Raw genomic sequence first — 56764 nt, 5'->3', positions numbered from 1 at the left:
CAATATCGACGTACCGCGCCATGCAAGCCCTGAACTGGATCTTGCTCTGGAAATGGCAGCGTCTGAATTCTCGCCAATTGCTCTGAAGTCGGTGCTTCGCGACAGATGTCCGCGTGCTGGCCCGGGGGGTAGGCACCGACAACAAGAAAGTCACTGCTGGATTCGACATTGCAGTGACCTGTGCCGGCAGGCAAGAGCAACACATCCCCACCGCTGACCTCCAATATTCGACCACCCGGCCCGCCGAGCATCAAACGAGCATAGCCAGCAGCGACGCCGAGCACTTCATGGCCTTCGGTGTGATAGTGGTGATAGTCATAGACGCCGTAGCGCCATTGCGGCGGCCAGCCATTGGCACTGAAGGTTTCCTCGAACAAGGCCGCCGGGTCGCTCCCTTGAATGGCAATCGCCTTGATGTAAATGAGCACAGGAAGGCGGGGGTTGTTAGGCACCCAATCGTTACGTTCCAGGAGCAGGATTTGCACGGGGGCATCCACAACCTGTGACCTGACCATAAGAAGTCCTCCGCTTTCGAATAAGAGTCTTGAAGACAACTGTTAAAGCATCATCCATTAAGGACATTTGATGCTCTTCAAATGTTCAAGAAATCCAGGCAGCAGCGTCTTTGGCGGTCGCAAACCATGACCAGTGATGTCGAGCGAGGTTTCAGCAAGTGCAACGTGGATACTGCCAAAATAGTGTGGAAAGGCGCCCAACCACGGCTGGGCGCCATTTGACTCAGCCAGTGTGATGACTCGCCGCAAGGCCATAGACGGATGTGTCGATGCCTTCGAAGCGCGCCTTTAATTGCAGCGCCAGATACAGCGAGTAATGTCGTGACTGATGCAGGTTGCCACCGTGGAACCAGAGGTTTTCCTGCTGTGTTGGCTTCCACATGTTGCGAAGTTCGCCCTCGTACGGGCCAGGATCATTCGTGGTTCCGGAACCCAAGCCCCAGCAGCGGCCGACCTTGTCAGCTACTTCCTGGGAAATCAGCTTCGCCGCCCAACCATTCATTGAACCATAGCCTGTGGCATAGACGATCAGATCTGCCGGTAGTCGGCTGCCATCGTTGAGTACGACGGCATCTGCTTCGATGCGTTCTACACCCAGGCCTGGCGCGCTCTTGAGCTTGATCGTGCCGTTAGCGATCAGTTCGGAGGCACCGACGTCGATGTAATAACCAGAACCACGGCGTACGTATTTCATGAAAAGGCCAGACTCGTCGTCACCGAAATCGAGCATGAAGCCGGCCTTGGACAAGCGCTCGTAGAAGTCCTTGTCACGCTCCTTGATCGCATCAAAGATCGGTCGATGAAAGCTTGGCATGACCTTGTAGGGAATCGAGGCGAACAGCATGTCGGCCTTGTCCGTGGTCAGACCCGACTCCAGGGCGTCTTCAGAGTAGAGTCCGCCAAAGACCAGATCCATCAAACTGTCGGAACGCACGATGTGGGTGCTGGAGCGTTGCACCATGGTCACCTCGGCACCGTTCTCCACCAGGTCGGCGCAGATATCGTGAGCCGAATTGTTCGCCCCGATGACCACCGCGCGCTTGCCGCTCCAGGCGTCTCCGCCGGGATGGCGGCTGGAGTGATGCTGCTGGCCATTGAAATCCTCGGCACCCGGATAACGAGGAACATTGGGTACGCCAGACATGCCGGTGGCAAGGATCAACTGGGCAGGCTGTAACGTCATACGCTCGCCATCGCGCTGCACTTCAACCTTCCAGGTGCCACTTTGCTCGTCAAAACTGGCGCTCACGCATTCTGTACGCGGCCAATAATTGAGCTCCATGACTTTGGTGTACATTTCCAGCCAGTCGCCAATCTGGTCTTTTGGAGTGAAGACCGGCCAGTGATCGGGGAAGGGCAGGTAAGGCATGTGGTCGTACCAGACAGGGTCGTGCAGGCACAGCGACTTGTAGCGACCGCGCCACTGATCACCAGGACGCTCGGCCTTGTCGACGATCAGCGTAGGCACGCCCATTCGCTTGAGCCGCGCAGCGAGCCCCAGCCCACCCTGACCGCCACCCACGATCAGGCAGTAAGGTTGTGTGGTGATGCCAAGCGAAGCTTCTTCATCGCGACGACGCTCCAGCCAGTTGCGTTTGTCGGCGTGGGCGTGACCATGACTGGCGCCCATTGGACGACGGCGGCCGCTGGGCTCTTCATAGCCTTTGAGCTCGCGCATGGCTGTCAACAGCGTCCAGCACAGACCGTCCTTTAGACGCACGTAGCCTTTACCTCGCGCCGCTTCGGTTTCCAGGCTGATCCAACCTTCGAGCACACCGTCATTCAGCGTCGCCTCACCTTCCAGTTTCCATCGCTCGGGACGAGTCTGGTCGAGGCGTGTTTCGAGCATGTCTCGGATGGCAGGCTTGTCTTCGAGGGTCACCAGGTTCCAGCTGAAAAGTAGCAGGTCACGCCAGTGACACTCGTCGGCAAACAGTTCCAGTACGCCGTCCACATCACGTTGGGCGAGGCGCTCGCCGAGGTTTTCGACCCAACCCGCGAGCTGAGCAGTTGGCGTTTGCAGAGGTGTTTCAACAGCGATGTTCATGGGGCATCTCCGATCTTGTTGTTTTTGTACCACTTGCCCCAGAGCAAGGCTCGGGCCACCTTCGCGAAAGCCCCGTTGCAGAGCGGCTGCCGGGGTGTTGCTCAGGCTTGGATTCGCAGATCTGTCACGTTTCTGGAAAGGGGGGGATGACAGAGTGTCACTCGGTGCAAAAAGCGCTGGTCGCGATCTTTTCATATAAGCTGCAAACAGACCCGTGTCCTGACCGTAACGGAGAACAAGAACAATGAAGCCGGCCTTGATCAACGCCCATGCACAGCAAGTGCTGCAAGCCGTGCAGGGCACTCACGCCACCCATGGCCCTATTGCTGACTTGGCCATCACACGATCCTGGCGCCGGTGCCTGGATCAGTATCAGCTCGATCCTGCCAGTCGCCGCGCACCTAACGTGGTTGAGCATCCACGCTTGCAGGATCACCGCGCGCCACTGGAGCACATCATCGCTGTGGCGCACTGGCAGATGAGCAACTTGCACCAACAGCTCGGACGTGATGGCCACGTGGTGCTACTCACCGATGCTCGCGGTGTGGCGATCGACAGTGTGTTTAACGAATCCGAACGAGCCGAAGTTCAGCGCTCCGGACTGTGGCTCGGCTCGGTATGGAGTGAGGATTGCGAAGGCACCAACGGTGTCGGCACCTGCCTGGTCGAGCGAAAGCACGTAACCATCCGTCGTGACGAGCATTTCCGTGGCAAGCACGTCGGTCTGACCTGTTCGGCCAGCCCGATATTCGATGCGAGTGGAGAGTTGCTGGCCGTGCTCAATCTCTCTTCCGTAAGGGATGACCACAGCCTTCAGCAACACTTCCAGGCCATGGCATTGACCAACCTGTCGGCCAAGTTAATAGAGAGCTGTTTTTTCCTGGGGCATGATCCTCAGCGATATTTGCTGCGCTTGCACCCTGAAGCAGGCTTCGTTGGGATGCTGGGTGAAGGTCTGCTCAGTTTTGACGAGAATGCCCGCATTTGTTCAGTCAACCATGCTGCGCTGGACCTGTTGGGCCTCAGCCGTGATCAAGTGATCGGCCAGTCTCTAACAAGGCTGCTGGAAACACCTATTGAGCAGCTGATGAGCCAGGCCAGCGCTCAGCCGAGTGTCTGTTGGCCGGTGCGGCTGCTGGACGGACGCCAGTTCTACGGGCAGTTGCGAGAACCCGTGCACCATGCGCCCTTGGTCATTCCCGCGACCGAAAAAATCAACGACGTGCACGTGTGCCTGGAAGACCCGCGCCTGCAACGCGGCTTTGCTCGCGCATTACGTGTTTTGGAGCGTGACGTCCCGGTGTTTTTGCAGGGCGAAACCGGTACCGGCAAAGAAGCTTTTGCTGCGGCGCTGCACCGTGCCAGCTCCCGAGCGAACCAGCCGTTTGTGGCGATCAATTGCGCCGCCATTCCAGAAACGCTGATCGAAAGCGAGCTGTTCGGCTATCGCGGCGGCAGCTTCACCGGTGCGCGTAAAGACGGGATGATCGGTAAGCTGGAACAGGCCCACGGCGGCATACTGTTTCTTGATGAGATCGCCGATATGCCACTGGCTCTACAGACTCGCCTGCTGCGCGTGTTGGAGGAGCGGCAGGTAGTGCCCTTAGGTGGCTCGACGGCACGTCCGCTCGATGTTCGTCTCATCAGTGCCAGCCACCAGGATCTGCACGCCTGCGTGGCCGAAGGGCGCTTGCGCGAGGATCTGTTCTACCGCGTAGCCGGGTTCGCCGTGCACCTTCCACCGCTGCGTGAACGTTCAGACAAGGGGCTTTTGCTCGACCTTTTGCTGCGCGAGGAGGGGGCAGGGGCCAAGGTTCGGCTGGATGCGGGTGTCAGAGAGCGCCTGCTGACGCAGCCTTGGCCAGGCAATGTCCGGCAGCTGCGGACGTGCCTGCGCACACTGGTAGCGTTGGCGTTTGAGGGGCGTGTCACCCTGGACGATTTGGCGGAGTTGCTGCCGGCAGCGCCAGCGACAGCTGCGCTCGCCGAAAATCCGCTGGGCGTATCCGAGCGGCAGACGCTGCTTACATTGATTGAGGCGGAACACTGGCATATCGCTCATGTTGCCGCTCGCCTGGGGATCAGCCGCAACACGCTTTATCGCAAACTGCGTCATCACGGTATTTCACGACCTGGTTGAATGCGCAATGGCATCGTCGCCACTGTCTGGATCGCGTTTATTTTTCACCCATTTGGGGCGCTCTGAGCCATTTCGTAGCACACGGCGAGTAACACGCTGATCAAAGACTCATTGGTTCCTGAGTCGAAACTCCCTTGCAATCAATATCTTGAAGCCGTACTGAGCAGAATGGCACGGCTTATGCTTTTTTGAATCCATGGATAATTGGATACAAAACTGCAAAAGGTGACTTTATGCAATTCGCTCCCACCTACGTTGAACGTCAGCCTCTGACCGCCGAGGAGGAGGCTTACAACTTTCTGCTGGAAGCGATCTGTGGTGGTCGTTACCGCAAGGGCGATCGGCTGATCGCGGAGGACATCGCCAGCGAAATCGGCATGAGCCGGATGCCGGTGCGTGAAGCCTTTCGCCGTCTCGATGCTCAAGGCCTGGTCACCCTGAGGCCCAACCGGGGCGCCATCGTCAGCGGCCTGAATTTCGACGAGTTGCACGAAGTATTCGAGATGCGCAGTGCCCTCGAAGGCCTGGCCATTCGCGTGGCCGTGACCAGGATCGGTGAGCGTCAGCTTGCAGCTCTGGAACGCATGCTGGACGAGATGGATGACTACCGCGACGAAAGTGCCGAATGGGTCAGACTTCATCGTGCCTTCCATGAACACCTGTGCAGCCTCAGCGGCCGTCCTCGGCTGATGAAGCAGATCTCGGCGCTGTATTCGCTGATCGAGGCGCCGATGCGCCTGTGGCTGCAACACAGCGAAAAACCCTTGAGCGCTCGCCAGGAGCACGCGGTGATCCTCGACGCCATCCGCTCCGGCGATGTCGAGCGTGCCGAGGCGGTGGTGCGTGAGCACATCGAGGGCACGGTGCCGGCGCTGATCCAGTTTCTGCAATCGGAAAAATAGAATCGGGCTTAAACCCGACAGTGTTTTGACTTTGAGTACTGCCCCGTTATCCAACAACCGGAGTATCTCGTCATGCATAAACGCCATATGTTACTCGCCGCTATCTCCCTCGGACTCTGTACACAGTGGGCGGTTGCTACGCCACAAGTGCCGGAGCGACTGCAAAAGGCTGACAAACTCACGTATTGCTCGGGCATGGATTCGCCGCCCCTGGTGTCTTTCGATGAGGCGCAAAAACCCAGGGGCCTGACAGTCGACCTGGGGCTGGAAATTGCCAAACGACTGGGAGACAAACCGGTGCAATGGCGGGTCATTCCGTTCTCCGGGTTGCTGCCAGCACTGCTTGCCCAACAGTGCGACATGATCGTGGATCAGCTGTTCGACAAACCCGAACGGCGGGAGGTGATCGACATCGTCAACTACATGTATTCCAGCCAGTCAGTGGTCGTTCCCAAAGGCAATCCCAAGGGCATCAAAACCCTGGATGGAATGTCCGGGCACAAGGTGGCAGTGCTCAATGGCTCGACGATCAAAACCTTGCTGGACGCCGAGAACGAGAAGCTGACCAAGGCTGGCAAGACCCCAATGAAGCTGGTGGTCTACAACACTGACACCGACGCCTTTCAAGCGCTGCGCATCAGTCAGGTAGATGCCTACGGCACCACCGTGGAAACCGCCGGTTACTACGCCGCCATGGCGCCCGATCTGTTCGAGGAAGGGGTGCCCGCCTTCAGCCGGATACTCACCGGTTTAGGCATTCGCAAGGATGATCCGCAGCTCACCGCAGCGGTACAACAGATCATCAGTGACATGCGCAGCGACGGCAGTTACGTGCAGTTGCTGAGCAAATGGCATGTTCCCAGCGACACACTCGACTGAGGCGAACACTCGATGAATTTCAATTGGGATGTGTTCTGGCAATACTTGTTGCAGCCCAGCGGGGTGTACCTCACCGGACTTTGGCTGACTTGCCTGATCAGTGTGCTGGCAATGGCGTTGGGCTGCGTGCTGGGTCTGGCAGCGGCGCTGCTGCGTCTGTCGCACAACCCGTTGCTCAACCTGCCAGTGCGGTTTTATGTATGGCTGATGCGCGGCACGCCGCTATTGGTGCAGATCGTTTTTCTCTATACCGCATTGGCGGCCGGCGGGATCTTCCGATTCGAGGACGTGACGCTGTTGGGTTTGGTGGTGCCGGGCAATATCCAGGCAGCGATCATCGCCTTGGGCCTGAACGAGGGCGCCTACATGGCCGAGATCATTCGTGCCGGGATCGGTGCCGTTGACAGGGGGCAGTACGAAGCGGGGCGTTCGCTGGGCATGACCTTCGCCAAACTGATGCGGCGTATCGTTCTGCCCCAGGCGTTCCGGGTCATCGTTCCGCCGTTGGGCAACGAATTCAACGTGATGCTCAAGAACACGACACTGGTCAGCGTGATTGGCGTGCAGGAGTTATTGCTCAGTACACAAATGGTCACGTCGGCGACATTCCGGGTATTCGAACTGTACCTGGTGGTGGCGATTTATTTCCTGCTGCTGACCACCCTCTGGGGCTTCTTCCAACGTTGGCTGGAAGCGCGTTTCGGACAGTCCGATCGACCCGCACCGCCAGCGGCTGGTAGTCGCATGTTCGGCCGCGGCACGCTGAAATTGCTGAGGGGGCGTTAAGCATGGCGCATAAAAGTGAAGAACTGATCATCGAGGCGCTGGACATTCATAAGTCCTTCGGCGACCTGGAGATTCTCAAGGGGATTTCCTTGCAGGTGCGGCGTGGTGAAGTCGTGGTGTTGATCGGTGCCTCGGGTTCGGGCAAGACCACCTTCATTCGCTGCATCAATCTGCTGGAGGACATTCAAGGCGGGCGCATTCGCGTCAACGGCCGAGCCATGGGTTATCGCGAGCGCGCCGACGGCAGCCTGGTGCGCGACTCCGAACGCAACATCGCTCGCCAGCGTCGGGACATTGGGATGGTCTTTCAACGTTTCAATCTGTTCCCTCACATGACCGCGCTGGAAAACATCATTGAGGCACCGATCCAGGTGCTCGGCGTGCCTCGCGCTGAAGCGTTGGAACAAGCGCGTGCCTTGCTCGCGCGGGTCGGTCTGGCGGACAAGGCCATGCATTACCCGTCGATGTTGTCCGGTGGGCAGCAGCAGCGCGTGGCAATCGCCCGGGCGCTGGCGATGAAACCTCAAGCCATGCTGTTCGACGAGCCCACGAGTGCCCTCGATCCGGAAACCGTCGGCGAGGTGCTGCAGGTGATGAAACAGTTGGCCGATGACGGCATGACGATGGTAGTGGTCACCCATGAAATGGGGTTTGCCCGAGAAGTCGCCGACCGCGTGGTGGTCCTCGATCAGGGCGAATTGATCGAGCAGGGGCCACCGGAGCAGATCTTCAGTCGACCGACACACCCACGAACCCAGGCCTTTCTCAGCCGCGTGCTGTGACCTTCTCAGTCGGGGCTTTTTTCACCCGGCATGGAACCGGACACCTGCTGCCAATGAATCCTTGTTTGGAAGAGCTTTTGCCATGTTGAAATTTTCCGCCCACGAATATCCCTATCCGTCGCAACGTCAGAGTGTGTTTGCCCGGCGTGGCATGGTCGCGGCCTCACAGCCTCTGGCCGCCGAAGCCGGTATCGAAATCATGCGCAATGGTGGCAATGCCATTGATGCCGCGATCGCCACGGCGGCAGCGCTGACGGTGGTTGAACCTACCGGCTGCGGCTTGGGCGGCGACGCCTTTGCTCTGGTCTGGAGCAAAGGCCAATTGCATGGGCTGAACGGCAATGGCCAGGCGCCGGCAGCGCTGACAATCGATGCGGTCAAGGCGGGCGGTCACGAGCAGATGCCGCTGTATGGCTGGACGCCGGTGACGGTGCCCGGTTGCCCGTCGGCCTGGGCGGAGCTCTCCAAACGGTTCGGCAAGCTGCCCTTTGCCGAGTTGCTGCAGCCCGCGATCAGTCTGGCCAGGGATGGCTTTCCACTGTCTCCGGTGGTCGCTCGACAATGGCAGACTGCTCTGGATGAATTCAGCCCCCATCGAGACCCAGTGCTCGACGCTTGGTTCGACACGTTCCTGATCGATGGCCGTGCACCCAAGGCCGGTGAAATATTCCGCAACCCGGCGCAAGCCCGAACGCTGCAAGAGCTGGCTGACACCGAGGGTGAAAGCTTCTATCGCGGCGCATTGGCTAAGCGGCTGGATGCCCATTCCCGCGCCACCGGCGGTTACCTGCGCGCCAGTGACCTGCAAGACTATCGCGCCCAATGGGTGGACCCGATCAGCATCAACTATCGTGGCTACGATGTGTGGGAAATCCCCCCAAGCGGGCAAGGATTAGTCGCCCTGATGACCCTGAAAATCCTTGAGGGCTTTGACTTCGATCACCGCGACAGCCAGCAGACCTGGCATCGTCAACTGGAAGCCATGAAGCTGGCTTACAGCGACGGCCTGCATTACATCACCGATCCACTGCACATGCGTGTGGCGGTGGCTGATCTTCTCAGCGATGCCTACAGCCGCCAACGTCGCGAACAGATCACTGATCAGGCGCGAGAACCTAATCCCGGTGATCCCCATGCCAGCGGCACGGTTTACCTGGCCACGGCGGATGAGGAGGGCAACATGGTGTCTTTCATCCAGAGCAACTACCACGGCTTCGGTTCCGGCGTGGTACTGCCAGACAGCGGCATCGCCTTGCAGAACCGCGGACAGGAGTTCAGTCTCGATCCTGACCACGCCAACTGCCTGGCACCGGGCAAAAAAACCTTTCACACCATCATTCCCGGTTTCATCAGTCAAGGCGACGCGCCGGTGGGACCGTTCGGCGTCATGGGCGGCTACATGCAGCCCCAAGGCCATGTGCAGATGGTCATGAACCTGGTGGATTTTGGTCTTAACCCACAAGCCGCGCTGGACGCCCCTCGGTGGCAATGGCTTGGAGAAATGAAGGTCGGCATTGAGCAGGGAGCGTCTCGGGATCTGGCGGCTTCGCTGGCGCGGCGCGGACACCGGATTCAGGTCGATTGCGACCTGATCAACTATGGGCGAGGGCAGATCATCATTCGGGACCCGGACACCGGTGTGCTGTGCGGTGGTACTGAGCCGCGAGCCGATTCCCATATTGCTGTGTGGTAACACATTTCTCGACTACTTCAGCGAGCGCAGCTTCGTCACGGTGCTCCACTGGCGAATGCAAGAGCTGCTGCGCGGCAGTTGCCGAGGATTCAAACCATAGAGAAACAGGGATCCGCTTCACTCTTGTTTACTGGTCTTTCAGGTTCTTCTTAAACCCGCGAAGGTTCATGAGGCACAGGCAAATCTGCAAGAGAATGAGCGCGTAGGCTTCAGCGTACGAACCCCAAATCACCCACAGCACATTGCTCAAAATGAAGCATACAAAGCCAGTCATTCGTCTCGACGGCTGTTGAGACCCGATCAACCATGCAGCAAGCACAGTGACAAGCATCGCCGGCCATTGAACCCAATCCAGATAAGTCAAAATCCCCTCCCATTAAGATGTGTTGTGACAACCACCGATATCAAAGACCAGCCTTCACAAAGTTTTAGATTGGCTTCGTTGGCCGACAACGCTTCCATGACTTGGGTTGTCTCGGTCATATGCATTTCCTGGCTCTCGAATCAAAGGGGGGCAACCGTTAGGCGCCGAGCAAGGATAGGGGGTAAGCGTCCGGCTAACACACCTTCCTGATCCCAGCGTTTAAGACTACGGGGTCTGTCTTTGCCGATGGCTACGCTGATTGAGCATCGGCTTTAGATAGATCTACGGAAGCTCTGATTGCATCAATTACGTCTTGAGTGAACGCCATAACTGTCGTTGTACTGACTTCAATCCGACTGATAATGTCTGCTCGCGGGCCCAGTTTCCAGGCAGCGCTTGCATAAAAAATATCTTGAGATGCTAGGCGATGGCTCTCGCTTTCATAAGAGCGAATCAGGTGATAGCTGTCACAATCATGTAATGAGCCGCCATAAGAAACGACATCTATGCCAGCTTCTATGTGAAGCGGAACACTTACATTCTGCATTATTCGATGAAAATCCAATCCCGATCCTGGCTTTAAGGTGTACATCAGGATTTCAATAATTCTAGTCATTCCAAGTCTTCCATGTGGAGTTTCAACGTGAGCATCCATATATCCCAGCTTACGTTATTTGGCGGGAGTCCAGTTATGCGGCAGCAGCTCGGTAATCTCACTCGCCCGCTGCGTCGGCAGGCGCGCTAGAACGTCCTTCAGGTAAGCATACGGATCATGCCCGTTGAGCCGTGCCGACTGGATCAAACTCATGATCGCAGCTGCGCGTTTACCACTGCGTAACGAACCTGCAAACAGCCAGTTTGAGCGCCCAAGTGCCCACGGTCGGATTTGGTTCTCGCACCAATTATTATCAATGGGCACAGCGCTGTCATCGAGATAGCGCGTCAGCGCTATCCAGCGTTTGAGGCTGTAATCCAAGGCCTTGGCGATGGCCGAGCCCTCGGGAACGAGCTGCCTTTGGGCCGTCATCCAGGTATGAAGTGCGTTGAGGATTGGCGCTGCTTTTTCTCGTCGTATTCGCTGCCGGTCACCTGGCTCCACTTCCCTAACTTCGCGTTCGACTTCGTACAACGCCGCGATGTAGTGCAGTGCTTTTTCGGCGATCAGGCTCTTGTTAGTCGCGTGCAAATCGAAGAACTTGCGGCGCGCATGAGCCATGCAGCCGATCTCCGTAACGCCCAGTTCGAAGCCTGCCTTGTAGCCAGCGAAGTCATCGCAGACCAGCTTGCCGTTCCATTTGCCGAGGAAGGCTCGGGCATGTTCGCCTGCGCGGCTCGGGCTGAAGTCGTAAACGACCGCCGCCAGGTCTGAGAACTGGCTGGTGGCATAGGCCCAGACATAGGCACGATGAGTTTTCTTCGCGCCAGGCGTCAGCATTTGCACCGGCGTTTCGTCAGCCTGAACGACGCCGTGCGTCAGCACGGCTTCGCGCAGCGCATCAACCAGCGGCTGTAATTGCACGCCGCAGTTGCCCACCCACTGCGCCAAGGTCGAACGGGCGATGGGCAGCCCAGCGCGGCCGAAGATTTTCTCTTGGCGATACAGCGGCAGATGGTCGGCGAACTTGGCCACCATGATGTGGGCCAGCAGGCCCGCTGTAGGGATGCCTTTGTCGATGACATGCGGCGGTACCGGCGCCTGTATCAGCGTTTCGCACTGTTCGCAGGCCCACTTTCCACGGATGTGGCGCTCGACGGTGAACACGCCGGGCGTGTAGTCGAGCTTTTCGCTGGCATCTTCGCCGATGCGCTTGAGGGCGCAGCCGCACTGGCAGTGGCTGTTGTCCGGTTCGTGATGGATCAGCGTGCGAGGAAACTGCGGTGGCAGCTGCGCGCGCTTGGGTTGCTGGCGCACTTTGGCTTCGACAGGTGCCGGTTGCAGCGCCTCAAGTTCGGCTTCGATAGCGGCGATATCCGTATCGATCAAGTCGTCGAGCAGGCTGGCTTGATCCGGGTTCAACTGCTCGCTGCGCTTGGCAAACTTGAAGCGTTTGAGCAGCGCGATCTCGTGGGCCAGTTTCTCGTTGACCGACTTGTGATGAGTGATTTGCTTGTCCATCGTCTCGACGCGCTGGATCAACTGCGCCGCCAAGGCACGCAGTTGTTCAGGGTTTAAATGATCGAGATTGGGATGCGAAGGCATGCCGCAGATTCTGCCAGAGAGGGCTGGTGGCGACGATAGACTGATGGGCCAATTGCACTGGCAAGCGCGCCATGGCAGACGAGTTAGAGCACCGTGATGGCTCCTCCGGAACCGACGCGTTGCCAAGGCAAACCGAGAACCAAAGCCTGAAGTTGCTCGGCATCCAACTCGACTTCAGAGCCGTGTCGCACGCCTGGCCAAATGAAGCGTCCTTGATTCAAGCGCCGGGCGGCAAGCCAAATCCCCACACCGTCATGCACCAACACTTTCATACGATTGGCGCGGCGGTTGGCGAACAGATATGCACAATGCGGCTTCGCCGCACCGAACACCGCGACAACTCGTGCGAGCGCGGTTTCAGTGCCGGCACGCATGTCCATGGGCTCGGTGGCGAGCCAGATGGTGTCGATGCGAATCATCGCAGCAGGTCTCGCAGGAAAGCGGAGCATGCCGCTGCATTTTCTGCCGGCCAACTCACCACGACTACGCCTTTTGAATGAGGCACTTCGATTCGAATCGTGGCCGGAAGAACTTGAGGTGCCGCTGTCGAAGGCAATGGCTTGACCGGAATAAAGGCAGTTTGCAGTGCCAGATTTTTCTGCGCATGCACCCGAATCCATTTATGGACGAGGTTGGCATTGAGATTGTGGGTCAAAGCGACATTGGCAATTGAGGTGTCAGGCTGGGCGCACTCGGCAATGACCTGAGCCTTGAAGGACTTGGAATAGGAACGGCGTTCTTGTGGCATGGGCGTCCGCTTAAAAAAGGCTAAAAATGGTGTCCACTTAAATTTAGGTGGACACCATCGCCTCAAGCGACGGTGTCAGGAAGGTGTGTTGCCCGGACGGTTACGATAGGGGTTCCTTTATTAGTGTCTTATCGACCGTTGCTATCTCAGCCACGTGCAGCAAGGGAAAACGATGACAACGCGCAAACTGACCATTAAAGACTTGCAGTTGAACGTTTCGATCAGTGGTCAAGGTTCGCCCCTGCTCCTGCTCAATGGCTTGGGTGGCTTGATCCGTACCTTCGATTCGCTGCGCGAAGAACTTGGGGACTTCATGACCATTACGTTGGACATGCCAGGAGTCGGCAAATCGCAAATGCCCCGCTGGCCGATGCGTCTGCCGCGCCATGCCGACTTGATCGCCGAGATGCTGAAGCAGTTGGGAGTCGACCAAGTCGATGTGTTCGGCGTGAGTTGGGGCGGTGCATTGGCGCAAGAATTTGCCCTGCGTCACCCGAGCATGGTGCGCCGGCTGATCCTCGCGGCGACCTCCGCCGGCCCGGTGGTGCTAGTGAAGCCCGCCGACATCTTGGAGTTTTTTGGTAGAAGCAAAAGTGCCAAGTCCCGCAAGCAGGAGGGATCCCGCAATTCAATCCAGGCGCTGCTGCGTTTTGGAGTAGTGAAAGGCATGCTCTCCGTTAATCCGCGAACCTACTACTATCAGCTCGCTGCCTTGGTCGGCTGGACAAGCCTGCTGCGGCTGTTCCGTCTGCGCCAACGCACGCTGATCCTCACTGGCGACCGCGACACCTTGGTACAGATGTACAACGCGCATATCCTGCGCCGCACCATCCGCCGTGCCGAAGTGCACGTCCTGGAGGGTGAGGGGCATTTTTTCGTAGTCACCAGTGCCCAGCGAACTGCCGAACTGATACGAGAATTCCTCTGCCAGCAGCACGATGATGAAGAACCGGCGCCGATGATTGCCAGCGGCAGGCCAAGGCCACGCCTGCTCTAATCCGGGAAGTTGGCCGCCAATATTGCTGCACCCTAGGGTCTCGATACTCCTGGTACATCCATATTTATCTTGCGCCAGAAAGCTTCAGAGAAACTGTAAGCCGAGAAGGCAATCAGCCCCAAGGCCATCACCATCAAAATCAGCCACCCAGCTGGTAGATTCTGACGTAGTGCCAGTCAGTACAACTGAACGGCATTACCTTCGGTGGAATTCGTGTTCTTAGTATCTTGAATATCCAGCCGTCGCTGCTATAGGATGAAATCAGGAGATGGCATTCCTCCTTTAACCGCCTTTGTGCTGATGATGCCTACGTGAACCCTGGACAGGGTGCGTAGGTGTGTCTCCCTGTCCTCCAATTTAGGACAGGATCGTGACCTCTATTCTCATATCAGCTCCCTCACTCCGCGTGCGGTTATCAGCACCTCCTCGGCACTACTTGCCCAGAGGAGACTTGCATCCATGCTGAAATCACTTCTAGTTATCGGCGTCGGCGCATCCCTCGGTGCTTGGTTGCGCTGGATCTTGGGCATGAAGCTCAACGCGCTGTTCCCTACGATTCCCCCAGGCACTGTGGTCGCCAATATGGTCGGGGGCTACATTATTGGCCTCGCCATAGCATTTTTGGCCGCATCTCCCTCGCTAAGCCCTGAGTGGCGTCTGCTAATCATCACGGGGTTCTGTGGGGGGCTGACCACCTTTTCCACTTTTTCAGCTGAAACAGTTGCCCTGATTCAGGAAGGCAGACTGCTGTGGGCGCTCGGCTCGGTTTCATTGCATGTCGTAGGTTCGTTGGCGATGACGGCTGCCGGGCTTCTGTCCTATCAAATGATTGGCACACGCTGAGGAGATGAACATGAAAGGTTATCTAGTAATTTTCTTTACCCAGCAGAACCGTCGTTATCAGGGAAAGATGTTGGGCGAATGGATCGTCGACGTGGCTAAAGAGATGGGGTTGCGCGGTGCGACCCTCTGCACAGGAATTGAAGGATTTGGGCACACAGGGAAATTGCACTCATCGCACTTTTTTGAGCTGGCGGATCAGCCGACGGAAATTCGAATGGCTATTACCGAGGACGAATCCGAGAGGTTATTCAAGCGATTGGAAGCTGAAGAAATCTCTGTGTTCTACATAAAAACTCCTGTCGAGATGGGCACCGTCGGCAAAAAGGCCAATCCCCCGAATCCTTCCTGACTCCTTGGAGATAAGACGGCCTATGGGATCAAGTTCATATCGCGCAGTTTATCGAACACATCGAAAAATGCTTGATCGCTCGCTTGGTAGGCGGTGTAACCCATAACCCGGCTCTTTGACATATCCGTGACAACTTCGATTGGTCGACCGAGGTCAGCGTCGGTGTGCCACGGGAGATCAGGCGCCCGATATCGGATTCTTTCAAGCCGTGTTCCGCTACGATTTGCGACCAGGCAACTTGATCGTCAGCCATTTGCTTTTCAAGTGGCGAGAGGGTGGCGGGGTAATCGGCCGGAGGCAAGCCGAAATATTCGGCGATTCTGCTCCACATCCATTTCCAACGGAATATATCGCCATTGGTGACATTGAATGCTTGATTGGCCGCAGCCGGTGTGGTGGCTGCCCACATTTGTTGTTTCGCCAGCTGACGCGCGTCGGTCATATCGGTGAGGCTGTCCCGCTGCATCCTTGATCAGGGAAACACAAAAGGGCGACCGGTTTGTTTGCAAACGGCATTCCTAGAATTTTTTTTGAGGTGACAGATTAGCCTTCAGAGATTCGCATTGCTAACCAAAGATAAATTGAAAAAGCTGAAGATTGAGTAGATTTAAGTGTTTTACATAAAAAACCATTAGATATCGGCTCGTTTAGCAAAAATGCAAGCTAATCAAGCCCTTGTTTAGCCCCGGCATCTTCGCGCGAAGGTCGATTCAGCTCAGTTTGGATACTAATCGATTGCCAGAAATCTTAGCTCACGAGCAGTGCGCCAACTTCTCGCGCCAGCCTGGGTGGAAAGCACAGCGCGATTAACCTGAACCTCAGCGTGTTAGCCTCTATTTTGCTGGCTTTAGTTGACCTCAATGCGTTTGTATTGACGTCCGTGACAAATTTTTTGGCCAAGCAGTTAAATGACCTGACTACCGAATTTGCACGAGAATGTCCGGGACAAATGTGAGACAAAATAAATCCATCGAATTAATTAGTATTTGTTTTCGAGAAAATAAAGTTAATTTCAATAACCTAATCAGCTATTTAGCGCAGTTTGAGCATAAATTAGTGAGCAGGCTGTGAGTGTTTGATCGGATCCAATGACTTATGCATGCTACGCTGCGTTTGTGCGTTGCTAAACTGAAATTTTCCGATGTACTGATTACCATTGAAACCAGGAGGTTAACAAATCATGGCGTCTTAGTATCAGAGACGCGTGTGTGTGGAGTTTAATTTTATGTTTTTTTAGATTTTTCAGCCTCTTGCGTGGCTACAACGCCATTACTCTCTCTGCTAGCAAAATAATTTAATTCTATAGGCTTTTTATGAAAACAAGAAATATTACCATTGCTACTAGGGCAACGTTAAGTTTTGGCATTATTTGTCTGCTTCTCATCATCTTGAGTATTACCGTTTCATATAAGCTAAATGATCTCCATACATCGGCTTCTGAACTTCAACACGATTGGCTGCCTAGTGTAAAACAGGCCGGCAAGATAGAAATTGCAGCGATGCGTTGCCGCCTGGATGCTAGGCGCTTCGTTATGGACAATGATAGGCAGAGTGAAGCTTCAATAAGTGAAATGAACGCGATGAGAAAAGACTTGGCCGAGGCTACTAAATCTTACGCGCCATATGTATCAAGTCCAAAAGAAAAAGAAATTTATGATCGAGTTGTAGCCAATGTTGCCGCGTTTCAAGCCAAAAATGATGAGCTTTTGCCTTTGAGCAAAACAAGCTCTGAAGAGGCGCTAGCATTGTTTATTAGAGATAATTCTAAGCCGCCAGCGGTGGTACTTCAGTCCTCTATAGAAGAGTTGATTGCTCTCAATGAGCTAGGTGCAGATCATTCAGGACTGGTCGCCGATGAAGGTTTCAAAAGTGGCATGACGATCACCATAGTGCTGAGTGTTATGGCTTTGTTTGTTACACTATTGGTGGCGTTAGTGTTTACCAGAAGTATCACTGTTCCCGTTCTATCTCTCTTGGGTGTGACGCGTAAAATTGCAGACGGGGACTTGCGCACTCAAGTGGTAGTTACTGGGGCGGACGAAATTACCGCTCTGCAACATGCAACATCAGCCATGCTGTCCAACCTAAAAAGCACAATTCAACATATATCTGACTCTTCTGGTCAGCTTGCTTCAGCTGCCGAAGAGATGAGTTCCATAACCAAAGAATCCAATGAAGGTATTCAGCGCCAGACCATGGAAACTGAGCAAGCCGCCACTGCAGTTAACGAGATGACAGCCGCTGTTGAGGAAGTCGCCCGTAATGCTGTCTCTGCCTCGCAATCCACTCAAGCATCTGAGTACTCTGCCCAGACAGGTAAAGAGCGAGTCGGGCAAGCCATAACATCGCTTGAAAAGCTTAGTTCTACTGTTGGACGAACTGGTGTGGAGGTCAAAGGCCTGGCTAATCAAGCACAAAATATTGCTAGTGTTCTCGATGTGATTCATTCAATCGCCGATCAAACCAATCTTTTGGCTCTAAACGCGGCAATTGAAGCGGCGCGCGCAGGAGAACAAGGTCGGGGGTTCGCAGTGGTAGCCGATGAAGTCAGAGCTTTGGCACATCGCACCCAGGCTTCTACTCATCAAATCGCGCAGATGATAGAAGATATACAAAAGGGATCATCGATGGCTGTGCAATCGATGAAGCAAAGTAGCGAGGAGGCTGAGTCCACACTGTTGATTGCTCATGAGGCAGGTATCGCTTTACAGCAAATTACAGTCGCAATTTCTGATATTAATGAACGTAACCTGATGATAGCCACTGCATCCGAAGAGCAGGCGCAAGTTGCCAGATCCGTAGATGAAAATCTTGTGAGTATTCGGGATTTATCTATACAAAGTTCAGCAGCTGCACATCAAACATCCGAAGCAAGCCACGAATTGTCGAAGCTTGCTATTGATTTAAATAAACTGGTTGCTCGGTTCTCGATTTAGAACGGATGAGCTAGAAGGCGTTAACTAACTTCTTATAGCGCAATAAGAAATGGAGGCTTTCTTGCTGAAATATATCGCGGTGTCTGAACTACGTTTAGGTATGTATATACACGAGTTTTGTGGCTCCGGTATAGAGCATCCTCTTTGGAAAAATGGATTCTTTCTACAGGATCTGCATGATCTGCAACGAATCTATGATTCGAAAGTTCTTGATCTCTGGATAAATATAAGCAGAGGTGTCGATATAGAATCTCGTTCGGTTGATGAGCCGCCTCCTTTTGCAGCTCCTCAGTCGGCTCTAGATCAAAAGGCAAAAGTTGTTACTTATTTTGATCAGGAGGTCTCTCTCGCGTTAAAGCTATGCGCTAGATCTAAGGCCGCTGTTGAAAAGATGTTCAATGATTTGCGTATGGGACGGGTTACTGAAAATCCCCAGGTCACTGAGTTGGTAGGCGAAATTTTCGATTCTGTTTCAAGGCATCCAGATGCCCTGATAAGTTTAGCTAGATTAAAGACTTCTGACGAGTACACCTACATGCACTCTGTTGCTGTATGTGCGCTGATGATTGCTCTAGCTCGTGAGATGAATTTATCTCCCGATTTGGTTCGTGAAGCAGGCCTTGCTGGACTTATGCACGATGTTGGTAAATCTATGATACCCATCGCGATCCTGAACAAACCCGGGAAGCTATTAGACGGAGAATTCGAGACTATGCGTAGGCACCCTGTGGCAGGCGCGCATATGTTGCAAGGAAACCCCCACTTCACCCCACAGGTGCTAGATGTTTGTCTTCACCATCACGAAAGATTCGATGGAAGTGGTTATCCGCATAAGCTGGTTGGATCGCAAATTAGCTTGCTTGCAAGAATGGGGGCTATCTGTGATGTCTACGACGCCGTGACTTCTGATAGACCCTATAAAAAAGCGTGGGGGCCCGCAGATTCGATCCACCGAATGGCAGAATGGCAAGGGCATTTCGATTCGAATATTTTTCATGCATTCGTCAGATGCGTTGGAATTTACCCGGTCGGATCACTTGTTCGTCTTGAAAGCGGAAGGATAGGCGTTGTATCGGAGCAAAACAAAAATGCCCTTTTGACGCCTAAGGTAATTGTTTTTTTCTCTACTCTGTCCAAGAAGTCCATTCCTCAGGCTATTGTTGATCTTGCAATATTGGTCGGGCAAGACCGTATTGTCCGCCGCGAAAGTCCTGAACGTTGGAAGTTTAAGGACATAGACCAACTATGGTCAGGCCTATCATCCGTTAAAAAATCTCACTTTGATTAAGTAGAGATTTTGTTGTTGAAGGGTAGGGTTTTCCTAATGTGTAGTGTTATTGATGCTATAAATGGGCTTGGTCGGATTGCAGAGTGATCGGCTATGTTTTTCTGATGTTGGTAGAAGGGCGGATCGCGTGTTCGTTCAGGAATTTGTTCATCCGATCCAACGACGAAGGGGCACGACTACGATGCCACGGATAGTTGTTTGGCGGAAAATCAACGGCATTAAGCTCACCATAGTGGTCTGACCAGTCAGAAACTCGATTTGCGCAATTTTTGTTGTGCCAGGATTGACTGGTTCAATACATCAGTAACTATATTTAATTGAGAAGCAAGCCTAATTGCTAGTTTTGTAGGCCGTTGGCTGAAGATTTGAAAAAACCGCCAGGTTGAAAAAGACGCAGTTGGATTGGCAATAAGTGTTAGTCGGCTGGCTTGTTCGATCAAATCATCGATAATTTAGTTAGCAAGCTTTGAAAGCATTTAAGACTATTGGATCCATGATTTTGAAAAAAATTATAATTGGTAATCGCTTTCTTAGACTAAAGTCTCATGCGTTGAATAAAACATAAAAATCATGGAGTTAGAGTTTTTTTTATTTTTATTTTTGATTTTCTGCGTAAATAAAAATGTCCCTATCATGTATTTCTTACATTTTCTTTGTGGTCGTGATATCAAAGTACCACTAGATGTTTCTGTCGAGATAAATCAGTCAAGACAGGAGGAGCGAGAATCATTGCTACAAGCAAAAGTCTAGTATTAGCATTTTCCTGCGTCTCGCTCCTTGAGTGCTATCGCTCGTGCACTCTTGCCTATTTGCGGACAGAGGCAACTGATCCTTAAGAGGGCTAGAATGGTCTAAATAACAGACGTTTTGTTATTGACTCAATAAGCGGGAAATTTAGGTGAAAGTTACGCTGACTGTACTCTTGCACCAATTTACTGTTGGAGGATTTTTTGACAATTAATATTTCTCGGTTGATGACTTTGTGTGCGGCAGGCTTGGTCGCGACAGCCGTTGCTTTTACCATATTCATGTATACCCAAATTAACATTCTTGATGCTATGGGACACAATAGCGAGCGGCTGGGAAACGCCCTAGAGTCAACCCAGAAATTGCGCTACGACAGTGCTCAAATTCAACAGTTTTATACCGATGCCAGCCTGACCCAAGACCATGAGCCAATTGAAGACGCGCAGCAACATTACGCGTCCTCTCTTCAACTGCTTGACGAAGTAATCTACTTGGTTCCGAGCCTCTCTGACCGTAGTCAGGCTTTGCGCATTCCACTTGAGCAGCTTAATAGCACCGGCAAGCTGATGGTGCAGGCCTATGCCCGTAATAAAACTGAGGGCGATAAAGTCATGGAGGACTTTGACCTACGTTCAGCGAAAGTTATTGCCGATTTTTCCGCTTTTAGTGAGCCATTGGACAAGCTGTATCGTCAGCAGATGAGCGACAGCCAAGCTGAGCGTAAAAGCATTCAGGTCACCAACCTCATAGCATGGGGCACGGTATTGATAATCATGCTCGGGGTGTTGTGGTTGATTGCCAGTAGGGTGTTACCTCCAATGCAGCACTTGAGGAATGCTCTGAGTGCGTTGAATGACGGGAGTGGCGACCTGAGCCACATTATCGAGTCAAATCGTAATGATGAGATTGGCCAGGTCGTTGGACTGTTCAATGCTTTCCTCGGAAGCCTACGCATCAAAATCACTACAGTTGCAGATGTTTCAAAGGGGTTGGAGCTATCTGCCGAACAATTGCTGAGTGACGCCGGGGCGTCTGAGAGGAGTGCTACGGATCTACAAATCGAAGTAGAGCAGGTAGCGGCGGCGGCCAATCAAATGGCTAATAACGTGCAAGGTGTTGCCACCAACGCTCAAGCTAGCGCGGCCCAAACTCAAGATGCTGATAGGCAGGCACAAGCGGCGATTTCTGTAGTCAATGAAACGATAGTTGATATTCGTACCCTGGCAGAGGAGGTAAGCCGTGCGGCGATTGTCATCGCCAATCTAGAAGGGCATGCACGCGAGATCGGTGGAGTGCTGGAAGTTATTCGTACTATTGCCGAGCAAACCAATTTGCTGGCTCTCAACGCAGCCATCGAAGCCGCTCGTGCCGGAGAGCAAGGTCGTGGTTTCGCCGTGGTAGCCGATGAAGTCCGTTTGTTGGCTAGTCGCACGCAAAAATCCACACAAGAGATCAACGGCATGATTGATCGTCTCCAAAGTGCTTCGAAGCAAGCGGTAGAAGTAATGGACGATAGTCGTGTATTTGCAGAGCGTGGGGTGCAGCAGGCGCTTAGCGCCGGTGAGGCGCTACAGCGAATAAGCGGATTGGTGTCTTCTGTGTCAGATATGAGCTTGCACATTGCTCAAGCTGCTAATGAGCAAGCTATGGTTACCGATGAAATTAATCGCCGTATTAGCAGTGTTTCGGTCGTTGCGAGCAACACTGTGGCACTAGCAATAAGCACCCTCAGCCGTGGCCGAGCGAGCGGTGGAGATGCCGATAGATTATTGAAGATTGTACATCAATTTAAAGTCTAAGCACTTTTAAGTAAATGTATAAAAAGCGTGAATTCAGTCGAGGGTCTGGCAATAAAGCACAAACATCGCTACTGTACAGAGTGTGAGCCAGGTATCGAATATTGAAAGTTAATCATAGATTTTTTAGTCCGGCTGTAGATTTGAAAGTGTTCGCTGCTTAAGCATAAATTCTTCATGGCAATAAATGTAGAGGCTAGCCCCTGGCGCCCATACCTGTAGCTATCCGTCTGATTATGTTGGTTTAGTTTTTCGCAGCGTTGCCTCGAAATTAACGATGGCAATTCTGTATATAAAGCAATGGCCAGCTGTGTGAAAAAAGGTTAAGTGTCTAAGTTATAACCGTTTTATGATCTGGTGGTGTTGTTTTTAGTTTGAAAAACGTGCATTTATCAGTCGGTGAAAGTAATTGAAGAATAAACTGCTATAGTGAAGGTTTCCGGTCGATGCATTATAAATGTCTCCACGATTTATTGTTGTTCCGATGCTTAGACCTTAATTAGGAAAGCTGCCATATAAATGGCAACTAATTTTTTCTGGAGCGCGACATGACCGTTTCCTCAAACGCATTGACTTCGTCAAATGGTTGTCAAGGTTGCAAAAGTAATGTTGATCTGGGTTTAGATTTTACTTTCGCCTTTCAGCCAATTGTGGACGTGCGCGATCAATCGGTATTTGCACATGAAGCGTTGGTAAGAGGTATTAATGGAGAGGGGGCTCTGTCGGTGCTGGAGAAAGTAAACGACAATAACCGTTATCGATTCGACCAGCTTTGCCGCATGCGGGCCATTTCGACTGCTGCGAACCTCGGAATGACTGAAAACCTTTCGATTAACTTTCTTCCTAACGCAGTTTATCGTCCAGAGCATTGCATTAGAAGTACGTTGGAAGCCGCACGAATTCATGATTTTCCGCTCGATCGACTGATTTTCGAAACCGTCGAAAGCGAATACATTGATAGCATTTCAAAGCGATTGAAAGAGCAGAGGTTGAACTCGAACGCTCGGCTTATCTCGCAACCCATGATGTTCTAACCCAATTGCCGAATCGCTACCTCCTCGCTGAGCGTTTTGATCAAGCCCTCTCGAATTGGACATCGAGCGGGACTGCATTTGCCGTTCTGTTGGTCGATCTGGATCATTTCAAGGAAATTAACGATAAGCATGGCCATGAGGTCGGTGATCAGGTTCTCAAAGCAGTCGCCAATCGCATGCTTCAGGTCACTCGTTCTTGTGACATCGTCGCGCGCTATGGGGGAGATGAATTCGTGATTCTGATCACGGAACTTATCAGCCCAGATAGTGCTGAGCAGTACGCCGAGAGGGTGCTGGAAGCCATTGTGCAGACAGTAGCGACAAGCGCAGGAGAGCTATCACTTTCGTGCAGTATCGGAGTCTCTCTGTGCCCCAATCATGGTCAAAGTCTGGGCTCCTTGCTGAAAGCGGCGGATCAGGCGATGTACGGTGTTAAACAACTCGGGCGCAAAGGAGTTGCTATGACTGAGTCCCAGTAGCTTGAGATTTACACATACTACATTGTTCCCTAGCACCGCTAGTCGCATAGTCAAGGCCTCATGAAACTAAGGAAACCAGCGCATGTGAATATCCTTGAGGGCGCCGTTGGCCTCGATGCGGCGATAGCCCTCGTCGTACATTTCCAACGCCCACAATCCGTCTGGATGCGCCAAGCTGAAGCCTATTGTTGAGTTTTCCACTCCGCAATTGAAGGCGAAGCGCACTGCATCGTCAGTGCCTGATTGTTTGGCCTTTTGATTCCTTGGCTCAAGGTCATTACTCATGACCAATACCGCCTGAAAACGCCGAGCCGCCAGCTTTTGCAGGCTGGTTAAGTCCGAGAGGGAGTTTTTAAAGACCACCCCTGAGGTCTGGAGCGCCGTCACCTGGGCTGAGTATTCATAATCTCTGGTTATGCCAACGACAGTGCCGGGGGGCAAATCACATTTAGCGTCTGAAGGCTTCGGCAAGGGAGCATTGATATGTTCGAAGATGTCGTTGTGTACTTTGAAAATCGGCTGTGCAGCCAGCTTGATCTTACCCTCGAATTCGGACTGCCAGCTCATGTTGAAGCAGGCGGCGACTTGGCCATTGAGCACCATGTACTTACAGCGTGAATACGGCACTACTCTTAGCCTCACCTCTACCCCCATCTCCTTGAAGGCGGCTACAACTACGTCATTGGCGTAACCCGTGCCATCGCTCTTTGACCAAGGTGCTGCGGCATCTTCCACCATAATTGTCAGTGTCTCATGCGCCTCTTGTGCGATGCAGGTGCTAGCTACCAACAATTGTAGTGTGCAAATCAGAAAGCTCGACGCAACATGTGGCCACATTCGGAAATGAGTCTTTTTTTTATGCATGGGAGGCTTTTTTGAATCGGTGAATTCACCGCAGGTGGATAGAGTTTTTGACTAAATTCTGAAACCCTAAGATCCGCGGTTGATTCGGCCACTTACAGCCAATATCAGAAGGGGTTTAGGGAGTCTAATGCTTGGTAGCCTTGCACTGGTGATTGAATTTCTAGCTCCAGTTTCCATCGAGGGCAATGCCTCCCTAGCGCCCCAGTTTACCCGATCACATAGTTAGAGGAAGAGTGGATGTGAAGATGATTTCGAGTTTTGTTGTTGTCCCTCGATCCCAACAGAAACGGGATCAAAGCGAAAAGGATCGCGCTTCTACTACAAGACAGCGCCAACAGGCTTCAACCTCTATGACAATCAGGAAAAGCTACGGCTTAAGATAACCTATCAGACCCGAGAGGAAGCTAAGAGTGAGTGCCAGCGGGTTAACATGGAGTGGTTGCAAGGCGTTCTGTCAGATAGGGAAACCATACCGACTCGTTAGCATTCACCGATGCCAAATGGTCGCCCGGCCCTTGGTTTTGGATAGCCCATAGGTTAGTGGTTACTAAGCGAAACGGTGCGACGCACTCGATATCTCTGGATGCTTCGCGTTTAATGCCAAGCAAATGCTCTGTGCTCGATTCCGCGCGTTATGTTGCGCCTGTTCTGGAAAATCAATGCTTGAAAGATCAAACTCACATGGGTATCAAATGTCAGGGCTGGTCTCGTCGTTGCACTGGCCCTCATCCCCGAAGCCAGCGCATTCTCCATTATTGCTGGTGTTGACCCTAAGGTTGGCCTCGATGCTTCCTTCTGTATCTTTAGGGTAATTGCCTTCTTAGGCGGCCGCCCCGCCATCATCTCAGCGGCCATCGCCCCCACTTGTGAATTCAGTCGCAGCCGTCACCTTTGTAGCGGCTCGTGCATGCTCGCCAATGCCAGGGCCAGGCGCTGACGTTGCTTGGTGAAACCAAGCGCGCACGGCTGGCTCAGGGGCACGGGATGGACGGGCTGTAGGTGCTGCGGGAGGGTAACCAGTTCAGAGAAATATGCATTGTCGGCGGCCAGATGCAGGTGCAGATTAAGACGCGGAATGCCATTGACGCTTTATTTCCTGCCACTGCTCGTCTGACAGCCACTTATCTGCCAACGGAAAGAAAATATTTTCCTCCGAGTCCATATGATCGAAATATTTTTTGATAAAGTCATCGATAGTGTCAGCAATTACTCTTGTTTCCTGAGTTGTGTCCTCCAACATCTTCAACTGTCCAGCAATGCGCCCAAATGCTTGATGGTCTCGCTCGATATCCTTGACCCGTTGGTGGATCGGTGCATCAGTCCCTAGCAAAGACAGCCGAATAAGTTCTTCATTTTCATGGTGGTATTGTTCTGCATCACCATGCATGGCTTCCAGCATCTTGAACAACAACTTGCAGTCATCAGCACCATCGGATTCATGCCTTATCTTCCTCAGCAACTCTTTGATCTGAGTGATTTTTATAGCTGCCTCATGATGATAGGCATGAAGTTCTTTCAACAAGACGTTCATATCAAAACCTCGTCACGACACCAAACCATCACACAAAAAAGTTCTTAACTAGCAATCTCCAAGGTAACCAGTTTTTTAAATCTCCATATATATCAATAGCTTGTTAATCGAGCTCGCCAACATGACTTGACATTTTTAGTATAGGCGAGCACAGAGCTCTCATCCCCGAAATTTGCCGCCCTTGAAAGAATTAAATATGGATAATCATATGCACCATTTAGATCTTCTGAATGTCGTCCCGCGAATACCGAGGGAGAGAGCAGTGCCGCCCAAAGGTAGATCCCGAGCGTTTTTTACGAAGCGTCCAATCAACTCATGTCTGCTCGTGCTCATCATCGGAAATTGACAACGGTCGCTGCGATGGTGGCTTATGGCCGCCAATAGCGAAGGGGGCTTGGATAGGGCGTGAAGATGATATCGAGAGCTGTTGTCCCTGCAATATGAACGGAAAGGGGATCCATGCGATACAAAACGGATTTCTACTGCGAGACCACGACCAGAGCTTCTAATCTCTATGACTAATGTGGAGAAGCTGCGACTGAAGACCACCTACCAGACTCAAGTTGAAGGCGTAGATCCTCGGGTGCTTTGAGTCCCTGCAGGAGACGTACGCTTATCTGTTTCACATTCTCAGCATTTAATGCTTCTGCGCCGTTGGCAACGCTCCGAGCAGTAGCGCACCTCAGCCCAGCAGCGCGCCCATTTCTTGCGCCAGGCGAAAGGCAATCCGCAGACTGCACACGCCTTCAGGGGCAGTTCACTCTTTTTCAAAACGACTCACCGGCATCGAGTTTGGCGAGCAGTTTCTGACCACGCTCCCAGAGCGCTTGCTGCTTGGGTTCAGTCATCCGATCGAGGTTTTTGTAGACCATGCCGATGCGCTGATTGCTGCGCAAAAGATCGCCGTGACGCATCAGAAAATGCCAGTAAAGCGAATTGAAAGGGCAGGCGTCGTCCGTCGTGCTTTCAGTGACTTTGTACGCGCAGTTACGGCAGTAGTCGGACATGCGCTTTATATATTGGCCACTGGCGCAGTAAGGCTTGGAGCCCAGGTAACCGCCATCGGCGTGCATCACCATGCCCAATGTATTGGGCAGTTCGACCCAGTCGAACGCGTCCATGTAGATCGCCAGGTACCAGTCGCAAATCTGGCTCGGTGCGATGCCTGCCAGCAGCGCAAAGTTGCCGGTCACCATCAACCGTTGGATATGGTGGGCATAGGCATGTTTCAAACTTTGGCCGATTGCCTGGCCCATGCAGTTCATCTTGGTATCGCCTGTCCAATAGAACGGTGGAAGCGGTCTGCTGTTGCCAAACAGATTGCCGCCGGCGTAGTCGGGCATTTTCAGCCAGTAGACGCCGCGTACGTATTCACGCCAGCCAATGAGTTGACGGATAAAGCCTTCGGCGGCATTTAATGGAATCCTGTGCGACCAATACGCATCCTCGACGTCGCTGCACAATTGACGCAGATCCAGCAAGCCGATATTCAGCGCGGCGCTGATCCGTGCATGGAACAGGAAAGGTTCATCACTGGCCATCGCATCCTGGTAGTCGCCGAAGGCTGCCAAACCCCAGTCGAGGAAGTAGTCCCACAGCGCTTGGGCATCGGCGTGAGTCACCGGGTAGTCAAAGGTGTCGAGGGCGCCATAGTGGCTGGAAAAGTTTTTTGCGACCAGCGCCAGCACGTCCAAGGTGATTGCATCGGCCGAAAAGCGGATGGGGGAGGGGGCTCTCACGCCTTTAGGCAGTGCCTTGCGATTTTCGGCATCAAAGTTCCAGGCGCCGCCGACCGGGCTGCCGTCGCCGTTGAGCAGCAAGCCACTCTTGCGTCGCATCTCACGGTAGAAGAACTCCATGCGCAGCTGCTTTTTGCCTTCGGCCCAGGATGCAAATTCGAGTCGGGTGCAGTAAAAACGGGTATCGGTATGCCATTGAATCGCCAAGCCGCAATCTTTGAGCGACTGCTCAAGGCGCCAGTCCCCGCACTCTGTCAGGTGCAACTCATCCGGTTGCAGCAGCGACTGCCAGCGGCGTAACTCGCCCGGCACCGATCCGCTATTTTGCGGGTCATCAAGCGTGACGTATTGCACGCGAATACCGCGCTGTTGCAACGCCTTGGCAAAATGGCGCATAGCACTGAAGATCAGCGTTATTTTTTGCGGGTGATGGGGCACGTGGCTGGCTTCCTCCATCACTTCGACCAGTAATACCGTATCGCGCTCGCTATCCAGCTGCTTCAATGAGGCCAGTTCAAAAGATAACTGGTCACCCAAGACCAGGCATAGTCGGTGAGTCTTGTTCATTCGACAGGATCCAACGGAATGAGGCTCACCAGGGCGCAGTCAGTGAGAAAGGAATGCTTAACGACCCAATTGGCCCTTCACGTGAACCGCACATCTCGTCATGGACGCAATGCTGCACGAGCGCGCAGGGAAATGGCGGGACAAGCTGCAACAACTCACGTAGGTGATTGATGGAACGAAGGTGCATAGGCTTCGCCGTTTCGTCCAGCAGCGTAAACTGGCCATGATCTGTCCTGACTCGCGCTAGATAAAAACCGCCCTCCAGCGATAGCAACTCCAACTCGCGTACTTCGCCATTCGCGGCCCGTTCGGTCAACGCTTGCAGATTCAAAATTCACTCCCTGCCTACCAAGGTAGGCGTTCTCCGGTATAAGCAAAGAAATTGCCGCTGTCGGCAGACGTCAAACGGTCAATCAGTGATAACAACTCATGGGCGGCAATGCTTGCCGGCCTGGCTGCAGAGGTGCCACGAAAGGGTTGAGACAGGCCCGAAATGACGGTGCCGGGATGAAGAGTAAATAAGCGGGTCTGAGGGCGTGTCCGCGCTAGTTCGGTCGCAGCCGTTTTAATCAACATGTTCAACGCTGCCTTGGAGGCGCGATAGGCATACCAGCCACCCAAACGGTTGTCGCCGATACTGCCCACTTTGGCGGAGAGCACCGCCATCGCGCCACGAGGTTCAAGCAAGGGTAGAAAGTGACGCAAAACCAGCGCAGGCCCGAGCGTGTTGACTTGGAATATCGCCTGGAGCGCGTCCGCTTCAATCGCGGAGTAGCTTTTTTCAGGTTTGATGTCGTCGCGATGGAGCAGCCCGGCAGCATGCAAAATCAACTGGTATGGGGCTTCTTCAGCTAATTCGGCAGCCGCCCAGGGGATACTGTCGGGCTTTTCCAGATCCAGTCCTGGAACACTGTTGCGCCCCAGCTCACGAACAGCCGAGCATCGTGGATCTTCATTGAGCAACTCACAAAATGCCGTGCCGAGCGCTCCACTGGCGCCTATCACCAAGGCACGGTAGCCATCGCCAAGGGAGTTCATCTTGAAAGTACTATTCATTTAGCCTCTCCCGCAGACAGTCGCGATTTTTGGCGCTAACCGAGTCGGCCTATCAATTGCAGGAACTCGTGACGCGTAGCGGACGAGTCGCGAAAGGCGCCTAGCATCACCGATGTGGTCATCACCGAGTTTTGCTTCTCCACGCCCCGCATCATCATGCACATGTGCTTTGCCTCAATAACCACGGCCACACCGGCGGCATCGGTCATGTGCTGAAGGGCGTCAGCAATTTGTTTGGTGAGGTTTTCCTGAATCTGTAAGCGACGGGCAAACATATCGACTATTCGTGCGACCTTCGACAGGCCTAATACCCTCCCTGTCGGGATGTACGCGACATGAGCTTTGCCGATGAAGGGCAGCATGTGGTGCTCGCACAATGAATACAGCTCGATGTCGCGTACGATGACCATTTCGTCGTTTAGCGATTCGAACAGTGCGCCGTTGATAACTTCCTCCAGATTCATCGTGTAGCCGTTGCATAGGTACTGCATTGCTTTGGCTGCGCGTTCGGGCGTGTCCAGCAGACCTTCACGCTCTGGGTTCTCGCCTACGGCGACGAGAACTTCCCGGTAATGCTCGGCTATTGATGGGTTCATTTAGACTCCTCGCAGCCATGCTGCGCTTAATGTGACGGCAATCCTTGGCAGTAGGGGAGTGCCTGCTGCTCACCAGAAAAAACGTTGTTCACCAGATCAGCTATGACCCAGCTTCTTCGTCCGGCCATGACAAAGCGAAGCTTCCTAGGTCTGCTTTGTTTTCAAAGTAGGCCGCTCGTCAGGTGCGGGTTTTGACTCCGGCACCCCGCAACGGTCGTCGACACAGCGACGGCGACCATCAGGGTGTGGAAGCCAAGCCAAATGGGGGCGTAAGCGGCAGAAGAGGCGATAACCTAAAGCAAGCAGCGGTCGGATGGCACGCCATGTCAGTGGAGCTGCCCAAAATCCCAAACCGGCGGCTCGCCAGCTCCATAAGGTGGCGTCCAGACCAGTTACCCAGCGGCCATCGGCGAAACGGGCGTGCAGCGTGGACTGCATTTGCTCGAACGTGAACCCCAGTGCCTTGGCGTCGAACTCACCGCTGCTGATGTCAATAAATAGCAGTCGACTCTCTGCGGCGTGTCGATTAAGGATCTTGATTTCGCGCGCACACAGCGGACATTGACCGTCAAAGTACAGCGTTAGTGGCCAATCCTTTTTATTGTACATTTCTAGCGGCCTTGTATAGGTTTTGTACAAAGTATGTTGAAAGAAAAGGGCTGACAATAGGCCAGCCCTAAGCCACGCTGAAAAATGCGACCTTATGGGTAAGACGATCAGCAAGCTGCGCTAACTCCTGGCTGGCCGTTGCAACTTCACGAGAGCCAGTTGCCGATTGCACCGTTGAGCTATGGATGCGCGTGATGTTTTGCGCAACGTCTTCGGCCACGGCGCTTTGCTGGATAGATGCGCTGGCGATTTGGGCATTCATGTGGTTTATGGCGCCGACTTGCTGGCTGATTTTAGCTAGCGCCGTCTGGGCGTTGCGGGTTTGCGCAACGGTGTGGCTGACCAGTTCGCAACTATTACGCATGGTTTGTGCAGCCGTTTCAGTACCGCTCTGCAGTGTGCCTATCATTTCTCGTATTTCCCGCGTCGACTCCTGGGTACGATTAGCTAGAGAGCGCACTTCATCGGCCACAACCGCAAACCCTCTGCCATGCTCACCTGCTCGGGCCGCTTCGATGGCTGCGTTTAGCGCCAACAGGTTAGTTTGCGTGGCAATTGAATTGATTACCTCGATCACTATTTCGATCTCTTCGCTACGCTTGGACACCTGCTCTACCGTATTGGTGGTTTCAACCAGTGTGTTCGCTAACTGTTCGATAGCGAGTGTGGTGTCCGCAACGACGCGATTACCGCTTACAACTTCAGCATCGGCTAGACGCGTTGCGTCCGCTGCTTGAGATGCATAGCCCGAAACTTCATTGACCGTTGCCGCCATTTGCGTAATGGCAGTTGCCACTTGCTCGGCTTCGCGGGTCTGCAGGCTGATTTGATTGTTATTGGTGGACGATGTGGTCAACAGCAGCCTAGATGAATTGTTGACCTCTTGGGCCGCAATGCGTACTTCGCTAATGGTATCAGCCAAACGGCTGAGGGCAGTTTTCAGGACGCCCATAACGCTGTTCGGATAATCGGTAACAATCATTTGTTGCAAGTCACCTGCCGCCAACCGTTGGATCGCCTGGGCAACCTGAGTCGGCTCAGCACCCAGTGTTGACTTGACGAAGCGAATGATAGAGACAGCCAGGATGATGCTTAGCAGCAGCGATATCCCGCTGGCCATGAGCATCAGTCCTCGAAACTCACTAGCGGTGGCTTGTACCGCACTGAGTTGGCTTTTGATCGAGGCTTCTTCGTAGTCAATCAGTGCATTCACGCGTTTCAACCACTCACTGTATTCACCGGAGGTTTGGCGCAGCAGCAAAGCCTGTGCACCTGAAATATCTCCGGCGCGACGCAAAGCAATTACCGACTTAGTGGAAACTAGAGTTTGCTTCTCAATGTCTTTAATCGCCAGTAACAGCTGTTGCTCCTGCGATGTTACCCCTGCAGTTGCGAATAGCTGATCCATTGGTATGGCTGAATCGGAGTAGGCCTGTTCTAGATTGATAACTTCATTGAGGTGGACGGTTAAGTCTTGATCACTATCCACCAACACTGCGTCCCGAATACTAATGGCTCGGTTGTGCACGCTTCCGCGAAAGTTAATAGCGTAGCGTTGAATTTTTGCCGCATTTTCGCTTACGTTTTCCAGGGTGGAGTCGATAAAACCCACACGTTGGATGCCCACGGCGGTGATTAGTATGAGCAACGACACAATTACGGCGAAGCCAAGGCCTATGCGCGAGGCTAGTGAGATTGAGTTTTTCATCGGCGGAGCTCTTAGATAGACCCTGTACGGGCAAAACTTGCTGGTTACTTTTTGCTATCCATGCCAAGGGCTACTTGTGTGCCTCTACCACCCATTTGGAAGTGAAAACAGACTGGCGAGGCACGAGCGCGAGCAGCTGGTGATAGCTGACTGATGGCAGAATGGCACACATTGCAGAAAACCTATACACGAATTTATTTTTGTATAGGTTTTATCGCTTTTCGCAAAGTCGAGCCACTGCTGGCAGTCGCAGTCTGGTTTCGGTGATGCACCAAGATGGCGAGCGAATCGGTTCGTAAAAGCTAGGTGGCCCGATGAGGGAACTGGGATTAGATAGAGAGAGCCCGGGCTCGTATGCTTAAAAGCGACGGTGAAACGACCAGACTGACCATGGGTCGACAGTCCGCATGAGAGGAGGGGGCCCAGGTACCGATTACCGCAGCACAGGCGCTAAACATCACCACTGATTTGATGCAGAGCCAGCCTCTTTCAAGCCCGGGTAATCATCGAGCGCAAGGCTAGACTCACCATCGTCCATGGGCTCGCGCACTGATTTATGTATCACTCCGGCTTCAACATCCGCACGCATCTGATCGAGCTCCCTGTGAAATGCCTTGTCCTGCACCGTGGGCTTACTGGTGTATGGCTTTCGTTCGGGTTCAGGCTGTGCTGCATAAGTCGTAACCGCGTCAGGGTCATGCTGTAGCTTTTCTTGAACTTGTGATTCCAGCATCGCACGTAGCGCATCTTTGTCGGGCCGAGTCAGCAATTTGTCATTCCTATTAAGAAACCAGGCACCCAGTAATCGACTGAGCAGGTGGCCGGTAGGGAAACATCCAATCGATCGTGTCGAAAATTTGGGCTGCAGTCGAAGAGAAGAGGCGAATCATCAAGTTCTTCCAACACGGCGGTCGTGTCAAATTGGGAGCATGCTTGGGATGATTTCGTAATCGACAGGAACGCTGGACGTTCTGCTCATGGACTTATGTATGGCTGCTTGCTGTACGTAAGGATATGCTGCCCCCCGACTTCATATATGCCAATAAAAAAACTAACCATAGTGACGTTATGAGCCAATCAGAAACACGTGCGACTGCCCTAACGCTGTATCCAGAGGACTCCCGCGAGGCGGCGGCTCTGCTGAAGCAGGCTGTACCACTGATGGTGCGTCACAACATTCCACCAAACCCCGTCCACTATGCTCTCTGGTACACCTACAGCAAAGGTCAGGAGCCAGAGCTTAATCGCCATCTGGACAGGGTGGTCAAAGACTTCGACTGTTTCCCTCCAGAATCCGCTACGAAGCTTTTTCGCGACTACATCATTCGTGACGAATTGGAGGAGGCGCGCGCGGGGCAACAACAAGCGATCAATCTGGTTGACGACATGGAACGTAATGTCTCGCGTAGCGTGAATGGCAGTGCCAACTTTCAAGCCAGTCTTGGCCATTGCATGGAAATGCTCGCGAAGCCGGTTGACCAGAGGCTGCCCGCCATTCTTAGTGAGCTGCAACAGAGCACTCAGGTCATGCAGGATCAGCAAGCGCTTTTCCTCTCCCAGTTGCACTCAGCGCAAAATGAAATTAAGAGTCTGAGAGACAAACTCGAACGAGCCCAACTGGCGGCCTCTTTGGATGGTCTGACTAAGGTGTTGAACCGAGCTACCTTCACTCGCTTGCTGGAGCATGCATTGATCAACGCTCCTCATGGGGTGGCATTGGTCATGTTGGATATCGATCATTTCAAGCAGTTCAATGACCGGTATGGCCATCCTTTGGGCGACCGCGTACTTGAGCATGTTGGTCAGGTGTTACGGAACTCAATCCCGCCTCAGGCCCTGGCGGCACGCTATGGTGGCGAAGAGTTCTGTGTAGTCCTGCAAGAGTGTTTTGATCTCACCAGTGCTCACACTTTTGCTGAGCAGCTGCGCCTGAAAATTCAGGCGCTGCGGATCAAGCTTCGTGGCACGGATGAGGTGCTAGACACTGTAACTGCGTCTTTGGGTGTTTCCCTCGCCAAAGCGGGTGACGATGTGGAAAGCCTTCTGACTCGTGCCGATGATGCGCTCTATCTAGCCAAGCGCAGCGGGCGCAACCGAGTGGCCTGAAACTGGCGTTCGCGCTCTAGCTGCAATCACATAGCCCCACAGGATAGGGTGATTCGATTCGCGCTCATTCCGCATAGCAGCCACTTCAGCGCCGATATTGAATCGCGGCGGCGAATTCCCTGGAGCGCTAAGCGATCACAGTTTATTGAAATTTAAGCTCAGATAGCTGATTAAGAAAGGTGTACCAACCGGGGGGGGGGTGTGAAATTTCGTTCGTAGGTTAGCGGAAATAGACATCACCCTAGAAAGGTCCCACCCAGACACATGATTTAACAAGTGGGCGATGTCAGATGTTCATAAGCAGCTCATGAGCCTGAGATTACTGGCTAACTGCTCTAAAAATTAACGCAACTGTCCATAGATTGATGTTCATAGATCTAGTTTCCCGCGGTCCTCAGTTGCCTAACCCCCCCCCCCCGACCTGTGACGGTCCCAGTCCAGAAGGTAATGAATACTGGTTTTCAGAAATCCATGCTCTGGGGTCTGGTTGGAAATCGGGAAGTCCCTGGCAGGCTCAGAATTGAGCAGTGTGGTTTGTCTGTGGACGCCGGCGCCGAATTGACCCACGAGCTGAAGCTAGACTGACCCACCTCTAAATCTGCACAAATCCCGCATAGGCAATGGTTCAAGAGGAGAAGACTGGGTCAGTGACATCTCGGCAACTGGGTAAATTCGGCATCGGTTCCAACAGCCTGGCCAACTTTCGACTACACCTATCTGATAGGCATTCAATACCCGCCGTTGGGGCGCAAGTGTAAACGGTACTTAAAAATGACGACTTGTCTTCGTGCGGCACTGTTGGTGATTCTTTTGGTTTGGCAGGCAAACATACTATTTGCTGCGGAATGCAAGCCGTTGAAAGCGTCTGGCAGTAAATGCGTAGCGTGCACCCATATACACTGCGAAGCGGATAGTAAACCAGCAGCTCAGCCTAACATTTCGGTCACCGTAATCTTGCCGACGCCACATGAAATTCAAAAAGACAAAGAAAAAAAGAGTAATGACAAGTCAGCCACAATATTGAGGATGTCCACCGAAAATCTCATCCAAACCCTTTTGCTAATTACCGCCATATTGGCATTCTTTATTGCGGCCTTTCAGTTTATGCACGTCAAGAAGCTGGAGGCCGACAAACTTACATTAGAGCTTTGGAAGCAATACTTGGCTGATTTTGGCAAATATCGTTCGGCTTTCTTGACGATGAACAATCCCATGAACACATCGGTCACTGATTTTACAAATATTCAGAGCCTTAGGAGCTGGATAGACGGTGTCGCGACGCTCGGCACCCATAAATATTTAATAAATAAAAAGCTAATAATATCCTTCGGCCTGGACGGCCCAATTGATAAATTCATGGCTCTGCTTCAGCAGAGTACCAACGAATTGCAAAGACTTGCTCTTTTGGGAGTGCCAAGGGCGCAGGATCTATTTTTGAAGTACCAGAGGGAAATAAACTTATCCGCCAATATATTTAAATGGTTAAAAACCCTGTGAGCAAATAACATGATAAACATCAATAGGCATCAACTCTACGAGAAATTCGATAACGCCTTGAAAGAAGCAGGATTGTTGGAGGACGAAAATTTTCTAACGGACCGTAAAGTTGAAAATGCGCTAAACCTGGCAGTGGGATATTTTACAAAAGTCGTTAGTTCCCCCGATGTGAATAACGAAGGTTATGTGCCTGACGAGGTGGTGTTTACGACTAATACAGCGACTGGCACGGCGCTACTGTGCCCGCACTGCAGGCTAAAAATTGCTGTTGTTAAAGCCTAACGACTAAACCCGCAATCGGGTCGGCAAACCGCCGACCTGACCGGTCTTTTGTGGATGCTGGGGACCTCAGCCGTGGCCTCTAGCATCGCTGTATGTTCAACGTTATTTTGCGCTTGCTCCGACGGCTACAGCACAGCCAATCTTCTCAGGCAATTTTCCCCGCTTTGACTTCAATGCAATCTGTACATCCTGCGGCAGATCGCTCCACAGCTTCAGCCCAGAGCGCTCCTCAATATCATTCATCGTCACCTGATAGTCGCAAAAGTTCGCTGGGCGCGGGGTGCTTTGATCCATTGTGCTGCAATTTACCCGCAAACCATAAACAATTCGATATCTAAAAAACTTTACAGCAGGCTCCAGGTGTCAACCAGCTATTCAGCGGTAACTATATCCCCGTCTAATAAGTATGTTTTAGGGTGCAACGAAATCTACAGAAGCGACTTTTCAAATCAAAACTAATTTATAACAATGTTTATGCGGGTTAATTTCGAAGTGGAATAATGCATATTTCAAAGATTTATAATGGCAATGTTGATGCGAGCTAGTGTGGGATATGCGCATATAAAAATATTTTTTGAGACGGCTTTAGTAAGCAAGAATGCTTGGCGAATAAACGTTGTGTATTGTTGGCGCAACAGGTTGAGGTCAAAAAAAATGAATAGGTATCTGCGCGTACTTGCCATATTTTTGCCTATTATCATAGGGCATACAGATTATGTGCACGCAGATACCCTTAAAGACCGCATGGCCTTCTGGGAAACTAAAGTATTTCTCTGTTCAGAAGGAGGCCATAGTTTCCCTTCAAAGTACCAAACATCGAGTCCGAATGAACCATCGGAATGCGACGATGGAGACATGACGCTTTTTAATGGGCTACTTTGCGCGGCTGGAGATGTAAGAGGCTGCGAGGGGGTAAGGCAGGCGCAGGACACTTCCGGGCGGTGGTGGCGTTCACCTCGGAGGATTGGTATGCAGGCCCCGAAATATGACGTTTCTTTTTCTCCTGATATGGCACTTGGGGTGCTGCTATACCTGGCGCAGACGTCCGACAACGCAGCATTTAAATCATGGGTTCGCTGGGTCGATGACTCTCGACCGTGTATAGCGGAGCTGGCTGGCCAGTGCGTTGTAAAGGGCTGGCCACGTATATGCACTGATGACTCTCAAGACAAAAGATGCACGTTTCGACCTAGCACATGTAATTATTTTGAATTAATGGGAATAAAACTCGGGGTGCCCGAGGGAAATCTTTGCAGAAGAGTTCTTCAATCTTTCGGTATTCGAGCGGATTACATACTCCCCACCACCGAAATGGCGATGTCAAATGCTGTTTTCAATGAGCCGGGATATCCCATGCACCTATCGGCGGCTGAAATTTTTCTTATTGATAAATTACAGATGACATCTGTTGCCTCTCGCGCAGGCGCCGTTGCTTTGGCTTTACGGGACAGCAAAAATCCTTTTTTTCTTTTTTTGGCAGAGGGAGCGTCACAAAAAGTTAGAGATTTAGTACTAGAGCAATGTCCTTCACCTCAACATCCCTCCCGGAGTCGAACGCAATGGGCGTGGGAACGTACCTCTTCTGATAAAGCCTATTTAGATAGCATGTATTGGGACTGCATATTTATGGGAAGGCTTCTAGGAGCTTAGAATGAAATGTATAACAATGGCAGTTTGCTACCATGGGCCGCTTTTTTACACGCCACATTAATGAAAATGAATTGTTCCCCTATTTAATGAGGTGGAGGACTTCACATGGCGAACGATATAACAAGACTACACTCTAGCTTCATCGAGTTTGCGAAAGGAATGCCAAGTGTTGGTATTTCGTGGCAACTGGTAAACAGAGACGTACAGGCGCTACTTAAGACTCTCTCGGGCGTCAACCCTAATTCCCCATCTGCGTACATGGGGAATATCGAGATGCCTGTCTACCAGTTAGCATACTCAGTATTCGTGGATACGCTAACTGTAAGTCCTACAGGCAGCGGCGCTAGTTTGTATACCAAGCTAACTGCTAACATCCATCCTCTTGGCAGGCCAGGCGAAGTTATTCGCTCATATGAAATCGAGACGAGCAATCACGCAAAGCTGAGTTTAGGGCTTGACGAAGCAACCAATGAAGTTTTTTGGCGACAACAAGGTGGTGTAATTCCAAGAATCACTCCGTCATGGGGACCCGATGCCGACAACATTCTTTCCTCAACGACCATTCCTGCACCTCAGAAAGATAATTATCTCGCTGAGGTTGAAGCGCAGATCATCTGGATGACTGGGCCTACGTTTGTAAGCTTGGTAGCAGGGGTGCTTCCAAGATACCAATTAACAGAGATCATTCCGTGGCTTCGTTTCAGTGCACCACTTGTCGTAAGTATAGAGCCGTCACATATTCTTATTACTGCACCGCGGGCTAGAATGACAATCGGCGATTGCATGCCCGAAACGATAGATATCATCCCAGACCCTGCCTTTCCCTATGGAGAAGCAATTCCTACGGCCATAGTGAATTCAGATGATATAGATTTGGCTGTATATGCACCCAGGACTCGTTTGCTCAGTTTTTTTGCCGACAAGATAAAGCCTGCCATTATGGTATCTGATTCCGGAGGCGGAGTTATTAAATGGAGTGCTAATGGAAGTATTGGACTTACGAGTCTGGAAGTCGACATCACGACTTCTCGTAGTTTATCCGGGGTGATAATTGTTAAGGCGGTTATAGATTTTCACGCAGATGCACGTGCATGGATTGATGGACCATGCGGGACGAAGGCGTCGTTAGCAAGTGCTAATGTGGACGGCCAAGGGCAATTTGAGGCTGACATTAAAATTGATGTCGACTTGAATCTCAGAATTATTGAAGCCACCCTGGTTATCTCCAGAAGTGATTTGACAGTTGATTGGGATATTAATACGCCGCTGGGTTGGCCGATAAATGAAATAGGAGGGGAAATATTAAATCGAATGTCAAAAGATGAAGTGAGAAAGCTTAATGGGAAAGTCATCAAACTTGGGCGATGGGATATCTTAGGTTTACCTATCTCTTATCTTGACTCGCTAGGTAATTACTATTCGCCTATTCCCGTCAACGAAGGGCTTTCTAAGGTTTCGGCCATGTTTGGAGTCGTTAGAAAAAATGTTGGACGGAGGCGCCCGTAAGAAAAACAATCCACCGTTTGGGTGGTGAGGATCAATTGGCTAGGTACAACCGGAATCTTGGGATTGCCTGAATGCACCAAGCATACGAGACACCTCAAGAATGCGTCTTGTGTTAGTCCGAACGACGATCCGTCTCGAGACCGCGAATAGTGACCACGAGGATGGGTATATGCGGGCCATTGCCATCATTCATTTCGGAGTCGGCAGGGGGCGGGTTATTTGGATGATCATTCCAAAGCTTGAGCCCCGCACGGCTTTCATAGCCTGATGTGCGCAAGTATTCCAACTCCTCTTCCATGCCCCAGCGGCTCTTTCGAAAAAACAAAAATTTAAAACGTTCCTTCAATCTAGAAAAAACCGACCGGTGCCGCAGGAACGGCACACTTAGTAAGCACCATTCCCGCCACTGGTCGTTCGTCCTGAAATTAACGGTTTGGCTCTCATACATAGTTGAAAAGATCAAATACGGCGACTTCACACTATCAGTAGAGGTCGTCACACGTGGTTGTCTGTCATATCCGTTCATAGTGACCGGCAGATATTTTCCCTGAAGATCATTTACCATTTTCGTCCAGGCGCAGTCGGATGTGGCGGTCCCGATGTCTATATCTCGCCCCAGTTTCGGTGCGATACCTGACACCATCCCTATGACAGCGTCTAAAAAACTCTCGGGTGGATAGATCTGTTTTTTTCCACTAAAAAATGGCCAACCGACTTGTAGGGGGGCGAACGCCTGGTCGACATTTTCCCATCGTTCCTTAGCCATCAACAAGAAACGTGCACAATCGTGAAGGCCGTAAACCTGTTTGCCAGAACCAGTATCAAGTTGGTATTCCCCAATCGGATTTTCCCGCTTGACTCCGGGGTACAACGTGATGCTTTGTTGGCGATCGCAGTCTTCAAAGAGCAGACGCTCTTTCTTAGTAGATTCACCCCCTGGCAACTGATCATAGTCAGAGGCAACTTTGGCCTGAATCAGCATTGCTCGTTCGCGTTGAAGCTGACCGTTGGATGACTCCAAGCGCACACACACTAGTAGGTCTGCCAATTCACATTGTGGCCGCTCTTCATGAGGCAGATGACCTTTGGGGCTGAACGCAGCCTGAGGTGTGCCGTCAACCCAGATCGATTGAACACGTACTTGGATGTTTTGACCGCCGGCCATGAGATGTTCCATGATTGCTAGGGCAAGCCGGTCGACATTTTGCTGTTCATGCAAATACATCAAGAGCCAACGCTCAAGCGCCCATTTACCCTTGGTGCTGTTCACGCGAGCAACCCATGCGGGCCAGTTGAGTTGCAACATACCTAAGTCCTAATTGTCCAGCAGGGCCCGAATCCGAACTGTTTTGGTTTTGAAGGTCAGCCTGCATCTATACGAGTCAAAGGGCATGCAGCGACTCGCCGCTGCCATTAAAGAGTGCATATTCAACCAATCGACTGCGAGATGGCTACTGTTGACGTGGCAGTATGCCATCCCCTATCGTCTTCGAGCAGCGGCAATCTACACGGGCCGTCAGGCCAAGGAACAGGCAGACCTATCTGGACTTGAAGAGAATTGACCATATCGAATGTGGATAGGTACCGAAAAGACTTGGACGCACTTATCGATGAAGGCGCCTTAGTAAAATCTTCACTCGCCAAGCAAACGTACGGAAACACCAGTCGTCCAAGCACTACGTTTTTTTCATCGCTGCACGATTGCGGTGATGTCGCCAGTGATGATACAGCCGTACTCATGCTCTAGTCGGTAAAGGGATAGGCCACATCGCCTCCGCAATATGTCAATGTAGGAATTCAGGTAACGATCATCTCGCGAGGTTTCGTTCATGAGATCGCGGAATGCGCTGATCAAATCATTACAGATGTCCCGAAGCCTGTTATCCAGATCAATCTGTCGCAGGCATCGTAGAAGCCTAAGCCTAATCTGCTTAATCGATGCGATGGCGGCCGTCGGGTCCTCCATAACGTATGGTTGAAACATAACGCCTCGGTGAGAGAGCGTATCGACCATATTTTGTGCCACCTTCGTATTTGCACTGAATCGTCGCACCAACGGAAGCGGGCTACGGTGGGTTCTGAGTAGCACTGACATTAATTCTTCGTGAGAGCTCTTCCAGCCGCGAAGCTCAGACGTCTTATGGTCCACACCGTTGTTCTTGTCGATCAGCGTGTGACATGCGACGCAAAGCCAGAGGCCATTCTCAGCACTTCCAACCTGTGCTGTGCCAATATCCTCGTATCGCGCAGCACCAGGCTTTTCCCCCACGATGTGAGCTGCCTCTCCTTTCTTGGTGCTCAGCTGCGGATCGGAGGTCGCTGGCCCTATCGTGAGTACGTTGCACTCTGGGTTATTGCAGATATAACCAGAGCGATAGGCAATGAGGGTCGCGACTTTTGGTGAAAACGCCATGAAATTTCCAGATAGTGGTTGGACGGCATTTTGTACCAGATATTCGGAGGAATTGGCCCATTCACTGAACTTTTACCGTTCATGCTCGTGGAAAATTTCTTCTGGGCGGATATTGCCAATGAAGATATGCCTACGTTGGTATGCATCGGAAGGTCGAACAGATGTGCGGAAATTGGCCTAGAAGTAGGTATCCAGCTGGCGCGGTGCTGGGTACATTCCAATTGGTAGCCCAACAACAATGCTTTTACAGGGGGCGCTGGCGGCGGCGGAGTCTCTGGGTTCGCAGGGATCGGTGACCATCGTCCGCGAAGTCCAGGACATGGTGGTGGCCGTATCACAGCGTGGACGTGCTGAGGAAAGCATTTGTGCGGCGTCTTGGCGTGAGTCCCAAAGAGTATGCGCTGAGTTTTTCTCCCAGTGGCGAGATGACTTGATCCAACTCTCGGCTTTTGGCGCAGGTGTAGAATGCCTGAATCGCAAGCAGGTGCGCTGCGGCGGTGTTGTATGCACAATGCCTGAGCTTGAGTTGAACGTAGATGAACGGGACAAGCATGGGTAACGGCGCCGCATCTACGGTCTGCACGAGCAACGGTAAATGGGTGTCCAGTTTCATTAGACCACTACTCTGTTCAACGGTGAGCCCCGCTCCTGGGTGTTTGAGTTCGAGCAGGATCAATGGACTTTGCGCGAAGCGGTGATGCACTTGCTCCTGAAGGACGTTATCAATCTACTGGACCCGCAGCGCCCCGGCAGCTCAGCAGCAGACGGGTTCACGCAAGCCCCGTCAGGTCAAAGTTTATAAAAACCCTCATACAGGCGAGGTTGTCGAGACCAAAGGCGGCAATCACAAAATTTTGAAAGAGTGGAAATCCGCGCATGGCGCAGCGACGGTTGAGTCCTAGTTGGGGCAGTGATTGTGGGGTAAGTGAAAAGGGTCCTTTATGGGCACTTTTTTTTGCGGTCGATTCAATACGCATAAGGGGCTGATCAGAGAGCACATTTTTTTGGCGATTCGAATGTTATGCCCGTTGATTGTTTGCTTGCTAAAATATAGTTCTCGTCGCCTAGTGATGCTTGGCGATAAGTTAAACCCATCTTGCATTCTGTGCCTGGATACATATCGAACTCGTATATCGATTGTCCAATAGCCCATTCTATTTGTTGGTCGTATCTATTTAGCAGAAGGAAAAATGTTGCTGGTGTCAAAGTCCAAATCGCCAAATAAAAAATTACCTGAAAAATAACTGTAGCAACGGCGTAGCGACTGCCTTTGTCATTAACCTTAACTCCAAAAATCCATTTCGTAAGTCGTGGTGCTTTTGTCGCAAAAGTCGATCCGTAAATGAAAAATGGAGCCATTGCAACGGAGACAGGAATAAAGATTGCTCCCGCAGCAATAAAAAGAAATGGAATCGCGAATATTGCTAAAAAAGCCAAAGTATGAGGAAAGGTTGTAGGGGGTACATGAGCCATTCCACCGATTATTTTTCCCGAGACGCTGAGCGCGAGATTGGAGCCAACAGCAAATGCGATGGCGATCAACCCCTTGCCAACCGTGGTTTCATAGAGGATTGCGTAGATGCGATAAACATCATGCGCAGCCACGCCTAGGCAGTAAATAAAAAATACTATCGCGGTCGGTGCAAATAAACTGCTGGGGTCCAGCAAGTAAAGATATCCCAGAAAAGGGAGGAACAGGATAACATTAAGGTAAAGTTGATGATGGCGTTCAAGATTATCGTACCAGTTTACTATACCTCCCAAAAAAACAGTGAATTTATTGAGATCATATTTTTCCGGGTGGAGAATTTGCATCACGCTAATTGCGATCGCGATACCAAGAAAGATTACAGTTGTTGAAAATGATACAAGTCGCCATTGAGCCGGAGTGATGCAAAGGAAAAAGAAAAGAGCGATTCCAACTAATAAAACTCGCTTCGTAAGCTCGAGAAATTTTTCTCGCCTAGTAATGGCAGTGTGCTTCCCGAAAGCAGTTTTCGTAGTTCGCTTTGTACTTCTCATTATTACTAAGGTCCTGCATGAAATATTGTGATTGCGATGAGGTAGAGTTACTGCATTATCGGAATAAGAGCAAGAAACTTTAATGTTCTCCGCTTAATTCAGCATTGGCCGCCCGACCTAAACTGAAATACCTTTCTTTCACCTACGCCAACTAGCCTTGTCTAAAAGTCAGATGAGCTTTCCAATTTCGAACAGACCGGTATGGAGCGCCTGGGCGCGGTTGGAGGTTCAGGAGAGGAGCCTGAGCAAGGTTCAGGGTGTGGAAGCGGTCTATGTGGCGCCGGGGTCACTCTACGAGCGGAATATGGGTTGGTTGCCTGGGGCGAATAAGGTTCATACCCTACCCAGTGGGTACTGGAAGGTGATCTCCACAGGAGGTACGTCTGAATCGTCCCTGGTTTCCGAGAGACAGCGGCAACGGGCAGGGTGGCGATTAACACACTAGCAGCAATGGCTCCAGGCGTAATGGCGCAAATCACCGAAATACCCGATGCGCGGATCAAGGCCGCGCGCTGTACTCTGGGTATGAACACCTGCGACTCGTAAGAAGTACTCCGTGGCTGGGCATTTTGCCGTGTAGGGGGCTCTGCAATGATGTCACAGTGCTGTGAGGCATTGACGGTTGCTCAAGCGTGCGAAGAAAATGCTGATCAACAAACTACCCATCTGCGACCGCACCGGTTGTGGGTGTTGCGCGATCAACTGATGGATGCAAGGAACGCAAGTGAGTGATTTCAGAGGAGCTCGAGGTTCCAACACCGGCGACGACTTCCACGAGTTATGGGCCGCCCGGCATGCTATCCGCCTTCTAGACGACCGTGATCCGCTTCAAGCGTTGACTGTAGAAGGGATTGCTCCAAGTGACGAAGCTGGGTCATCCCCTTCTACGTGGGATGGCGTGGATTGCGCGTTGTACGAAGGCGGCGGCGACGCAAAGGAAGCTGATCGTATATTGCTGGAGCAACTGAAATATTCCGCCGCGAATCCTCGCAGTTCGTGGACCGTCGCACGTATGGTGAGCGGCGATAAGCGCGAGGACAGCGTCCTGAATCGCTTGGCAAAAGCCTGGGCAGGGATACAAGCCCTGGAGCCAAAAGGAACAGTTGAAGTATCACTGGTAACCAACCAGCCGATCGCGGCTGAGTTAAAAACTGTTACAGCAAAGCTCGCAACAGGTAGCGTATCCGCTCCACGAAAACGACCTGGAAAGGATGAGCCAAACGAGCGAAAAATGGCGTTCGCCGCCGGACTGTCCAAATCTGTGCTGCCCGAATTTGCAAAGGCGCTTCGATTCAATGGTGGAGCAGGATCGCGCTTCGCGATTGAGAAAAAGTTGCTCGCTGATATTTCTGGATGGACCGATCTTGAGTTACAAGCGCCAGTCTCTAATCTTCGCCAGTTCATTCGTCAGCGCATGCGTCCCGAATTTGCGGGCGAGTTAATAACGAAGGAGTCAGTTTTACTCGAACTCGGCGTCTCTACGATGGGCGCATTGTTCCCTTGCCCACCTGTCCTTGAACGAGTTGATGCACCGGTGCCACGGAGCAGCGTCGCTGACATTGCGACCGAGATCGCTGCCGGCAAACAGCGAGTCTGTCTACATGGTCCTGGAGGGGTCGGCAAGACGACTGCGCTGCAGCAAATTGAGGCGATGCTCCCGCCTCATTCGATCATGGTGACTTACGATTGTTATGGAGGTGGCACCTATCTAGATGCCGCTACTTTGCGTCATCGACATGTGGACGCGTTTTTACAGCTATCCAATGAGCTTGCCACGAGGCTGCGGCTGCCAATTTTGCTTAGCCGTCACCAGCTATCAGACCCTCCGCGCCTGTTCTCGAATCGCCTAGGCCACGCAGCCCAGGCGCACGCGTCTGAATATCCGGACGCGCTGATCGTCATTGCCGTTGACGCCGCCGACAATGCCGTTACGGCTGCGACAACACGCAAACCGCCTGAGGCTTGCTTTGTACACGACTTCATGGAACTGGGCGACTTGCCGCCTAATGTCCGGTTCATCGTTACGGCAAGGACAGGCCGTCTCGCTGAACTTGCCCTACCGTCTAGTTATAGCCTTTCAGAGATCGAGCCGTTTACCCGTGGTGAAACTGAAATCAATGTACAGCGGAAGTGGGCTGCAACAGATGATTGGATCGATGCGTTTCACAGGCTGACCATGGGAGTACCTAGAGTCCAAGCTTATGCTATGGATCTGGGTGATGCACCTCCCGAAAAAGCGATTGACCGCCTCTTGCCCGCAGGCCGGTCTCTGGACCAAGTATTTCGCGAGCAGTTTGAGCGAGCCCTGGGGAAAAGCGGAATCGCAACAGACCTTCCAAGGTTTTGTGCAGGACTCATTGCTCTTGCGCGGCCGGTACCGATAGAAGATCTCAGCGCGATCATTCGTATCCAGGTGCCAGCGCTGATTGACATCTGCACCGACATGGCACCAGCGATTCGGCTCACAGAAAACACTGTCGCCTTTGCGGACGAAGACTTCGAGCACTTCGTCCGCGAAGCGGGGGAGTCAATGCTAAGCGAAGTAACCCAGAACGCTGCTGATTGGCTGATGAGCCGCTGCGAAAGCGATTCTTATGCTGCGCAGCACGTCGCAGGTCTACTCGCTGCGTCTGGCTTGGGCAATAAGCTGCTTGATCTCGTTGAACACGAACCTTCTCCGGCTGCAATTGATGATCCGGTGAAGCGGCGAGAAGCGGAACTTACGCGCTTACGGTTAGCTATCTCCTTCTGTCGGAAGGCGGGCGATAGTCAACGCGCGCTGCGTTTCGTGCTCATCGGAGGCGAAGGGCTCAAGACTGAGCGCGCGCTACGGGCACTCCTGTCTAATAATCCAGACCTTGCGGTGCGATTCGCTGCTGACACTGCTGGGAGGCTCGTCCTTACCGATCCGAAACAAATCGGCTACCACGGAGCTTTCCTGCTTCACAAACAAGTGATTGACTCGCTCAACGGCGATCGAATTTCGTTGCATGAGGGGCAGCGATTGATCGAAGCTTGGATGGCTGCACGTAAAGCCCTCATTCAAAAGGCCCAGCATTGCGACTGGCGGCTTGAAGTTACAGACGTTGCGGCCAGCATCGAAACAGCGCTTCGCAGTAATGGGCCAGAGTCTGCTTTGCAGTCGCTGTGGAAATGGAAGCCGAAGCGGGTTCGGCTGCTGGTGGCGCGCTGCCTGATTCCGCGGCTGATTGCGCAAGATGGCTCGGGTCTGCTTCAGGGAATACTGGACACACGTCATCTCAAACCCTGGGAAGAGCTTTTTGTACTCGTACCCTTGGCGGTGTCCGGTGCTCCCTTGGATACCAAAAGGCTCACGAGCAGCCTGAGCGCCTTTTGCAAGCGCTGGATGTTATCTCCCAAGCGTCCCTCTGCACGTCTCTACCCATTCATGCTGTGACTCCCGCCGATCGGAGACAGTCTGCGCGGGTTAGAGCCTTCACCGACTATTGAGCATTTTTCCAGCTGGCGCGATGTCCAGCCAGTCAACGAGTGTTCGGAACGAAACATTGATTCAATGTTATGACTTTTCGAGCAGTTCCTCTATCGACCGATGCAGGACGTCTAATGTGCACGGCTTAGTAATGAATCGGGCATTTTCTGGTAAGAATCCGGGTGGAAGCAGAGTGTTTCCCGAGACGATGATCACTGGGATTCTCGGATGCGTTGTCCAAATTTCTTTGGCTAACCCGAGACCATCGACAGCCCCGGGCATTTGAACGTCTGTAATGACTAGTTCAAACGGGTGTGCCGTGCCCAATTCGCGCAATGCGTCGCCTGCATTGGCACATTCAGTGACCAAATAGCCTAGATGTGTCACAGCTTCTGACATCAGCCAGCGAAGAATTTCGTCATCTTCAACCACCAGTACACGAATTGGCATACATATTTCCTCAGATTCTCCTCCTTAGTCACGGCACTTGGCGAGTCGTTTCATAATGCGGACGGATAGCTCAATGCTACCTGCTTTGCCCTCGGGGCGTATTCGGCTAGGCTGCATGATACGTCAAGATTAGCGGCAGGGTTGAGGGATCGCGATGAGACTCTACGACTTCATTGATAGCAGCATGGAAAAGATTCTGCAGACATGGGAAGACTTTGCGCGCTCAGTCGAAACTCCGATGCCCGATCTTGATGCGAGGGGGTTGAGAAACCACTCCGAGAAAATCTTGCAAGCCGTTGCCATCGATATGCGAACGGCGCAGTCGACGTGTGAGCAGTCAGAAAAGGCAAAAGGTCAAAGGTTACAAAAGTCCAGTGAAAGTGCTGCACAAACGCATGCGATTACCCGGTTAGTCGCTGGATTTTCCATGGATCAAATGGTTTCCGAATACAGGGCGTTGCGCTCAAGCGTTCTATCGCTTTGGCTCGCTGGCGAGACCTTTGAAGAGCGGTATCATGTTCAGGACATGATCCGCTTCAACGAAGCCATAGACCAAGCGCTTGTGGAGTCTATAGCGGCCTATGGCGAGGAGGTCGAATCAACACGCAAAATCGTTCTCGCCGTGCTCGGCCACGATCTTCGCTCCCCGCTAGGGGCCGTTTTAATGGCAGGTGAGCTGATCCAGCACCAAGAGGGTTTAGACACTAAAGGAAAAATGCTCGCCAATCAGGTTTGCATCAGCGCGCGGCGCGCCAACAACATGGTGAATGATCTGCTTGATCTCGCACGTTGCAATCTTGGCACAGGTATCCCGGTAAACTTTGAGACTGCTGAGTTGAATGCCATCTGCCGGTCAGTAGTCAACGAAATGCGCATAGGTTTTCCCACGGCTCAGATCGTACTGAATGAAAAAGATCTCGTAGCTGGTCAATACGATCCGACGCGAATGGCGCAGGTCTTCACAAACTTGATTAGTAACGCGATTCGCCATGGTGATCCCTCGCGTCCGATCTATGTGACCTTAAGCCAGCGACCGAAAGAAGTGCTATTTAGCGTTCACAATCAAGGCGAGCCGATACCGCCTGAGGCTATGCCTCATTTATTTAAGCCCGGGGGACGTTATTCAAGCTCTGCAATAAATGAAAAAGGCTCATCAGCGGGGCTCGGACTGGGGCTCTTCATCGCAGGAGAGATTGTTGCCGGCCACGGCGGCACGATCGACGTCGAGAGTTCGGTAGAAAGCGGAACGGCTTTCCATGTGTCATTGCCCCTCGGTAAGCGAATAATAGATCAGGGCGGATCCAGTTGCAGTAATACACCAAGTATTGGTTGATGTCTCGCTGAGCTTGCTGGCGAGTCATGTAGCCAGTGGTCGGTATCCTCAGCCACGTCTAGCGCCTTCACCACCAGGCCTTCATCCTTTGCTGATAACGCCCAGCCCACCACTTGGCGAGAGTAAGGATCCAGAACAACCGCAAGGTAGTGCCATTTCTCCTGTGCCCAGTTATAGGTGATGTCGCCACGCTGGTTGGGGGCTTCGACATCAAACTCCCGGTTTCAGATGTTTGGGATATTAGGCCGCTCGACTGTCGCCTTTTTGTAGGCGTGTGATCACGGCTGCTGGCTGACCAATTCTAGTTCACGCATCAGCCTGCGTACCTTGACGCTGCCTCTGAGTTATGCCCAACAATCGGCTATATTCGGCTATATTCGGCTATATTCGGTTATATTCGGCTTACTCAGCCTGCTCGGCAAACTCCTCAGACCACTTCGACACTGCGGTCTCTCCTCATCTATTGTCGATGGTGCCGCTTATACCCCGAAACAGTGCCAAGCTTTCCGTAGGTAGTCCGTCAATCACTATCATCGCAGCAACATTTTTTCCAACTCCTCGGTCTATGCGTGATCAATCGACTACGTATAACAAACGCGCTCACCTGCGCTAGGGGCTCGGACGGGATGCAACCTCATCCAGGTGCTGCAGCAGAGCCCGCGGATCTTCGTAGACTCTAAGTGCACCGGCACGTTCGAGCTCACCTGTGTCGTATCCGCCAGAAAGCAGCCCTATTCCGGTTGCCTTACAGCGTCTGGCGGCGAGCATGTCCCAGATGGCATCACCAATCACCAGGCATTCTTCGATGGGCACAGCGAGTTTGTTTGCACCCGCGAGGAACAGGTCTGGATCTGGCTTGCCATATTTGACGTCATCTCGGGTGATGAGATTAACGTCCGCGATGTCAAGTCCTAGTGCCTTGAGATTTATTGTTGCAGTATCCATCCCTCCGCTTGTAGCAATGCACCACTTGAGCTTGTCGCGGCTCAGGGTATCCAGAAGCTCAACCGCGCCAGGGAGAGCGCTGATCTGCCCCTCCAGCTCCTTATAAGCTTTAGCATGTATATCACTAAGTCTTTTAGCCTGATCTGGGTGTATCTCCAGTCCGATTTCACGGGCTAACATCTTAAGCATCAGCCCACCGCTCATACCTATCTTTCTGTGAATTCGCCACATGGCCAACGGAATGCCTTCTGAATCCAGCGCAGTTTTCCACGCAAAGACATTCTGGTAAACGCTATCAGTCAACGTGCCATCAAGATCAAATATGAATGAGGTTTGCTGGCGCATGCGTGGCATCTCCATAAAGCAAAGTTCAAGTAGTAGATGTCGTATTTCGAAATATTGTTCACGCCGATACCAGGCCGAACCGGCTTTAATCCTTCAGTCTTTCCAAATCGGCTGGGCCGGGTTCCACACGTGGTTCGTCGCCAAGGAATTTATCTTCCCTAACGACTCGTTCGTCATCTGTTAATCCTGTTTCTGATAGGTCTGAGACGAGTGCAGAATCCTTCGGCCCTTTACTTTTTATTGAGGAAACGGAGCTTTTAGCAGTCATGAGATCTCTCCTCGCATCTCGAAATTTGAGCGTTCAATTTTTCGAAAGCATAGGCTCTGAGTCGTTCAGTCTTTCGCGAATCATCGAACGGAGGAGCCGCAGAACACGAACGCCGCTGCGGTTTTATCGCCTTTCGCTTCTACTTTTCGCAGAAGGTTATCAGCTCGAACATGAGCACTGAATGGCCGGTTATCCTTGTAATTGGCCTCGTTGTGTTTCTCGTTGCACGAGACAAGGTCGTTCAGCGTGAAGCAATCGTGGGCGGTAATGAAGTTAACGGATGAGTCAGGCATACGGCCACATCGATTGACTGGTCAATATCTTGGCAAAGTAACCCACCATTTCGTCGTCGCCTTTCCAGAAGGCACGAGAGATGCCCCTGAACTTGTCATTCCACTCCATCCAACCTAGCGGGAAATTGCCGACCTGATAGCCCCCTGGGCCACAGACAGGGCTCGGCTATAAGCTTCACCGTAGCGAGGACTGGGTCTTGGCAGGTGCTGTACGGCAAAAAATTACACGTGCAGATCGCCTACCGCACGTCGCGTACATGGAAACCCTCAATCCCTGCAGCCTCTATTGTTTCATATCAATGTGGAGATTCGATCATGAACGACGAAGCCAAGGTGCAGGCCTTTTCCACTTGGCATGAGCTGCTGGTGAACCCTGAAATTCGGATGGATACGCAGGAGCAGTACGACGAATTACTACGTCTGGCCGACAATTTTCGGGAAAAGGGAATCATTGATCCGGAAGAGAGAAAAATCTTAATACAGGTGGCGACGGTGGCTTATACGCGCTCTGTGGAAGATAAGAGTGGCGGAGGTTTACCGCCTGTCTTTAGTCAAGCCGTCAAACCGATTTAGAACAAAAAATTATATCCTCATCCCAAATCGCTATGAGCGGAAGGATGATTTGGAGGGCTTTCCAATGATTTCGCACTTGGAACTACGTCACATAATTGAATCAGCATTCCTGCCAATGAAATGCATTTGCTCCATATGCGCGGACAATCGCATGACTGTTCAGTTGCTCGACGCCGATACGGAAAAGAAAGAGCTAACGGTCATCGGAGTAGATTCGACTAAACTTGTCAGCAGTCATGCCATCGCAACCCTAGTAGCCGAGCTGAAAGAGGAGGCCAGAATGAAACGCGTAACTCCCTGCAAGACGTACAAACGCGCGTCATAGTAGAATTTAAAAGCCTAGCGGTATGCCGCGCCGGCTTCAATCTATGGCGATGATGGTTGCGTTAGCGGCAGCCTCTGGCCACCACTGCCATTGAACCCTACCTCGCCCTCATCACGCTCTTCAAATAAAGAATGCGCCGGCTGTCCATTTTTTCTGCCTATGGGCCGATATCGCTCCAGCTCACTTCGCTTAGGACTAGGCTGAATGAGCAGCACCTAATAACGAGTTGGAGTTCATCCCATGGCATATGACGCAAGCATTAACAAACGTTTCAAGGATGAAACAGACGGTCTGACAGGAGAATACTGGGTCGAATCACTGCGGGATGGTACTCCCTTGCTGATCCGTGAGCTGATGGACTCTGATCGAGATCGGGATTTAGCCTTTTTTAACGACCTAGGCAAAGGCAAGCCGCATTTTCATTTTTTAGCTTCGTTCAGCAATTTAGTCGAGCCCCACGATCGGCTCATGGACATCAACCTGCACGATCGGATGGCCTACATCGCTTTGGTTTACGAGGGCAATCAGCTCGTTGAAATCGGCACTGCGCGTTACGGGGCTTACGAAGGCGATGCTCATTGCGAGTTCGCCGTTGCTGTTTGCGACCGCTGGCAACGACACGGTGTCGCTACATTACTGTTACAACATTTGATGGATACCGCGACACGTCAAGGCTTCAGCAAAATCTCATCGTTAGATTCCTCTGGTAACGAGGCGATGCACGGATTGGCGGTTAGCATGGGATTTACCAGTAATATCGATGACACCCATGGGCCAAAAATCTTTCATGAATACATCCTAGCACCATAAATTAGGGGGTTAACTAGGTCAGGTTTTTCAGGGGGGGGGCAGCACCAACTCACTGGCAATAGGGAAGTTTAGACGCATGTAAACAGCCAGCATCGGTTCGAACTCGCTTGCGTCAGTCTCCATGGTGAAGGGCACGGGGACGGATACCACGAGATAATGCTGGGCGTCGTAAATGTAGACATCATCGCACAGATAGCCGCGCTTGCTCCCTTGGCACAGGATCACTATGCCGGGGTCGTAAAAAACCGGAGTGCGTGTCAGCGGACGGTTCGAGCGCAAAAAACGGATGTCGTCCAAGGGGCTTAGATTATAGCCCTCAACCGGCGCGAGCTTTTCCATCAACTGCACCATGTGTGATGTGCCTAAATCGACCTGGGTCATTGACCCCCCTCGTTTGCTTACTACTCAGCAGTCGGTTGAACGGGTCAATTGTTCCAATTGATCAATCGTTGGCAGCACTACTGAGTTTGTCAAGCACCAGGCTCAGTGCATCGCTACCTAAAAGCAAGTGTGCAGCCGGCGTGGGCTCGCAATGATCTGCAACATCGCTTGCGCAGCTTTGCGCGGGTCGCCAAGCTGCTTGCCGCTCTTTTCTTCGCGCGCTTTACGTACCGAGTCGAAACTGGCGTCGTAATCGGCAATGCTGCGTGGAGTGCGCAGCATCGAGCGACCTGCCCAATCAGTGCGGAACGAGCCGGGCGCCACTGCGGTCATGAAATGTTGAACGGCAGCAGTTCTTTGCTCAGCGTATCGGGGAAGTCGATCCTTCGGGCAAAGCCCGGCTCACGACTGTGTGACGGTCAGATAGGCTGATATCGCAGCAATCGAGGCTGAGTTACAGGCGGTCAACCCGTCTGCGGCACCGGCCAAACCGCGTCAGCAGCCCAAGCGTGCACCATTGCCACAGCAGTTTCCACGCACGGTGATCCGCCACGAACCTGAGAACACCCAGTGCGCGTGCGGCTGCCAGCTACAGCGCGTCGGCGAAGACGTCAGCGAGAAGTTGGATTACACGCCGGGCGTGTTCACGGTCGAGCAACACGTACGTGGAAAATGGGTCTGCCGCGAGTGTGAAACGCTTATCCAGGCACCAGTGCCGGCGCAAGTGATCGACAAAGGCATCCCGACCGCAGGCCTGTTGGCTCATGTGATGGTGGCCAAGTTCGCTGACCATTTGCCGCTGTATCGGCAAGAGAAAATCTTTGGCCGTGCCGGCTTGGCTATTGCTCGCTCGACACTGGCGCAATGGGTCGGCCAAACCGGCGTGCAGCTCCAGCCGCTGGTCGATGCGTTACGCGAAACGGTACTTGCCCAAGGCGTGATCCACGCTGACGAAACGCCAGTGCAGATGCTCGCGCCGGGCCAGAAGAAGACCCATCGTGCCTACGTTTGGGCCTATTGCACTACGCCGTTTCAGCGATCAAGGCAGTGGTTTATGACTTCAGCCCGAGCCGTGCGGGCGAACATGCGCGTAACTTCGTTGGCCAGTGGAATGGCAAGTTGGTGTGCGACGATTTCGCTGGCTACAAAGCAAGCTTCCAGCAAGGCATCACTGAAATCGGCTGCATGGCGCATGCCCGCCGTAAGTTCTTCGATCTGCATGCGACCAACAAAAGCCAACTGGCCGAACAGGCGCTTCACTCGATTGGCGGGTTGTACGAAATCGAACGGCAAGCGCGGGACATGACCGACGAAAATCGCTGGAGAATACGTCAGGAAAAAGCGGCGCCAATACTCAATGCACTACATACCTGGATGCTGGCCCAGCGTGATCTTGTGCCCGAAGGATCGGCTATCGCCAAAGCACTGGATTACAGCCTAAAGCGCTGGGCCGCACTGGCTCGATATATCGAGGACGGGGCAGTGCCCATAGATAATAACGCGGTCGAAAACCAGATACGGCCGTGGGCGCTCGGCCGCTCCAACTGGTTGTTTGCTGGGTCTCTACGCAGCGGCAAACAAGCAGCGGCAATCATGAGTTTGATCCAGTCGGCGCGCATGAATGGTCATGATCCGTATGCCTATCTCAAAGATGTGCTGACGCGGCTGGTAACGCAGCGAGCGAGTGAAATTACCGAATTGCTCCCGCACCGATGGTGCGACCGTTCCATCACGCAGAGTGTCGGGTAGACGCTCACCATAAATTGAAGCGCTTAACATTCCGTTGAATGCCAATTACGCTGATCGCCTAAGCAGTTCATTTCCTTGACGATCATTTCGCCAATCATCAACGCCCAAAGATCTGCGCTGAGGATTAGCAGTGAAAGCAAACCCCAATACGCAGACTCTAAGCGACGCGAATTCATCACAGGTGCCCGAGCTGCCAATATCCTAAGGGCATCGCGAAGGTCTATCTGGCTCGTTATCATCGCGCGTAACTGCTCGTTGTCCAGCCGCCGAGTTTGCATCGCTGTTACTCACCGTCGAAGTCAACCTTCATAGTGCCACCAGCCAGAGCCCATGGCGTTGAGTTTTTGATCCTCACCAAGCCATACGTCGGTAACATTCCGATCACTCGCGTGCGTTGATCAGTGGCGATGGCGTGTTCGTAACAAGTAGACGTTGGAGTCAGAAAGGTGTGTTACCCGGACGCATACCTAATAAGGCCTGAGGCGCCGAAGCGCGTCGGGAGCCAGATAATGAACTCCTCTCTCCGTCGTCAGCCTTGTTGAGAGTGTCGTTGACTGCTCGTCAGTCGTTGTGAACCATTTTGGGAATCCGCTGATCCACCATGAAACATCCGATGAGCTCGAGATGAACGCCTTTAAAGATTTGCTTACGCCGACCTGGGCGTTGAGGATTCGGGCACTTGATGCGTGGCACCGAACGCTGGAAGACAGGCCCCTACGCATGAATTGCCCTGATGCCTATCATGACGAATTGCTTCGTCAGACCGATGAGATGGATCGTCTTCACATCGTGACCTGGATTGAATGGCGGGATTTACGCATCGAGGCTGACCAAGCGTATCTACGTGCGGTTGCCGGAGAGGACTATCACTGAGGGATTTCGTTATGTCGGCGTTTTCTTACCCTGTCATGCTGTAATTTCGTGATTCCTGCTCATGCCTATCGCTGACGACACTGTCGTATACCTGCGCGATAACTCTTTGGTACTGACAACGGCCGAATCGTGCACGGCCGGAAAAATCATCACGCTATTGTCGGAGGTCGAAGGCAGCGGCGAGTTCATCGAGTGCGGTTACGTGGTGTATTCGCCGCAGGCCAAACAGCGCCTTTTACATGTCAGTCCGCGCACCATCGAAACATTTAACCTGACAAGTGTGGAGGTCGCACGCGAGATGGCGATGGGCGCCCTGCGAGACAGCACCGCCAACGTCGCCGTAGCCACCACTGGTATCCTTGGGCCGGAGGATATCGACGGTATTCCCGCCGGCACCATTTGCTTCGCGTGGGCTTTTCAGTCCAAGGGTAAGCAATGTGTCTTCAGTCGCGAGCATCGGTTTGTCGGCACTCGCTGCCAGGTGCAACTAGCCGCTACAGAATACGCAATGCAATGGTTACCGCATTTTCATTGGCGCGCATTAGTGGCGGGCAGAGGTGAAACCTGATGAACGATGATCTCGAGCATCCAGACTTGAGCAGTCGTAAATGTCCTGTACGCGAGGACATGGCCTATCAGATGAAGGTCTGGCGTTTTGAGCGCTGGGGATGGTACGTGCTGGTTTTACTGATGGTATTGGGGCTGTCGGGCCTATTTTCTCGGGGATTACTCAGTTCCCGAGACATCCGCAGTGAGGATGGCAGGGTCAGGGTGGAATACGAGATGTTCCACCGCAACGGCTCGACCAACTCGATGAAAATCAGCCTGGGTGCTGCTCCGGAGTCCACCGTGGAGTTGGAGTTGGCTGGGGAGATGCTGGAGGGCTTCAGCATCGAGACGCTACAGCCTGTACCGCTGCGCGCAAGGAGTTCTGCTGAAGGGATTCGACTATGGGTGCAGACCGACACCCAAGGTCAAGCCGATCTTTTCATTACTCTGCGGGGCGATGGACTTGGTTGGTTCCGCAGCCGCATCGTTTTGCCGGGGACAAGTGATGTGCCCCTTAATCAGTTCATTTTCCCGTAGGTGACCTATGGATTCCGTATTGCGTGCGGCGGTGATGTACATGGCGCTCATGGTGCTATTCAAGGTCGCCGGACGAAGATCACTGGCCGAGCTGACAACCTTTGATTTCGTCTTGTTGTTGATGATCGGCGAGGCTACCCAGCAAGCGCTACTGGGAGACGATTTTTCGCTGACTAATTCGATGCTGGTCATCGTGACCCTGATCGCCATT

Annotated in this window: 49 protein-coding genes, 17 pseudogenes and 1 riboswitch (2 of these 67 running past the window's edge); of the genes and pseudogenes, 36 read left to right on the top strand and 30 right to left on the bottom strand. The window is 52.4% G+C overall.

The genetic code is table 11. The features are described 5' to 3' along the window. Both BLQ41_RS21610 and BLQ41_RS21605 read right to left on the bottom strand, forming a co-directional pair. Positions 1-515 carry the 5' portion of a cupin gene (locus BLQ41_RS21610; protein ID WP_090184061.1) on the bottom strand. 7 nt of this gene lie to the left of the window's left edge, so the window shows 515 of its 522 coding nt (coding positions 1-515); its start codon is at positions 513-515; its stop codon lies off the left edge, out of view. A gap of 223 nt (positions 516-738) precedes the next feature. Then, entirely contained in the window at positions 739-2562 is a 1824-nt protein-coding gene (locus BLQ41_RS21605; protein ID WP_090184059.1) for an NAD(P)/FAD-dependent oxidoreductase, read from the bottom strand. Between the two features lie 244 nt (positions 2563-2806). Here BLQ41_RS21605 and BLQ41_RS21600 point away from each other — a divergent pair, with 244 nt between their 5' ends. The 6 genes from BLQ41_RS21600 to BLQ41_RS21575 all read left to right on the top strand — a co-directional run bounded on the left by BLQ41_RS21600 (position 2807) and on the right by BLQ41_RS21575 (position 9744). Continuing rightward, complete coding sequence (locus BLQ41_RS21600) at positions 2807-4702, top strand: sigma-54-dependent Fis family transcriptional regulator (protein ID WP_090184057.1); 1896 nt, start codon at positions 2807-2809, stop codon at positions 4700-4702. 233 nt (positions 4703-4935) lie between these two features. After that, positions 4936-5604 carry a GntR family transcriptional regulator gene (locus BLQ41_RS21595; protein WP_090184054.1) on the top strand — a complete coding sequence of 223 codons (669 nt, stop codon included), beginning with the start codon at positions 4936-4938 and terminating at the stop codon, positions 5602-5604. A 72-nt stretch (positions 5605-5676) separates the two neighbouring features. Beyond that, a complete protein-coding gene (locus BLQ41_RS21590) occupies positions 5677-6483 on the top strand; it encodes an ABC transporter substrate-binding protein (RefSeq protein ID WP_090184050.1) in 807 nt (268 codons plus the stop codon). Between the two features lie 12 nt (positions 6484-6495). Continuing rightward, complete coding sequence (locus tag BLQ41_RS21585; protein ID WP_090184047.1) at positions 6496-7269, top strand: amino acid ABC transporter permease; 774 nt, start codon at positions 6496-6498, stop codon at positions 7267-7269. Positions 7270-7271: 2 nt separating this feature from the next. After that, positions 7272-8051, top strand: coding sequence for an amino acid ABC transporter ATP-binding protein (locus tag BLQ41_RS21580; RefSeq protein WP_056739793.1), 780 nt, complete (start codon positions 7272-7274; stop codon positions 8049-8051). Between the two features lie 82 nt (positions 8052-8133). Continuing rightward, on the top strand, positions 8134-9744 hold the full coding sequence (locus BLQ41_RS21575) for a gamma-glutamyltransferase family protein (RefSeq protein ID WP_090184042.1): 1611 nt from the start codon (positions 8134-8136) through the stop codon (positions 9742-9744). Positions 9745-9871: 127 nt separating this feature from the next. On the opposite strand, the gene BLQ41_RS21570 is transcribed toward BLQ41_RS21575, so the two are convergent. The 5 genes from BLQ41_RS21570 to tnpA all read right to left on the bottom strand — a co-directional run bounded on the left by BLQ41_RS21570 (position 9872) and on the right by tnpA (position 13056). Beyond that, on the bottom strand, positions 9872-10108 hold the full coding sequence (locus tag BLQ41_RS21570) for a hypothetical protein (RefSeq protein WP_090184040.1): 237 nt from the start codon (positions 10106-10108) through the stop codon (positions 9872-9874). 250 nt (positions 10109-10358) lie between these two features. Then, positions 10359-10724: an NIPSNAP family protein gene (locus BLQ41_RS21565; RefSeq protein WP_090184037.1), complete on the bottom strand. Its 366-nt coding sequence runs from the start codon at positions 10722-10724 to the stop codon at positions 10359-10361. A gap of 54 nt (positions 10725-10778) precedes the next feature. After that, positions 10779-12308: an IS66 family transposase gene (gene tnpC, locus BLQ41_RS21560; RefSeq protein WP_090184035.1), complete on the bottom strand. Its 1530-nt coding sequence runs from the start codon at positions 12306-12308 to the stop codon at positions 10779-10781. An 83-nt stretch (positions 12309-12391) separates the two neighbouring features. After that, positions 12392-12727, bottom strand: coding sequence for an IS66 family insertion sequence element accessory protein TnpB (tnpB, locus tag BLQ41_RS31020; RefSeq protein WP_157695036.1), 336 nt, complete (start codon positions 12725-12727; stop codon positions 12392-12394). Beyond that, complete coding sequence (gene tnpA / locus BLQ41_RS30550; RefSeq protein ID WP_157695035.1) at positions 12724-13056, bottom strand: IS66-like element accessory protein TnpA; 333 nt, start codon at positions 13054-13056, stop codon at positions 12724-12726. Before tnpA ends, tnpB begins: the two co-directional genes overlap by 4 nt. Before the next feature lie 172 nt (positions 13057-13228). On the opposite strand from tnpA, the gene BLQ41_RS21545 reads away from it, so the two are divergent. Continuing rightward, a complete protein-coding gene (locus tag BLQ41_RS21545; RefSeq protein WP_090184031.1) occupies positions 13229-14053 on the top strand; it encodes an alpha/beta fold hydrolase in 825 nt (274 codons plus the stop codon). 32 nt (positions 14054-14085) lie between these two features. Here the strand turns inward: BLQ41_RS21545 and BLQ41_RS30545 are convergent. Then, positions 14086-14217: pseudogene (locus tag BLQ41_RS30545) on the bottom strand (DUF1206 domain-containing protein); the annotation flags it as partial. A 91-nt stretch (positions 14218-14308) separates the two neighbouring features. Continuing rightward, positions 14309-14370, top strand: a riboswitch (Fluoride riboswitch). A 142-nt stretch (positions 14371-14512) separates the two neighbouring features. Between BLQ41_RS30545 and crcB the strand changes: the two are divergent. Then, a complete protein-coding gene (gene crcB, locus BLQ41_RS21540) occupies positions 14513-14896 on the top strand; it encodes a fluoride efflux transporter CrcB (RefSeq protein ID WP_090184027.1) in 384 nt (127 codons plus the stop codon). A 10-nt stretch (positions 14897-14906) separates the two neighbouring features. Continuing rightward, entirely contained in the window at positions 14907-15245 is a 339-nt protein-coding gene (locus BLQ41_RS21535; protein ID WP_090184024.1) for a DUF190 domain-containing protein, read from the top strand. 20 nt (positions 15246-15265) lie between these two features. Here BLQ41_RS21535 and BLQ41_RS21530 read toward each other — a convergent pair. Continuing rightward, positions 15266-15759, bottom strand: a pseudogene (locus tag BLQ41_RS21530) (NAD-dependent dehydratase); the annotation flags it as partial. A gap of 799 nt (positions 15760-16558) precedes the next feature. Between BLQ41_RS21530 and BLQ41_RS21525 the strand changes: the two are divergent. Then, positions 16559-18181 (top strand): methyl-accepting chemotaxis protein, encoded by a 1623-nt coding sequence (locus BLQ41_RS21525; RefSeq protein WP_090184022.1) that lies wholly within the window; start codon positions 16559-16561, stop codon positions 18179-18181. A 61-nt stretch (positions 18182-18242) separates the two neighbouring features. After that, on the top strand, positions 18243-19469 hold the full coding sequence (locus BLQ41_RS21520; RefSeq protein WP_090188729.1) for an HD-GYP domain-containing protein: 1227 nt from the start codon (positions 18243-18245) through the stop codon (positions 19467-19469). Positions 19470-19584: 115 nt separating this feature from the next. On the opposite strand, the pseudogene BLQ41_RS31015 reads toward BLQ41_RS21520, so the two are convergent. Next, a pseudogene (locus tag BLQ41_RS31015) lies at positions 19585-19739 on the bottom strand (NAD(P)-dependent alcohol dehydrogenase); the annotation flags it as partial. 704 nt (positions 19740-20443) lie between these two features. Here BLQ41_RS31015 and BLQ41_RS31425 point away from each other — a divergent pair. The 4 genes and pseudogenes from BLQ41_RS31425 to BLQ41_RS21500 form a co-directional block, all read left to right on the top strand. Next, positions 20444-21157: pseudogene (locus BLQ41_RS31425) on the top strand (hypothetical protein); the annotation flags it as partial. A gap of 372 nt (positions 21158-21529) precedes the next feature. Next, positions 21530-22015: pseudogene (locus tag BLQ41_RS31420) on the top strand (methyl-accepting chemotaxis protein); the annotation flags it as partial. A 545-nt stretch (positions 22016-22560) separates the two neighbouring features. Next, positions 22561-23001 (top strand): annotated as a pseudogene (locus tag BLQ41_RS21505) (EAL domain-containing protein); the annotation flags it as partial. Between the two features lie 50 nt (positions 23002-23051). Further along, entirely contained in the window at positions 23052-23525 is a 474-nt protein-coding gene (locus BLQ41_RS21500; protein ID WP_231997049.1) for a GGDEF domain-containing protein, read from the top strand. Positions 23526-23591: 66 nt separating this feature from the next. Here the strand turns inward: BLQ41_RS21500 and BLQ41_RS21495 are convergent, their stop codons facing one another. After that, positions 23592-24389, bottom strand: a complete 798-nt coding sequence (locus tag BLQ41_RS21495; protein ID WP_090184009.1) for a substrate-binding periplasmic protein — start codon at positions 24387-24389, stop codon at positions 23592-23594. Positions 24390-25059: 670 nt separating this feature from the next. On the opposite strand from BLQ41_RS21495, the pseudogene BLQ41_RS21485 reads away from it, so the two are divergent. Then, positions 25060-25242: pseudogene (locus BLQ41_RS21485) on the top strand (SulP family inorganic anion transporter); the annotation flags it as partial. Positions 25243-25249: 7 nt separating this feature from the next. Next, positions 25250-25463 (top strand): annotated as a pseudogene (locus BLQ41_RS31415) (FAD:protein FMN transferase); the annotation flags it as partial. On the opposite strand, the gene BLQ41_RS21480 reads toward BLQ41_RS31415, so the two are convergent. The 8 genes and pseudogenes from BLQ41_RS21480 to BLQ41_RS31410 form a co-directional block, all read right to left on the bottom strand. After that, entirely contained in the window at positions 25453-25920 is a 468-nt protein-coding gene (locus BLQ41_RS21480) for a hemerythrin domain-containing protein (protein WP_090184006.1), read from the bottom strand. The pseudogene BLQ41_RS31415 and the gene BLQ41_RS21480 overlap by 11 nt on opposite strands. 630 nt (positions 25921-26550) lie before the next feature. Beyond that, positions 26551-26691: a DUF2256 domain-containing protein gene (locus BLQ41_RS21475; RefSeq protein ID WP_090184003.1), complete on the bottom strand. Its 141-nt coding sequence runs from the start codon at positions 26689-26691 to the stop codon at positions 26551-26553. After that, the gene (locus tag BLQ41_RS21470) at positions 26688-28226 is read right to left on the bottom strand and encodes a cryptochrome/photolyase family protein (protein ID WP_090184001.1); all 1539 of its coding nucleotides are present in this window, start codon (positions 28224-28226) and stop codon (positions 26688-26690) included. Before BLQ41_RS21470 ends, BLQ41_RS21475 begins: the two co-directional genes overlap by 4 nt. Before the next feature lie 25 nt (positions 28227-28251). Then, entirely contained in the window at positions 28252-28557 is a 306-nt protein-coding gene (locus BLQ41_RS21465) for a DUF6482 family protein (protein ID WP_090183997.1), read from the bottom strand. A 14-nt stretch (positions 28558-28571) separates the two neighbouring features. Then, the gene (locus BLQ41_RS21460; protein WP_090183994.1) at positions 28572-29282 is read right to left on the bottom strand and encodes an SDR family NAD(P)-dependent oxidoreductase; all 711 of its coding nucleotides are present in this window, start codon (positions 29280-29282) and stop codon (positions 28572-28574) included. Positions 29283-29317: 35 nt separating this feature from the next. Then, complete coding sequence (gene folE, locus BLQ41_RS21455) at positions 29318-29878, bottom strand: GTP cyclohydrolase I FolE (RefSeq protein WP_090183991.1); 561 nt, start codon at positions 29876-29878, stop codon at positions 29318-29320. A gap of 144 nt (positions 29879-30022) precedes the next feature. Further along, positions 30023-30487: a thiol-disulfide oxidoreductase DCC family protein gene (locus BLQ41_RS21450; RefSeq protein ID WP_090183989.1), complete on the bottom strand. Its 465-nt coding sequence runs from the start codon at positions 30485-30487 to the stop codon at positions 30023-30025. Positions 30488-30554: 67 nt separating this feature from the next. Next, a pseudogene (locus BLQ41_RS31410) lies at positions 30555-31082 on the bottom strand (methyl-accepting chemotaxis protein); the annotation flags it as partial. 1331 nt (positions 31083-32413) lie between these two features. On the opposite strand from BLQ41_RS31410, the pseudogene BLQ41_RS31010 reads away from it, so the two are divergent. After that, positions 32414-32580 (top strand): annotated as a pseudogene (locus BLQ41_RS31010) (IS3 family transposase); the annotation flags it as partial. Positions 32581-32652: 72 nt separating this feature from the next. Here the strand turns inward: BLQ41_RS31010 and BLQ41_RS21440 are convergent. Continuing rightward, on the bottom strand, positions 32653-32964 hold the full coding sequence (locus BLQ41_RS21440; protein ID WP_090183984.1) for a hypothetical protein: 312 nt from the start codon (positions 32962-32964) through the stop codon (positions 32653-32655). Between the two features lie 299 nt (positions 32965-33263). On the opposite strand from BLQ41_RS21440, the gene BLQ41_RS21435 reads away from it, so the two are divergent. The 5 genes from BLQ41_RS21435 (at position 33264) to BLQ41_RS21415 (ending at position 39236) form a co-directional block, all read left to right on the top strand. Beyond that, positions 33264-34301 carry a GGDEF domain-containing protein gene (locus BLQ41_RS21435; RefSeq protein ID WP_090188724.1) on the top strand — a complete coding sequence of 346 codons (1038 nt, stop codon included), beginning with the start codon at positions 33264-33266 and terminating at the stop codon, positions 34299-34301. A 771-nt stretch (positions 34302-35072) separates the two neighbouring features. Further along, positions 35073-35798, top strand: a complete 726-nt coding sequence (locus BLQ41_RS21430; RefSeq protein ID WP_090183982.1) for a hypothetical protein — start codon at positions 35073-35075, stop codon at positions 35796-35798. Positions 35799-35807: 9 nt separating this feature from the next. Then, positions 35808-36080, top strand: coding sequence for a hypothetical protein (locus tag BLQ41_RS21425; RefSeq protein ID WP_090183979.1), 273 nt, complete (start codon positions 35808-35810; stop codon positions 36078-36080). A 969-nt stretch (positions 36081-37049) separates the two neighbouring features. Further along, complete coding sequence (locus BLQ41_RS30540; protein ID WP_157695033.1) at positions 37050-37730, top strand: hypothetical protein; 681 nt, start codon at positions 37050-37052, stop codon at positions 37728-37730. Positions 37731-37835: 105 nt separating this feature from the next. Continuing rightward, the gene (locus tag BLQ41_RS21415) at positions 37836-39236 is read left to right on the top strand and encodes a hypothetical protein (RefSeq protein WP_090183977.1); all 1401 of its coding nucleotides are present in this window, start codon (positions 37836-37838) and stop codon (positions 39234-39236) included. 112 nt (positions 39237-39348) lie between these two features. Here the strand turns inward: BLQ41_RS21415 and BLQ41_RS21410 are convergent, their stop codons facing one another. Both BLQ41_RS21410 and BLQ41_RS21405 read right to left on the bottom strand, forming a co-directional pair. Beyond that, a complete protein-coding gene (locus BLQ41_RS21410) occupies positions 39349-40542 on the bottom strand; it encodes a hypothetical protein (protein WP_090183974.1) in 1194 nt (397 codons plus the stop codon). 381 nt (positions 40543-40923) lie between these two features. Next, positions 40924-41649 (bottom strand): HNH endonuclease, encoded by a 726-nt coding sequence (locus BLQ41_RS21405; protein ID WP_090183971.1) that lies wholly within the window; start codon positions 41647-41649, stop codon positions 40924-40926. Between the two features lie 332 nt (positions 41650-41981). Here BLQ41_RS21405 and BLQ41_RS31000 point away from each other — a divergent pair. Both BLQ41_RS31000 and BLQ41_RS30995 read left to right on the top strand, forming a co-directional pair. Further along, positions 41982-42083, top strand: a pseudogene (locus tag BLQ41_RS31000) (AraC family transcriptional regulator); the annotation flags it as partial. Positions 42084-42358: 275 nt separating this feature from the next. Next, a pseudogene (locus tag BLQ41_RS30995) lies at positions 42359-42551 on the top strand (histone-like nucleoid-structuring protein, MvaT/MvaU family); the annotation flags it as partial. A gap of 85 nt (positions 42552-42636) precedes the next feature. Here the strand turns inward: BLQ41_RS30995 and BLQ41_RS21390 are convergent. Beyond that, positions 42637-43671 (bottom strand): hypothetical protein, encoded by a 1035-nt coding sequence (locus BLQ41_RS21390; protein ID WP_090183969.1) that lies wholly within the window; start codon positions 43669-43671, stop codon positions 42637-42639. A gap of 724 nt (positions 43672-44395) precedes the next feature. Between BLQ41_RS21390 and BLQ41_RS21380 the strand changes: the two genes are divergently transcribed. Beyond that, on the top strand, positions 44396-47089 hold the full coding sequence (locus BLQ41_RS21380; protein WP_090183966.1) for an ATP-binding protein: 2694 nt from the start codon (positions 44396-44398) through the stop codon (positions 47087-47089). Positions 47090-47209: 120 nt separating this feature from the next. Here BLQ41_RS21380 and BLQ41_RS21375 read toward each other — a convergent pair whose 3' ends face one another. Beyond that, positions 47210-47572, bottom strand: a complete 363-nt coding sequence (locus tag BLQ41_RS21375; RefSeq protein WP_090183964.1) for a response regulator — start codon at positions 47570-47572, stop codon at positions 47210-47212. Positions 47573-47726: 154 nt separating this feature from the next. Here BLQ41_RS21375 and BLQ41_RS21370 point away from each other — a divergent pair, with 154 nt between their 5' ends. Continuing rightward, entirely contained in the window at positions 47727-48905 is a 1179-nt protein-coding gene (locus tag BLQ41_RS21370) for a sensor histidine kinase (protein WP_090183961.1), read from the top strand. Here BLQ41_RS21370 and BLQ41_RS21365 read toward each other — a convergent pair. The 4 genes and pseudogenes from BLQ41_RS21365 to BLQ41_RS30990 form a co-directional block, all read right to left on the bottom strand. Continuing rightward, positions 48865-49243: pseudogene (locus tag BLQ41_RS21365) on the bottom strand (hypothetical protein); the annotation flags it as partial. The gene BLQ41_RS21370 and the pseudogene BLQ41_RS21365 overlap by 41 nt on opposite strands. Before the next feature lie 271 nt (positions 49244-49514). Further along, positions 49515-50195, bottom strand: a complete 681-nt coding sequence (locus BLQ41_RS21360) for an HAD family hydrolase (RefSeq protein ID WP_090183958.1) — start codon at positions 50193-50195, stop codon at positions 49515-49517. A gap of 85 nt (positions 50196-50280) precedes the next feature. Continuing rightward, entirely contained in the window at positions 50281-50463 is a 183-nt protein-coding gene (locus tag BLQ41_RS21355) for a hypothetical protein (RefSeq protein WP_090183955.1), read from the bottom strand. Positions 50464-50648: 185 nt separating this feature from the next. Beyond that, positions 50649-50956, bottom strand: a pseudogene (locus BLQ41_RS30990) (glycogen debranching protein GlgX); the annotation flags it as partial. Positions 50957-51071: 115 nt separating this feature from the next. On the opposite strand from BLQ41_RS30990, the gene BLQ41_RS21345 reads away from it, so the two are divergent. The 3 genes from BLQ41_RS21345 to BLQ41_RS21335 all read left to right on the top strand — a co-directional run bounded on the left by BLQ41_RS21345 (position 51072) and on the right by BLQ41_RS21335 (position 52464). Then, positions 51072-51329: a hypothetical protein gene (locus tag BLQ41_RS21345; protein ID WP_090183952.1), complete on the top strand. Its 258-nt coding sequence runs from the start codon at positions 51072-51074 to the stop codon at positions 51327-51329. 64 nt (positions 51330-51393) lie between these two features. After that, positions 51394-51654, top strand: a complete 261-nt coding sequence (locus BLQ41_RS21340) for a DUF1652 domain-containing protein (protein WP_090183950.1) — start codon at positions 51394-51396, stop codon at positions 51652-51654. Between the two features lie 240 nt (positions 51655-51894). Beyond that, positions 51895-52464: a GNAT family N-acetyltransferase gene (locus tag BLQ41_RS21335; protein ID WP_090183948.1), complete on the top strand. Its 570-nt coding sequence runs from the start codon at positions 51895-51897 to the stop codon at positions 52462-52464. 39 nt (positions 52465-52503) lie between these two features. On the opposite strand, the pseudogene BLQ41_RS21330 reads toward BLQ41_RS21335, so the two are convergent. Next, positions 52504-52845 (bottom strand): annotated as a pseudogene (locus BLQ41_RS21330) (AraC family transcriptional regulator); the annotation flags it as partial. Positions 52846-52869: 24 nt separating this feature from the next. Continuing rightward, positions 52870-53216 (bottom strand): annotated as a pseudogene (locus tag BLQ41_RS21325) (short-chain dehydrogenase/reductase); the annotation flags it as partial. 179 nt (positions 53217-53395) lie between these two features. On the opposite strand from BLQ41_RS21325, the pseudogene tnpC (BLQ41_RS21320) reads away from it, so the two are divergent. From tnpC (BLQ41_RS21320) to BLQ41_RS21295, 6 genes and pseudogenes are all read left to right on the top strand, one after another. Continuing rightward, positions 53396-54453 (top strand): annotated as a pseudogene (gene tnpC / locus BLQ41_RS21320) (IS66 family transposase); the annotation flags it as partial. Further along, positions 54439-54594 carry a transposase domain-containing protein gene (locus BLQ41_RS31405; RefSeq protein WP_408003516.1) on the top strand — a complete coding sequence of 52 codons (156 nt, stop codon included), beginning with the start codon at positions 54439-54441 and terminating at the stop codon, positions 54592-54594. The pseudogene tnpC (BLQ41_RS21320) and the gene BLQ41_RS31405, both read left to right, overlap by 15 nt. Positions 54595-55218: 624 nt before the next feature. Further along, positions 55219-55467: a hypothetical protein gene (locus BLQ41_RS21310; protein WP_090183943.1), complete on the top strand. Its 249-nt coding sequence runs from the start codon at positions 55219-55221 to the stop codon at positions 55465-55467. 61 nt (positions 55468-55528) lie between these two features. Further along, the gene (locus tag BLQ41_RS21305; RefSeq protein WP_090183940.1) at positions 55529-56035 is read left to right on the top strand and encodes a CinA family protein; all 507 of its coding nucleotides are present in this window, start codon (positions 55529-55531) and stop codon (positions 56033-56035) included. After that, positions 56035-56553, top strand: coding sequence for a hypothetical protein (locus BLQ41_RS21300; protein ID WP_090183937.1), 519 nt, complete (start codon positions 56035-56037; stop codon positions 56551-56553). Before BLQ41_RS21305 ends, BLQ41_RS21300 begins: the two co-directional genes overlap by 1 nt. Before the next feature lie 7 nt (positions 56554-56560). After that, positions 56561-56764, top strand: the start of a protein-coding gene (locus BLQ41_RS21295) for a DUF421 domain-containing protein (protein ID WP_090183935.1). It continues 243 nt past the right edge of the window; the window shows 204 of its 447 coding nt (coding positions 1-204); its start codon is at positions 56561-56563; the stop codon falls past the right edge of the window.

It is taken from the genome of Pseudomonas arsenicoxydans, from assembly GCF_900103875.1.
Taxonomy (GTDB): Bacteria; Pseudomonadota; Gammaproteobacteria; order Pseudomonadales; family Pseudomonadaceae; genus Aquipseudomonas; species Aquipseudomonas arsenicoxydans.
Note: the sequence above shows the minus strand (reverse complement) of the source record. Positions and strands in the feature narration are given on the sequence as shown.

Bases quoted from the DNA above. Each gene is read 5' to 3' on its own strand.
- BLQ41_RS21405 (WP_090183971.1), bottom strand. From the start codon at position 41,649: ATGGCGTTTTCACCAAAAGTCGCGACCCTCATTGCCTATCGCTCTGGT.
- BLQ41_RS21545 (WP_090184031.1), top strand. From the start codon at position 13,229: ATGACAACGCGCAAACTGACCATTAAAGACTTGCAGTTGAACGTTTCG.
- BLQ41_RS21370 (WP_090183961.1), top strand. From the start codon at position 47,727: ATGAGACTCTACGACTTCATTGATAGCAGCATGGAAAAGATTCTGCAG.
- BLQ41_RS21415 (WP_090183977.1), top strand. From the start codon at position 37,836: ATGGCGAACGATATAACAAGACTACACTCTAGCTTCATCGAGTTTGCG.
- tnpB (WP_157695036.1), bottom strand. From the start codon at position 12,727: ATGATTCGCATCGACACCATCTGGCTCGCCACCGAGCCCATGGACATG.
- BLQ41_RS30540 (WP_157695033.1), top strand. From the start codon at position 37,050: ATGCAGGCCCCGAAATATGACGTTTCTTTTTCTCCTGATATGGCACTT.
- BLQ41_RS21450 (WP_090183989.1), bottom strand. From the start codon at position 30,487: ATGTACAATAAAAAGGATTGGCCACTAACGCTGTACTTTGACGGTCAA.
- BLQ41_RS21495 (WP_090184009.1), bottom strand. From the start codon at position 24,389: ATGCATAAAAAAAAGACTCATTTCCGAATGTGGCCACATGTTGCGTCG.
- tnpA (WP_157695035.1), bottom strand. From the start codon at position 13,056: ATGCCACAAGAACGCCGTTCCTATTCCAAGTCCTTCAAGGCTCAGGTC.
- BLQ41_RS21585 (WP_090184047.1), top strand. From the start codon at position 6,496: ATGAATTTCAATTGGGATGTGTTCTGGCAATACTTGTTGCAGCCCAGC.
- BLQ41_RS21480 (WP_090184006.1), bottom strand. From the start codon at position 25,920: ATGAACGTCTTGTTGAAAGAACTTCATGCCTATCATCATGAGGCAGCT.
- BLQ41_RS21410 (WP_090183974.1), bottom strand. From the start codon at position 40,542: ATGTTGCAACTCAACTGGCCCGCATGGGTTGCTCGCGTGAACAGCACC.
- BLQ41_RS21340 (WP_090183950.1), top strand. From the start codon at position 51,394: ATGATTTCGCACTTGGAACTACGTCACATAATTGAATCAGCATTCCTG.
- BLQ41_RS21390 (WP_090183969.1), bottom strand. From the start codon at position 43,671: ATGAGAAGTACAAAGCGAACTACGAAAACTGCTTTCGGGAAGCACACT.
- BLQ41_RS21300 (WP_090183937.1), top strand. From the start codon at position 56,035: ATGAACGATGATCTCGAGCATCCAGACTTGAGCAGTCGTAAATGTCCT.
- BLQ41_RS21310 (WP_090183943.1), top strand. From the start codon at position 55,219: ATGAACGCCTTTAAAGATTTGCTTACGCCGACCTGGGCGTTGAGGATT.
- tnpC (WP_090184035.1), bottom strand. From the start codon at position 12,308: ATGCCTTCGCATCCCAATCTCGATCATTTAAACCCTGAACAACTGCGT.
- BLQ41_RS21590 (WP_090184050.1), top strand. From the start codon at position 5,677: ATGCATAAACGCCATATGTTACTCGCCGCTATCTCCCTCGGACTCTGT.
- BLQ41_RS21360 (WP_090183958.1), bottom strand. From the start codon at position 50,195: ATGCGCCAGCAAACCTCATTCATATTTGATCTTGATGGCACGTTGACT.
- BLQ41_RS21575 (WP_090184042.1), top strand. From the start codon at position 8,134: ATGTTGAAATTTTCCGCCCACGAATATCCCTATCCGTCGCAACGTCAG.
- BLQ41_RS21470 (WP_090184001.1), bottom strand. From the start codon at position 28,226: ATGAACAAGACTCACCGACTATGCCTGGTCTTGGGTGACCAGTTATCT.
- BLQ41_RS21335 (WP_090183948.1), top strand. From the start codon at position 51,895: ATGGCATATGACGCAAGCATTAACAAACGTTTCAAGGATGAAACAGAC.
- BLQ41_RS21605 (WP_090184059.1), bottom strand. From the start codon at position 2,562: ATGAACATCGCTGTTGAAACACCTCTGCAAACGCCAACTGCTCAGCTC.
- BLQ41_RS21430 (WP_090183982.1), top strand. From the start codon at position 35,073: ATGACGACTTGTCTTCGTGCGGCACTGTTGGTGATTCTTTTGGTTTGG.
- crcB (WP_090184027.1), top strand. From the start codon at position 14,513: ATGCTGAAATCACTTCTAGTTATCGGCGTCGGCGCATCCCTCGGTGCT.
- BLQ41_RS21600 (WP_090184057.1), top strand. From the start codon at position 2,807: ATGAAGCCGGCCTTGATCAACGCCCATGCACAGCAAGTGCTGCAAGCC.
- BLQ41_RS21460 (WP_090183994.1), bottom strand. From the start codon at position 29,282: ATGAATAGTACTTTCAAGATGAACTCCCTTGGCGATGGCTACCGTGCC.
- BLQ41_RS21375 (WP_090183964.1), bottom strand. From the start codon at position 47,572: ATGCCAATTCGTGTACTGGTGGTTGAAGATGACGAAATTCTTCGCTGG.
- BLQ41_RS31405 (WP_408003516.1), top strand. From the start codon at position 54,439: ATGAGTTTGATCCAGTCGGCGCGCATGAATGGTCATGATCCGTATGCC.
- BLQ41_RS21305 (WP_090183940.1), top strand. From the start codon at position 55,529: ATGCCTATCGCTGACGACACTGTCGTATACCTGCGCGATAACTCTTTG.
- BLQ41_RS21565 (WP_090184037.1), bottom strand. From the start codon at position 10,724: ATGACTAGAATTATTGAAATCCTGATGTACACCTTAAAGCCAGGATCG.
- BLQ41_RS21595 (WP_090184054.1), top strand. From the start codon at position 4,936: ATGCAATTCGCTCCCACCTACGTTGAACGTCAGCCTCTGACCGCCGAG.
- BLQ41_RS21535 (WP_090184024.1), top strand. From the start codon at position 14,907: ATGAAAGGTTATCTAGTAATTTTCTTTACCCAGCAGAACCGTCGTTAT.
- BLQ41_RS21525 (WP_090184022.1), top strand. From the start codon at position 16,559: ATGAAAACAAGAAATATTACCATTGCTACTAGGGCAACGTTAAGTTTT.
- BLQ41_RS21425 (WP_090183979.1), top strand. From the start codon at position 35,808: ATGATAAACATCAATAGGCATCAACTCTACGAGAAATTCGATAACGCC.
- BLQ41_RS21355 (WP_090183955.1), bottom strand. From the start codon at position 50,463: ATGACTGCTAAAAGCTCCGTTTCCTCAATAAAAAGTAAAGGGCCGAAG.
- BLQ41_RS21345 (WP_090183952.1), top strand. From the start codon at position 51,072: ATGAACGACGAAGCCAAGGTGCAGGCCTTTTCCACTTGGCATGAGCTG.
- BLQ41_RS21435 (WP_090188724.1), top strand. From the start codon at position 33,264: ATGAGCCAATCAGAAACACGTGCGACTGCCCTAACGCTGTATCCAGAG.
- folE (WP_090183991.1), bottom strand. From the start codon at position 29,878: ATGAACCCATCAATAGCCGAGCATTACCGGGAAGTTCTCGTCGCCGTA.
- BLQ41_RS21580 (WP_056739793.1), top strand. From the start codon at position 7,272: ATGGCGCATAAAAGTGAAGAACTGATCATCGAGGCGCTGGACATTCAT.